The following is a 57,671-nucleotide window of genomic DNA, read 5'->3' as shown; positions in this document are numbered from 1 at the left end:
TCGCTGTGACGCGCCAACCAAGCGTGTCGGCCAGATAGGTGACCAGATTGCGCCCGATGACGCCAAGGCCACCGGCCACGATCGCATGGGGAGTAGACATGATACCTCTTCGCATATTCATAGACTCGGGTCGTGGCACCGCGCCGGAGCAAGGCGCCATCCGAGGCAATCTAATGCGGGGCGGGCAGGGGCAATCTACGGATCACAACAGACAGTGTTTCGTGAAGCCGAAGAATGGCGGATCAGAACCACTGGCCCGGTTCGATCAGGCCCAGATCCAGAAGCTGGCGCGAATTCCACTGGAAGGGCACGGCATTATACCAGCGGAAATCCTGAATGGCCCAGCTCGAGCCGGGATTGGTCTTCAGCGCCTTGGCCGCGCGGAACGACAGGATCGCGCCGGTCAGGTTATGGTGCCACGGGCAAGAATAGGTGTTGTATTCCTCGTCGTTGAAGGTGTGGTCCATCCGCAGTTTCAGGCCCGGCGCTGCGCTGAACAGCCCGATCCGGTCGATCTTGCGGCGGCTCTCGCGGACATGCTCCTCGAACCGCCAGCGCAACCCGCCGAAGAAGTCGAGCTGCCGGTCCTTGGCACGGTTCTCGTTGGCCGGATCGGGGCGGGCCAGCGCGTAATAGCCCGCGCGGTCCAGCATGGCGTCCTCGCGGCAGACGCCGTTTGGATGGGCGCCCAGATCGGCAGTGTAGAGATCGATGACATAGGTCAGCATCGCCGGCCGCCGCTCTTCGGTATGGAAGGCCAACAGCTCGCCCACTCCACGGGTCTCGCTAAAGGGATAGAACAGGTATTCGGCGTTATAGCAGTAATAGAGCCAGACCTTGGGCGGGGCCAGACGAATCGCCAGATTGACGGCCTCGACCGTTGCCCCCGGTTCGTGGGTGTCATGATCGACGCGGTGGACGCGCGTCTCCAGCGCCTCGGGCAGGGCGAGCCCTACCGGCATGAAGGCGATCACCTGCGCGAAGCCGCAAGCCAGATGGTGGAGCAGGGTGCTTTCCAGCTCGACCTCATCCTCGACGAGAATCAATGCGACGGGCCCTGCGGCGAACAGGGATTGGCCCTTGCTGGCAAAGTCTTCGAGGGAGGTGAATTGCATGGATCTTCCGGCCTTTTCCAAGAGATTTTCCCATGCGGCAGCTGAATGCAAGACCGGACGCGCGATGCAGGGGCCGAGGGGCATTCTTGCACCACTGTTACGGCGGCGCAGAGGGTTAGTTTTGGGGAAGCGCATTCACTTTTCCGGGCCCTATGCTTGCCCGAAAGGGCAATCTCGGCTATCGGGCAGGCTGCGCCATCCCCCAAGCCCGCCCGCCAGGAGATTTCCGATATGTCCGACCCCAAGCCCGAGACTGCCGCAGCCCCTGCCGCCGTACCGGTTCTGAAAAAGCTGCATATCAAGACCTATGGTTGCCAGATGAATGTCTATGACAGCGAGCGGATGGCCGAGGCGATGGGGGCCGAGGGCTATGTGCTGACCGATCTGGCCGAAGAGGCCGATATGGTGCTGCTCAACACCTGCCATATCCGCGAGAAAGCCGCCGAGAAGGTCTATCACGAGCTGGGCCGTCTGCGCCCGCTGAAGGACGCGAACCCCGATCTCAAGATCGGGGTGGCGGGCTGTGTGGCGCAGGCCGAGGGACAGGAGATCCGCCGCCGGATGCCGCTGGTGGATCTGGTCGTGGGGTCGCAAAGCTATCACAAGTTGCCCGCGATGGCGCGTGCGGTGGAGCAGGGTAAGAAGCCGGTGGATACCGATTTTCCCGTCGAGGATAAATTCGAGCACCTGCCCGAACGCCCCGTGCAGGCGCGCCCCAGCGCCTTTCTGACGGTGCAGGAAGGCTGCGACAAGTTCTGCGCCTTCTGCGTGGTGCCCTATACCCGCGGGGCCGAGGTCTCGCGACCTGCCGCGCGCATTCTGGGCGAGGCACGCAAGCTGGTCGAGAAGGGGGTGCGCGAGATCACGCTTCTGGGCCAGAACGTCAACGCCTATCACGGCGAGGGCGAAGATGGCACATGGTCGCTGGCGCGTCTGGTGCGCGCACTGGCCAAAATCGAGGGTCTGGACCGTATCCGCTACACCACCTCGCATCCCAATGACATGGAAGATGATCTTATCGCTGCCCATGGCGACGAGCCGAAGCTGATGCCCTATCTGCATCTGCCGGTGCAATCTGGCTCGGACCGCATCCTCAAGGCCATGAACCGCAAACATACGGCGGCGGAGTATATCCGCCTGATCGAGCGTATCCGTGCCGCGCGTCCCGATCTGGTGCTGTCGGGCGATTTCATCGTGGGCTTCCCCGGCGAGACCGATGCGGATTTCGAGGAGACGATGGAGCTGGTGCGCAAGGTAGGCTATGGCGCGGCCTATACATTCAAATACTCCGCCCGCCCGGGTACGCCCGCGGCCGAACGCAAGGATGCGGTGCCTGCCGAGGTGGCGGAGGCGCGGCTGCACAGGTTGCAGGAGCTGACCATCAGCCAGCAGCGTGCCACGCAGGATGCGATGGTGGGGCGCGAATGCACGGTGCTCTTCGAGAAGCCCGGCCGCTGGGAGGGCCAGTGGATCGGCAAATCCGACTATCTTCAGGCGGTGTTTGTGAAGGGCGAGGGTCTGGCGCCCGGGATGCTGGCGCGGGTGCGGATTGTCGGCGCTGGTCCCAATTCGCTCGAAGGCGAGCTGATCTGATCCAGCTCCTCCCGTTGGACAGATTCGCGGTAGATGACGTAGGGGGAAACAATTTGCGCTCAGGATGCAGGCTGTTTCCATAATTGCGCCAATGCGCCGCGTCTTTACGCTTCCATTGCGTCACTTTTTTGCTAAGCTGCCGTGAATTAGTGACTTTGCCGCTCTTTGCACGATAGTCCCGTGGCATCGATGGCATATTGGGGGACGAGACGGTGATTGGCACTCTCTTGCAGAAAATGAAGCCGGCGCTCGGCGTCGCTATGGCAGCTGGTATGGTCTTCGCCTCCGGCTTTGCCCCGGTCGAAGCACAACAGACCCGCGCCGAGAAATATATTCCGGGCATCTGGATCGACCCCGACGGATGCGAGCACTGGGTCATGGATGATGGCGCGGAAGGCTATATGGACAACCGCATCACGCGCGACGGTCGCCCGGTATGCCACCGTAATGTCTGCGGGATCATCCCGACCGATACGCTCTTTGCCACCGACCGCTCGCAGATCTCGGCTTCGGGTCGGGAATATCTGCGCAACTTCTTCCGCACCGCGCAGGCGCGCAGCTTCATCATTACCGGCCATACCGATAGCCGCGCCTCGGACGAGTATAACATGAAGCTCTCCAAGCGCCGTGCCGAAGCCGTGGCAGGTGTTGCACAGGAAGTCGGTGCGCCGGTGCTGGCGGTCAACTGGTATGGCGAGCGCCAGCCGCGATCGACCAATGCGACCCGTGAAGGCATGGCGCAGAACCGTCGTGTCGAAATCATCTGTGTAAAATAAGGGGCCGGTATCATGACTGCCATCAAGACACTCGTGTTGCTGGGACTTGTGGGCGCGATGGGCGCCTGTACCGCCGTCGGTCCCGACAAAAGCCGTGATCGTGGCTGGGGCTCGAAAGATCTGAGCCAGCTGAAAGCCGGTATCTGGATCGATCCCGAAGGCTGTGACCACTGGATCATCGATGACGGTGTGGAGGGGTATCTCTCGGCGCGTCTAGATGATTATGGCAAGCCGATCTGCTCGGGCGCGGGGCCTGCAGCCACGGCCGTTGGTCCGTTCAAATCGGGCTCCGATATTCCCGATCCGACACCGGGCTACTGATTCTCGCGCCAACCGGCCCGAGATCCAAAGACGACATGTTTTCCGGAGCCGTGCGATCAGCCGCGCGGCTCTTTTTCTGTCTGGACGGTAAATTTTCTGCCATGGGGTGATGCCTGCAAAAAGCAAGACTTGCGTAACCCTGATCTTGGGGGCACCATATGTATTAGGAATCCAGCCAGGAGGTAGTATTTGGGCTTTAGTGCGATAACCCCCCCGCCCAGCTCTCAGGATGCCCGCGAGACACTTCTCGAGTTTCCTGATAATAAACTTCTGATCGACCTTTGCGGCGAGTTTGACCGCAATCTCGCACAGGTCGAACAAGCCCTTGCGGTGCATATCCTGCGGCGCGGCAACCAGCTTGCCGTTGTAGGTGCCCCCGAGGCCCAAGCCCAGGCGGCGGCGGTGCTCCAGCATCTCTACCAGCGGTTAGAGGCCCAGAAACCCATCGAAACCGGCGATATCGACGCGGCGCTACGGGCAACCGAGCTCGGTCAGGGTTCGACGAGCTTCGAGAACCAGCTGGAGATGTTCGCCAAAGGGCATTACGAGATCCGCACCCGCAAGAAGCAGGTCGAGCCCCGCACCGAGGCGCAAAAAGCCTATGTGCGTAACCTCTTCGAGAACGAGATGGCCTTCGGTATCGGCCCTGCAGGGACCGGCAAGACCTATCTGGCGGTGGCGGTCGGTGTGACAATGCTGATCTCCGGCGAGGTCGACAAGATCCTGCTGTCGCGTCCGGCGGTCGAGGCGGGCGAGCGTCTGGGCTTCCTGCCTGGCGACATGAAGGACAAGGTCGACCCTTACATGCAGCCGCTCTATGACGCGCTCAACGACTTCCTGCCGCAAAAGCAGCTGGCGAAACTCATGGAGGACAAGCGCATCGAGATCGCACCGCTGGCCTTCATGCGCGGGCGCACGCTCTCGAATGCCTTCGTGGTGCTTGATGAGGCGCAGAACGCCACGACCATGCAGATGAAGATGTTCCTGACCCGTCTGGGCCAGGGCTCGCGCATGGTGATCACCGGCGACCGGTCTCAGGTCGACCTGCCGCGCGGCATGCCCTCTGGCCTTGCCGATGCCGAGCGCATTCTGGACGGGGTGGACGGAATTTCCTTTAACTACTTCACCTCCAAGGATGTCGTGCGTCACCATCTCGTGGCCAAGATCATCAATGCCTACGAAAAAGCCGAAGGCTGATTCAGGCGAGATACTGACCGGAAAGCGGGGCTTCGGCCCTGTTTTCTTTTGCACTCCCCTTATATTTGCCTAATTAATAGTCAATCGCCGCCGCCATATTTCGCAATTTCCCGAAAAAATGGTGCGGTCGGGGGAGATAACGGACGGAACTACTTTTTTTGACTCGCCGATCAACGCAAGCTGATCACAGACTAAGGCACGATCCGATTGTCATGTGAGCGTTAAAAAAACGGCATAACACCAGCTCACGGCGGATCGCGCCATAAACCGATTTCGGGGAGAGAAAAGAGTGACGGTTAAATCGATCAAATGGCTCGCAGGGGCCGCAGCGCTTCTGGCAAGCACCGCAATGGTTCAGGCGCAAGACCTGTCGGAACTGGAAGCGGCAGCCAAGAAGGAAGGCATGCTGACCACCATCGCGCTGCCGCATAGCTGGTGCGGCTATGGCGATGTCATCGCGGGCTTCAAGGCGAAATACCCCGAGATCAATGTTAACGAGCTGAACCCCGATGCGGGCTCGGCAGACGAGCTGGAAGCCGTGCGCGCCAATAAAGGCAATACCGGCCCGCAGGCCCCTGATGTACTGGATGTGGGTCTGTCCTTCGGTCCGCAAGCCAAGGAAGAGGGGCTCTTGCAGCCGTATAAGGTCTCGACCTGGGACGAGATCCCAGATGCGGTCAAAGATGCCGATGGCTACTGGTATGGCGATTATTACGGCGTCATGTCCTTCATGATCAATAAGGACCTGATCGACACCAATCCCGAGGACTGGTCGGACCTGCTGAAGCCCGAATATGCGGGCTCGGTGGCGCTGGCGGGCGATCCGCGTGCCTCGAACCAGGCGATCCTCGCCGTTCTGGCAGCCGGTATGGCCGAAGGTGGTGCCGCAGGTAAGGAAGCGGGCGAGAAGGGTCTCGAGTTCTTCAAGAAGATGAACGATGCGGGCAACTTCGTCCCCGTTATCGGCAAGGCGGGCACGCTGGCACAGGGGGCCACCCCGATCACCATCATGTGGGACTATAACGCCTTGGCCGCGCGCGACACGCTCAACGGCAACCCGCCGGTCGAGGTTGTGGTGCCGAAATCGGGCGTGTTGGCAGGCGTCTATGTGCAGGGGATCTCGGCCCATGCGCCGCACCCGAACGCCGCCAAGCTCTGGATGGAATATCTCTATTCGGATGAAGGCCAGAACCTCTGGCTGAAGGGCTATTGCCACCCCGCGCGCTTCACCGCCATGTCCAAGGCGGGCAAGGTGCCGCAGGAACTGCTCGATGCGCTGCCGCCGGCAGAAGCCTATGATCAGGCCTATTTCCCGACGCTCGACGAGCAAGCGGGCAACAAGGACGCCGTGGTTGGCGGCTGGGATAGCGTCGTCGGCTCTAACGTCCAGTAAATGTTGATTTGCGATACCCCTGCGCCCCGGGCGTGGGGGTATCTTGTTTAGTCGAAGCGGAAACCCTGTGGCCGACCTCCCTCCCGTCAAACGCCGGATCAGTCTGACATGGCTTGGGCTCTTGCCCTTCATTGCCTTTATCGTGCTGTTTCTGGCCCTGCCAACGATGAAGATCGTCATCGGCGCGTTCCAGCGCCCCGATGGCAGCTTCACCCTGTCCAATCTCGCGGGGCTGTTCACGCCCACGATCCTCGGCTCCTACTGGATCTCGATCAAGATCTCGCTGGCCTCTTCGGCCATCGGCTGTCTGGTGGGCTTCCTGATGGCGGCCGGAATGGTGCTGGGGGGCTTGCCCAAAGCGATCCGCTCGCCGCTTCTGACCTTCTCGGGCGTGGCCTCGAACTTTGCCGGTGTGCCGCTGGCCTTCGCCTTTCTGGCAACCCTCGGGCCGCTGGGCCTTGTGACCATGTTCCTGCGCCATGAATTCGGCATCAACCTGCGGGCCATGGGGTTCAATATCCTCAGCTTCTGGGGTCTGACGATCACCTATCTCTTCTTCCAGATCCCGCTCATGATCCTGATCATCACGCCCGCACTCGATGGTCTCAAGCGCGAATGGCGCGAGGCGGCCTCCTGCCTTGGCGCGAGTGGCGCGCAATACTGGCGCATCGTCGCGCTGCCGATCCTCTTCCCGACGATCCTTGGCACTTTCGCGCTTCTCTTTGCCAATGCGTTCGGCGCCGTGGCCACCGCCATCGCGCTCACCGGCTCCTCGCTCAATATCGTGCCGATCATGCTTTTCGCGCAGATCCGCGGTGATGTGCTGGGCGACCCTCACTTGGGCTATGCAATGGCCTTCGGGATGATCCTCGTGACGGGGCTCGCCAATGTGATCTATATCCTGCTCAGGATGCGCTCGGAGAGGTGGCTGAAATGACCAAGGCAGCCTCGTGGGCCATCATGATCCTCGGCATCCTCTATTTCGTGTTGCCGCTCTGGGGGATGGTCGAATTCTCGCTTTCGATGCGCCGCGGCGTCTATAGTTTCGATGCCTATACGGCGGTGCTCTCGGACCCGCAATTCCGCCAGACTTTCAGCTATTCGGTGCTGATGGCGCTTCTGACGATCCTCTTCGGCATCCTGCTGGTGGTGCCCACGGCCTTCTGGGTGCAACTCAAACTGCCGCGACTGCGCCCGCTGATCGAGTTCATCACACTGATGCCGCTGGTTATTCCGGCGATCGTGACCGTGTTCGGCTACATCCGGCTTTACAATACATCAAGCTGGCTGCCGCTGACCGGCACCACTTTGGGCACCAATTTCCTTCTGGTGATGGGCTATGCCACGCTGTCGCTGCCCTATATGTATCGTGCGGTCGATACGGGGCTGCGCAGCATCGATGTGGCCACGCTCACCGAGGCCGCGCAATCGCTTGGCGCGGGCTGGGTGCGTATCATCGGACAGATCATCCTGCCCAATGTGCTGGTGGCGGTGCTCTCGGGCTCGTTTGTGACCTTCGCCATTGTCATGGGCGAGTTCACGATGGCGGCGCTTCTCAACCGTCCGGCCTTCGGACCGTATCTGCAACTCATGGGCGCCAACAAAGCCTATGAGCCCTTCGCATTGGCGACCATCGCCTTTGTCATCACTTGGGCCTGCATGGGGCTGATCCAGCTGGTCACACGTTTCACCAAACATACCAAGGCGGGTCGATGAGTTTCCTGACGATTTCCCATCTGGAGAAAAGCTTCGGCGCGACCCGCGTCGTGAAGGACTTCAATCTCGATATCGAGAAAGGCGAGTTCATCTCGCTCCTCGGTCCTTCGGGCTGTGGCAAGACAACCGTGTTGCGCATGGTGGCGGGGTTCGAGAGCCCGTCTGCAGGGTCCATCACCATCGATGGGCGCGAGGTGTCTTCGCTCAAGCCCAACCAGCGTAATATCGGGATGGTGTTTCAGGCCTATGCGCTGTTTCCCAACCTGACGGTGACGCAGAATGTGGGCTTTGGTCTGAAGGTTCAGGGCACGCCTGCACGCGAGATCGCGCCGCGTGTGGCCGAAATGCTGAAGCTGATCGGCCTGCCGGAGATGGGCGCACGTTATCCCTACCAGCTCTCGGGCGGGCAGCAGCAGCGGGTGGCATTGGCGCGTGCACTTGCGCCCAAGCCGCAGGTCTTGTTGCTCGACGAACCCCTTTCGGCGCTTGATGCCAAGGTGCGGGTCAGTTTGCGTAACGAAATCCGCATGATCCAGAAAGAGCTGGGGATCACCACCATATTCGTGACCCATGATCAGGAGGAGGCGCTGTCGATGTCGGACCGGATCGTGGTCATGCATCAGGGCATCGCCGACCAGATCGGCACGCCGTTCGAGATCTACAACACCCCCGCGACCCGCTTTGTGGCAGGCTTCGTGGGCACGCTCACCACGCTACAGGCACAGGTGATCGACGGGGCTGCGGGCCATGTGCGGATCGGGGCCAATGATCTGTGGATCTACCGTGAGGTCACGGGGCCGGAGATCACGCTCGGTCTGCGTCCGGAGATGCTCCGGCTGGGAGTGGCGGATTTTGACGCGGGCGAGGCACAGCTGGGCGGCACTATCCTCGATGTCGATTTTCTGGGCTCGGTCATCCGCCTGAAGGTCGATCTGGGCGGCGAGACGCTGGCGGTAGACCTGTTCAACAACACCCGTGCCGCGCCGCCGGAAGTGGGCAGTCAGGTAAGTCTTGCGCTGCACCCCTCGGATGCGCTGGTGATCGGCGGCTGATCGGAGCCGGACCCTTGGCGGGATGTCCGCCACGGCAGGGCCGCTTGGCATCAGGTCTGGTCGTCGCCTGCCAGAAACCCGCCCGATTGCCGCGCCCAGAGACGGGCATAGATCCCGCCCGCATCCAGCAACTCGGCATGGCTGCCCTGTTCGACGATACGGCCCTGATCCATCACCACCAGCCGGTCCATCGCTGCGATGGTGGATAGCCTGTGGGCGATGGCGATCACCGTCTTGCCTTCCATCAGCACCTCGAGCCGCGACTGGATTGCCGCTTCGACCTCGCTATCGAGGGCACTTGTGGCCTCGTCTAGGATGAGGATCGGGGCATCCTTCAGCGCCACACGCGCGATGGCGATCCGCTGGCGCTGACCGCCCGAGAGTTTGACGCCGCGCTCGCCCACATGGGCGTCGAGCCCGTGGCGGCCCTGCGCATCCGAGAGTTGCGGCACGAAACTGTCGGCTTCGGCCATACGCAGGGCATGGGCGATCTGGTCGTCACTCGCGTCGGGGCGGCCATAGGTGATATTGTCGCGCACAGAGCGGTGCAGAAGCGCACTATCTTGGGTTACCACCCCGATTGCGGCGCGCAGGCTTTCCTGACCGACCTGCGCCACATCCTGCCCGTCGATGGTGATCCTGCCTTCGGGAATGTCGTGGAAGCGCAGAAGAAGGTTAATAAGCGTGGATTTTCCCGCCCCCGAGCGTCCGACCAGCCCGACTTTCTCGCCCGCGCGGATTGTCAGATCAAGATCATCGAGCACGGCCAGCGGGCGCTGTGCCTCGTCTTGGCCATAGCGGAAGGTGACATGATCGAAGCGCACGGCGCCTGCGGCCACCTCCAGCGGTTTCGCATCGGGCGCATCCTGCACAGCACGCGGCAGCGAAAGGCTCGAGATCCCGTCCCGCACCGTGCCGATATTCTCGAAGAGCGCCGCAAATTCCCACATGATCCAATGCGCCATATTGTTGAGCCGCAAGGCCAGCGGCACGGCAATGGCCACGGCGCCCACGGCCAGCTCGCCCGTGGTCCAGAGCCAGAGCCCGATCCCCGTGACAGCCGCCACGAGCCAGACATTCAGCAGGCTCAGCGTGATATCCTGGATCTGCGAGAGCCGCATCTGCCGGTAGACGGTGCCCAGAAACGCGTCCATGCCTGAGCGCATCCACGCCTCCTCGCGGTCGGAATGCGAGAAAAGTTTGACGGTGGCGATATTGGTGTAGCTATCTACGATGCGCCCCGTCATGGCGGAACGCGTATCGGCCTGTTCCTGTGCCACGCGCCCGAGCCGCGGCACAATCCGGCCCAGCATCAGCCCGTATCCCAGCGCCCAGAGCACGAAAGGCAGAGCTAGCCGCCAGTCCTGAGAGGCCGCCAGCGCCAGTGCGCCGATAAAATAGATCACCACATAGCTGCCCACGTCCATGAGCTTCATCGCCACCTCGCGCACGGCCAGCGCCGTCTGCATCAGCCTCTGCGCGATGCGGCCCGCGAATTCGTCCTGAAAATAGCCCACCGATTGCCGCAGCAGATAACGGTAAGCCAGCCAGCGCACCCGCTGCGGGAAATTGCCCAGAAGCGTCTGGTGCATCAGGAGCCCGCCGAAGAGATTGAGCCCGGGCAACACGATCACGAGCCCCAACCCCATCAGTGCGATCCGGCCCCAGTTCTCGGCCCAGAAGCTTTCGCGTGGTGTGTCGGACAAGCGGTTCACCAGATCGCCCAGCCAGCTATAGAGCGAGACCTCGACCAGCGCGATCGCCCCCGAGCTGATCGCCAAGAGAACCAACCAGCCGGTTACCCCGCGGCTGTAATGGCGCATGAAAGCCCAGAAGCCTTTGGGCGGCATCATAGGCTGCTCGGAAGGATAAGGGTCGATGCGGCGTTCGAACCAGGAAAACATGGTGGCTCCTGTCGGTTGGAATGGGTCTAGATAGAGTGCCCGCACCGGATGTCACATATGTGACCGGTCAGCGTCCGGCCTTGCGCAGAGCGCGCTCAAGCGCATCGAGAAACCGCGAACGATCGGCTTTGGTGAAGCCCTTGTTGCGGCCCTGCAGGAATGGGTCGGCGGCGCGCATGTCGGTCATCAGATCGCGCATGGCGAGCGCCTGACCCACATTGTTGTCGGTGAGCGCCTCGCCGTCATGGCGCAGCACCTGTGCGCCCGCCGCTACGCATTTGGCTGCCAGCGGGATATCGTTGGTAATCACGACATCACCGCGGCCCGCGCGCTCGGCAATCCACATATCGGCCACATCGGGACCGGCATCCACGACGATCGTCTCGATCAGCGGGTTCTGCGAGGGCCGGATGCCGCCGTTCGAGACGATCTTCATAGATACGCTGTGGCGGCTGCCGACACGCTCGACCTCCGCCTTGACCGGACAGGCATCGGCATCGACATAGATCGTCATTGGAGGCACTCCGTTATAGCTGGTCGTGCTGTAGCCTAAAGCCGGGCTAGGGCCAAGCGGTGAGCGATAATCAGGTAACTTTGCGGTATTCGGCCTTGGTCAAATTATGCAATTCTTTGTCGTTACCGCGTTGATTTCCAGTTCTTTTACAAATTTCGCATAATGCAAATATGTATGAGCCAAGATCCATAAGGCCTTCCACCGGGTCAATTTGGGGCATGAATCAGTAAATTGTTCAAAGGTATAGTTAATGTCAGTTATCAATGTTGGGCAAAGCGCGGGTGGCACCCCGCTTATTATTTCTTCGGTTCGTGGAATGGCATTTCCGAAGGGCTGGTCCGCATCTCGCACAAATGAGTGGCTGTTGCGATCCAATGAAGGCGACATCGGATTATTGGCCCGGATCCCGCTCGATCCGCTCGGTGATATTTCCATCTATGCGGAGGAGCCGGTCTGCCGGAAGGTCATCCAGTCTGTGGCCGAACAGATCCGCCTTTCCGAGACCATTACCCAAGAAATCTATCGGGTGATGGCGGAAAATACCCATGCAGGTAAAGTCGATTTTACGCTTCCCGCTGACTGGATGTTCCGCAAGCGCGGTTGCTGGCAGCTGGTTGCGAAAGGCACGCGCCCTACCGTTCTGGCGGTTTTCGATATCGAAGATGACGATTCGCTCGTTTACGGGATCGAGGCTCCCGATGCCCGGGGATTCCTGCAGACGATCATTTCGGAGTTCCGTCGCTGCAAAAAACGCGAGCGCAAGATCCTTGATGCGTTTCGGGATTGCCCACTCGCGGAAAAAGCCCTGCAGCGCAAGGTTATCTAGGGTTCGGGCTTGGTTTCGGGGCCGTGACCGGCCCCGAAACTTCGATCATCAGCCTTGCAGACGGTCCAGGATCCGCACCCAGGACCGGATGCCTTTATGGAAGCTCTTCACGTCATATTTCTCGTTGGGGCTATGGATCGCGTCATCCTCGTTGGCAAAGCCGATCAGCATCGCATCCATACCGAGAATCTCCTTGAAATAGCCCGCAATCGGGATCGAGCCCCCCATACCGGTGATCACCGCCTCGCGATCCCATTCGTCGGTCAGCGCAAGGCGCGCTTTCTCGAATTCGGGGCGGGAGGTATCCATGAAGGCGGCCTTTGCGCCATCAAGGCTCGTATCCCAGTGGATCTCGGCATCCTGCGGGACGCGGGCCTCGAGATGTTTGCGCAGCTTGGCGCGCACATCGGCGGGGTCCATATCGCCTACCAGACGGCAAGTGATCTTCACATGCGCCTCGGCGGGGATCACAGTCTTGGAGCCCGTGCCCTGATAGCCGCCCCACAGACCGTTGATCTCGACGGTCGGACGCGACCATTGCTGCTCGAGCGTCGAATAACCCTCTTCGCCATGCGCCTTGGTCAGGCCGACACCACCCAGATAGGCCGCCTCGTCGAAGCCGCAGTTCTTCCACATCTCGAGCTGCTCGGCCGGAACTTCGGGCACGCCTTCATAGAAGCCCTCGACCGCCACGCGGCCGGTCTCGTCATGCAGCGAGGCGATGAGTTTCGAGATCTCGCGCAGCGGGTTCAGCGCGGGGCCGCCATAGAAGCCCGAATGCAGGTCGATGCGCGGGCCCTTGAGGGTGAATTCCTCTTTCAGCATGCCGCGCAGGCTGCCCGCGATGGTGGGCACGCCCGGCGAGACCATGCCGGTATCGCAGATCAGCGCCAGATCGGCGGTCAGTTCGGCGGCGTTCTCTTTCATGAAGGGCACGAGCGAGGGCGAGCCTGATTCTTCCTCGCCCTCGAAGAAGATCGTGATGTTGAACGGCAGCGAGCCCGTCTCGTCCTTATAGGCGCGGCAGGCCTCGATAAAGGTCATCAGCTGACCCTTGTCATCGGAAGCCCCACGGCCACGGATCACCTTACCCTTGGGCGTGTCCTCGATCTGCGGCTCGAAGGGGGGTGTGTTCCACAGATTCAGCGGATCGACGGGCTGCACATCGTAATGGCCGTAAAACAGCAGATGCGGCCCTTGGCCTTCATTGCGGGCCACCACCATCGGATGACCGGGGGTCGGGCGCACTTCTGTTTTAAAACCAATGGATTCAAGGTCTTTCTTTAACCATTCTGCGGCCTTGGTGACCTCGGGCGTATAGGCCGGATCGGTCGAGATCGACTGGATACGCAACAGCTCCATCAGACGGTTCATGGCATTATCGAGATCGGTATCGACCCGGTTGAGGACGGCATCCACTGACATAGTTCACTCCTTGTTTGCGCCAGACCCTAGCAATCTGGCGGGGACTGTCCAGACAGGCGCCGAGGAAAGCCGGTCCGCTATCGTCATGGCGGGGTTGCCCCCGCTGCATGGGCTGCGACCAAGCGCGCATTTGAATTTGTTCCGGAAATGCGTATTTAAGTGGCAAGCAAGTCAAACACGCATCTGTAATTTGACCTTTGTCAATGTGAGGTGTGGTAAAGAGGCCTAGTGCTGACCCAGCGAACGGATGCAAGGACAGAACCCATGAATTACGATCAGGCTTTGGATACGGCGATCAACCGGCTTCACGAGGAAGGCCGTTATCGCGTTTTTATCGACCTGGAGCGTGAGAAGGGCGCCTATCCGAAGGCCGTCTGGACCAAAGAGGATGGGACCAAGAAGGATATCACCATCTGGTGCGGCAATGACTATCTGGGCATGGGGCAACATCCGGTTGTTCTGGCTGCGATGCATGAGGCGCTCGATGCCACCGGCGCCGGTTCGGGCGGAACGCGCAATATCTCGGGCACAACCGTTTACCACAAGCGCCTCGAGGCCGAACTGGCCGATCTGCACCGGACCGAGGCCGCGCTCGTTTTCTCCTCGGCCTACACCGCCAATGACGGCACACTCTCGACCCTGCGCAATATCTTCCCCGGTCTGATCATCTATTCCGACGAGCTGAACCATGCCTCGATGATCGAGGGGATCCGTCGTGGTGGCGGCGCCAAGCGCATCTTCCGCCACAACGATCTGGCCCATCTGCGTGAGCTGCTGCAGGCCGATGATCCGGCAACTCCCAAGCTGATCGCCTTCGAGTCGGTCTATTCGATGGATGGGGATTTCGGTCCGATCAAGGAGATCTGTGATCTGGCGAAGGAATTCAACGCCCTGACCTATCTCGACGAGGTCCATGCCGTGGGTATGTATGGCCCGCGTGGGGCAGGCTATGCCGAAGCCATCGGCGAGACCCGTATCGACATGTTCAATGGCACGCTGGGCAAGGCGTTCGGGGTGTTCGGTGGCTATGTCGCGGCGTCGGCGAAAATGGTGGATGCAATCCGCTCCTACGCGCCGGGCTTCATCTTCACGACCTCTCTGCCACCGGTTGTGGCAGCAGGCGCTGCGGCCTCGATCGCGTTCCTCAAAACCGCCGAGGGTCAGGCACTGCGCGACAAGCAGCAGGAACATGCCCGCATCCTGAAGACCCGCCTGAAGGCGATGGGGCTCCCCTTCATCGACCGTGGCAGCCATATCGTGCCGGTCCACGTCGGAAATCCCAAACATTGCAAGGCTCTGTCGGACATGCTGCTCGAAGAGTTCGGCGTCTATGTGCAGCCGATCAACTACCCGACGGTTCCGCGCGGCACCGAGCGGCTGCGGTTCACACCCTCCCCCGTGCACTCCCTCAAGGAGATCGACGGGCTGGTGCGGGCGCTCGATAAGCTCTGGGCGCGTTGTGAGCTAAATCGTGCCGAAATGGCAGGTTAACCCATAACTACCGGTGTAAACCTCTCTAGCATGTGATAACTTTGCAATAACCAGTTCGGAAAAACCGAATCGGACAACTTTGAGTGCGATAGGGGCAGTGAAGCAATGATCGGTCGAAGGACACCTCCTTCGATGCAGGACGACGTCCAGCCGAAAGGCTTCGAGGATTACGACCTGCGTCTTGGCGATCTGATGCGGGGCGAGCGCGCCACGTTATCTAAGTCGCTTCTGGATGTGCAACGGGAGTTGCGCATCAGGGCCGCTTACATTGCCGGCATCGAGAGTTGTGACCTGTCCGCCTTCGACGCGCCGTCTTTCGTGTCAGGCTATGTGCGCTCCTATGCGCGTTATCTCAACCTTGATCCCGATTGGGCTTTCGAGCGTTTCTGCTTCGAGTCCGGCTTCGTTCCGACACATGGGATGGCCCAGCACGGACAACCCCATAAAGTCTCAGCTAGTGCAGGCAACAAGCCGGTCAATGGTCTGGGCAGCCCCAATCCCGTTTTTCTCCCCAAAACAGATAGTCTCTGGTCGCGGATCGAACCGCGTGCTATCGGCTCGCTTCTGGTGCTGGCGGTTCTGGCAGGCGGGATCGGCTATGGGGGCTGGTCGGTGCTGCAGGAGGTCCAACGTGTCAATCTGACGCCCGTGGACCAGCAGCCCTCGGTCGTAGCACAGCTCGACCCGTTGTCCTCGGTCGAGGGGGGCTCTGCCGATCCGGTGGAAAGCGCTCAGGATACAACGGCGGATGACAGTCTGGACCGTCTCTTCCGTCCCGCCACGCTGGATACGCCCGTGCTGATCGCGCGCGACGGTCCGATTGCCTCCATTGATCCTAACAAGACCGGCGTTCTGGCAGGCCAGACCCAAACCGCCGCAGCTGATATGGCGACGCAGAAGCCGGATGCGCAGTCCGCCATCAATCAGGCCATCGCGCAGGCGATGGGGCAGGGTCAGGCTGTTCCCGCACCTGCGGCGGCCGACGGTAGCGAAGGCGTTCAGGTGACGGCAGCGAATGCGGCCGATGTCGAGATTCTCGCCGTGCGCCCGTCTTGGGTACGGGTGCGTGCGGCGGACGGATCGGTTCTTCTGGAAAAGGTCATGAATGCGGGCGAGCGTTACACCCTGCCCAAACTGGCCGAGCCGCCGACCCTGCGCACGGGTGAATCCGGCGCGATCTATTTTGCCGTCAACGGTGTCGCGCATGGTCCCGTAGGCGCGCGGGGGGCCGTGACCAAGAATATTACCCTCAGCGCCGATGCGCTCTCGCAGCGTTTTGCCGTGGCCGATCCGCAAAAGGACAGTGCGCTCACCAGCATGTTCGCGGTTGCGGATGCGGGTCAGGCCATTGCCGATCCGACCCCCAAGACGGAATAAGTGTCCGCGTCTTGGAACTGTTGTGAGATCAATCCTGATTGACAGCCGTTGCCCTCGGGCGGCGGCTGAACTACTTTGCCCCCGACATGTCCGAAGGAGTCCCCAATGTCCCTGAACCCGGTTCGTCCGTGGCGCAGCGTCGAACGCCGCAAATCCCGTCAGATTATGGTCGGCAATGTGCCGGTTGGCGGGGATGCGCCGATTTCGGTGCAGACGATGACCAATACGGACACTACAGATGTAAAGGCCACGCTGGACCAGATCATCCGTGCCGCGGATGTGGGTGCCGATATCGTGCGGGTCTCGACCCCCGATCAGGCCTCTACGCAGGCGCTGCGCGAGATCTGCCGCGAGAGCCCCGTGCCGATCGTGGCCGATATCCATTTCCACTATAAACGCGCCATCGAGGCCGCCGAGGCCGGCGCCGCCTGCCTGCGGATCAATCCGGGCAATATCGGCGATGCGAGCCGGGTGAAAGAGGTGGTGAAGGCCGCCAAGGACTATGGCTGCTCGATCCGGATCGGGGTGAATGCGGGCTCGCTCGAGAAGCATCTTCTGGAGAAATATGGCGAGCCTTGCCCCGATGCGATGGTCGAGTCGGGCCTCGACCACATCAAGCTCCTTCAGGATAACGACTTCCACGAGTTCAAGATTTCCTGCAAGGCATCCGATGTCTTCCTGTCAGCCGCAGCATATCAGGCGCTGGCCGAGGTCACCGATGCGCCGATCCATCTGGGGATCACCGAGGCCGGTGGCCTGACCGCGGGCACGGTGAAATCGGCCATCGGTCTGGGGAACCTTTTGTGGATGGGCATTGGCGACACGCTGCGCGTGAGCCTTTCGGCCGATCCGGTCGAAGAGGTGAAGGTCGGCTTCGAGATCCTGAAATCGCTGGGGCTGCGCACCCGCGGCGTGCAGATCATCTCCTGCCCGTCCTGCGCCCGTCAGGGCTTCAACGTCATCAAGACGGTGGAAGAGCTGGAAAAGCGGCTCGAGCATATCAAACAGCCCATGTCGCTCTCGATCATCGGCTGTGTGGTCAATGGTCCAGGCGAGGCGCTGATGACCGATCTGGGTTTCACGGGCGGCGGCGCAGGCTCGGGCATGATCTATATGGCGGGCAAACAGAGCCATAAGATGTCCAATGAGCAGATGATCGACCATATTGTGGAACTGGTCGAGGAGCGGGCCGAGAAGCTCGATGCCGAACAGAAGGCCGCAGAGGCCGCGGAATAATATAAAGGGCGCCTATGGCGCCCTTTTTCACAAGAAGAGATAGGTCAGCACCAGAAGCACGGTCGAGGCCGCGAGCCCGAAAAGCGTGAAGCGCCGGTTGAGATCGAAGGTCACACGGGCAGGGGTGACGCCCAGCTGGCGGCCGGTGATGATCGACATGGCCGAGATGGGCGAGGCCGAGATCGCCATCGCCCAGGCAAGGCACAGCCCCAGACCCAGCGCCAATGGATGCTCCGCCCCCACAGGGCCCGGCCCGAGAAGCTGGGCGATCATGACCACCACGATGGAATGCGGGATCATGAGGCTGGCCGCGAGCGGCACCAGATAGAGGCAGCCCAGGATCAGCGCGATGGCCGGTAGCGCAGCCCCGCCCAGTGCCGCACCCCAACCCAGACTGTTGAAGGCGACCGAGATGCCAGCGCCAATCACGGCGGCGGCCAGAAAGATCGTGGCCTCGTTGGCCATGGAGGCCGAGGCCTTGCCCAATCCGCTTAACCGGTCGGCCCCTTTGAGGGCGGCCCGGATCCCGGGCTCAACAAAGGGCCAGCCCCAAGACAGGACAGGCAGCACCATACAGGCCGCCACGAGGAAGCTGATCTCCAGAAGCCGATGGAGCGCCAGCGTTACCACAATGAGCCCCAGCACCACCGACAGGATAAGGACCAGCGCGCGCCCGCCTTTCATATCCTGCGCGAGATCGGGATCCGGCGTATGATCGCGCGCCGTTTCGCTGCGCAGCACGAACAGGCTGCCAAGCGTGATGACCAGCGCCGAGACGACAGCCAGCATCAGGAAGGCGGCCGGATCGAGCCCCGGAATGGCGGTGGTAACGATGGCAAATCCGACCCCGATCGGGTTCCATATGGTGGCAAGGATGGTGCCACGCAGGGCGCTCAGCGTCATCACACGGGTGTTGATCGGTGTGCGGCCCTGAGCCCTGGCATGGGTGGCGTGGTTCTCGGCGATATCGGACATCATGCCGATGGTGCCGATATTGAACAGCACCGAAAGCCCCTGTGCTCCGAAGGTTACGGCGCTGGCCCGCCTGCTGGCCGAGGCCGCAAAGAGCCGGGCTGCAGCGCGTTCGACCAGTTTCGAGGCTCTCACCGGCCCGCGGATCAGCCCGAGCGAGGTCAGGAACGCCGAGAAGGCTGTGCCCTGAAACAGCGCGCCTTCCATGCGCGGCAAAGCCTCGGGCACAATAATGGCGATAGCGATGGCTATCGCGACCGACAGGACCGCAAAGATCTGCGCCATGCGCTGCACCGCACCGATACGCAGGATTGCCAGCATGATGGCCGCGCCCGCCGCAATCCATGTCACGCCTCCGAGAACGGGAAGGAATTTCTCGCCGACCTGACCGATGATGAGACCGCCGATCATCAGGATCGCCAGAAGGCCGGTGGCTCGGTCCAGACGGGATACAGCTCGGGCAGAAAGAGGCATGGAAAATCTCGGGTCGGAAAGGTTTTGTTTGTTATGTCAGCTTTTCGGGCGGGTGCAATCGTGGGGGGTGCGGCCTTTTGTGCATCACGGCGCAGGGATGCGCGTGAAGGTTTCCGACCAGACATCGGAGAACCGCCGCCGTGTATGGTGGTCAAGCGCCACCAGCAGCGCCGGTGACAGGCCGATGAAGCGCCGCGCGCTTGGCAAAAGGCCGTTTTCCTGCGGATCGTCGGGGAAGATCAGACCGGCGGCGCGGATCGCCTCCTGCCCGTCTGCCGAGAGCAGGAAATCCAGTAGCCGTTTGGCCGTTTCGGGATGGCGCGCACGTTTGGGGATCATATAGGCACGCGAGAGGAAGAGCGTGTAATCCTCGGGCAGCACCATCGCCACATCCGGGCGGGGATGGTTCATGACATAGGAGCCGAGCATGTTATAGGCCAGCGCGAATTTGCCCGAGGACACATCGTCGATGATCTGCGCCGAGCAGCAGGTGACCACCGCGTTGCTGCGGGCAAAACCCTCAAGGAGCGCCCCGAACGTGGTGGCTTCGAGGCTGTCGCTATAGGCGAAGAGATAGCCCAGACCTGACTGCTCGATATCATAGGTCGCAAAGCGGCCCGACCAGCGATCATCCTCGCGGCGCATCATATCTAGCAACTGGAACCGGTCGCGCGGTGCCTGCGCGGGGCGGATCAACCGCTTGTTATAGACAATGACCGAGGGCTCTTCGGTCAACCCCCACAACTCGTCGCGCCAGCGCCGCGCGGCGGGCAGGGCGCGGGTGGCCTCTGACTGGTGCGGCTGCGCGCATCCGCCATTGACCAGCTCGACCATCTGCTGGACCGCCGATGAAAACACCACATCGCCACCCTGACGCCCGTCACGGCAGGCGGCACTGGCGGCCTCGTAGAGGCCATTGGCCGTCCACTGCTCATACTGCACCGTCACATCCGGATTGGCTTCGGTGAAAGCCTCGATTACCGGCCCCATGATCGAAAGATCGGTATTGGAGCGGAACAGCAGGGGCTGCGGGCCATGCCCGATCGTGCCGCGCAGCTCGGGTTCGGCATGGGCCATACCGGCACAGAGCCAAACGAGCAGGATCACCAGACGGGTCATTGCGGGGTGCTTTCGGAGGAGGTGGTGTGCAGGTTTGCTGCGGGCAGCACAAGGCTGATGCGGAAGCCATGATCGCTCTGCTCGGTCCGGATTCCGCCCCCGAACGCATGGGCCACCGCATAGACGATCGACAGCCCGATACCCGAGCCGCCCTCGGCCGAGCCATGCGAACGGGCAAAGCGCTGGCCCAGCCTGTCGGTCAGATCCTCTGCCGGTCCCGGTCCGGCATCGGCGACCCACAGGCAGGCGAGGGAGCCCTCCAATGCGGTGCCGATGGTCACCGGCGCCTTGCCATGGGTCAGCGCGTTCGACACCAGATTACCAAGCGCCTGTTCCAAAGAGAAGGCATCGGCGGCCACCACGACAGGGTCGGGGCCGATCTCGAAGCGCAGATCCAGCTCGGGCCGGTGGTCATGGTGTTCCAGCACCTCGAGCGCCACATCCCGTAGATCGAGCGGTGCGCGGGGGATGCTGTCGGTGCGATGGGTGACCATGGCGCGTGACAGTAGCTGGTCGAGGAGCCGCCCCAGAGAGCGCGTGCGCCGTGTGAGCCGCTCGATCTGGCGCTGGCGCAGCTCGGGATCGGTGGTCTCATGGATGGCCTCGGCCTGCGCACGGATCGCGGCGACGGGCGTGCGCAGCTGATGGGCGCTATCGGAGATCAGGTTGCGCATCATTTCGAGTTGTCGCTCGAGACGCGCCATGAAACGGTTGACGCCCGCCAGCATCACCTCGATCTCGGCGGGGACATTCTCTGTGGGCACAGGTGTCAGGTCATAGGGGTCGCGGGTGGCCAGATCAGCGGCGATCTTCTCCACGGGACGCAGCGCGACATGGATGATGACATAGGCCGAGACCAGCAGCAGCACCCCCGCAATCGCCGCAGGCCAGAGCGCATCGGTGACCAGATGCAGCGTCATGTCCTTGCGCGCGCGCAGGGTCTGTCCCACGGAGATATGCACAGCCCCCGAGAAATTCCGCTCGGCAAAGAGGCGGGTGATCTCGACATAGCGCGCCGGCTCGCCCTGCATAGGCGCATCGAAAAGCTGCTCTCCGTTGCGGTTGGGCCGCGTATCCGCAGCAAAAGGCGTATCGGCATAGCCGGTGATCAGCTGGTGATGCGGCCCGCGCACGGCATAAGCGATCCGGTCGTCGCGCGCCTGCGCCAGCAGTTCGAAGGCTGAAACCGGCAGATCGACGACGGGGTGTCCATTCTGGATAAAGATCGATTCCGCGATGTCATTGGCGGCGCCGAGCAAGAGACGGTCATAACTGTCCCATGCCGCCTGTCGGCCGTTGATCCAGACGGTCGCGGCCACGAGCACCATACCCAGAAGCATGAGCGACATCACCGCCCGTAAAATACGCCCCTGCAGCGAGCCAGTGGAGCGGTGGAGCGGCCTATCCATCCAGCGTGATCCGGTAGCCGATACCGCGTTCGGTGGCGATCGCCACGCCACTGCCTGCCAGTTTGCGCCGCAGCCGCGCGACGTAAAGCTCGATCGCATTCAGCCCTACATCGGCATCCTCCAGCGTAAAGAGCCCGTCATAGAGGCGCTCCTTACCAAGGATCTGGTCAGGATGGCGCAGGAATATACCCAGAAGCGTGGCCTCGCGCCGTGTGAGGGCAAGGCGCTGACCATTCAGTGTGCCACTCATCTGCGCCGAGGAATAATGGAGCGGGCCAAACCGGATCGCATCCGATTTCTGCTCGGTCTCGCGGCGCATCAGGGCGCGAAGCCGGGCCTCCAGCTCGCGCTGATCAAACGGTTTGACCAGATAGTCATCGGCCCCCAGATCGAGCGTATTCACACGATCATCCACCGAATAAAGCGCGGTCAACACCAGAACGGGCAGGCGGTCGCCGCGCCCACGCAGGCTGCGCAGCAACGACTGACCAGACCCGTCGGGCAGGTTGAGGTCAAGCACCATTGCATCATAGCGCTGCACGCGCAGGAAATCCTGCGCATCGCCCAATGTCGGCGCATGATCACAGGCAATACCGGATTTGGCAAAGCGCGTGACGACGGTTTCCGCCAGATCTTCGGTGTCTTCGACCATCAACACGCGCATGTTTCCGCTAAACCTTTTTATTCGTGGCTGTCATTTCCTGTCGCAGGCCCCGCGCAATGACAGGTTCGTGACAGGTTCGATTGCTAGTCTCCTTCTACCCCCGAGAGGAGGGGTCTGCAAAGCGCAGACTCACGGGGAATGCGGATGACCGGGCTGGAGGGCCTGCCCGCATAGGAATCTGGAGGAAATCATATGTTCAAGGCAACCCGCCTGACCCTTGCTGCCGCCGTGCTCGGTGCATCGACTTTCGCCGCTGGCGCACAGGACTTCCAACCCGAAGCCCCCGAATGCATCGCCCCCGCAAATCCGGGCGGCGGCTGGGACTTCACCTGCCGTCAGGTCGGCAAGACCCTGCAGGATCTGGGTCTGATCAACAAGACCATGCAGGTCGTCAACCTCGCCGGTGGCGGCGGTGGTGTGGCCTTTGCCGAAGTCGTCAACAAACGCGCGACCTCGGATGACCTGATCACTGCAGCCTCTTCGGCCACCGCGACCCGTCTGGCGCAGGGCGCCTATCCGGGCAATACCGTCGATCAGGTCCGCTGGGTCGGCTCGATCGGTGCCGATTACGGCGTGATCGCTGTGGCCAAAAATAGCGACATCAAAGACCTGCCGCAACTTCTTGATATGATAAAAGAAGATCCGCGCAGCATTTCGGTTGCCGGTGGTTCTGCTGTGGGCGGTTGGGATCACCTCAAGGTGCTGATCGCGGCCGATGCCTATGGCATCGAGGATGTCCGCAAGGTCAAATATATCGCCTTCGATGGCGGTGGCGAGGCTGTGACCCAGCTTCTGGCAGGATCGGTCCAAGCCTTCACCGGCGATCTTTCCGAGGCCAAGGGCTTCGTCGAATCAGGCGATATCCGCGTGATCGCCGTGCTGGCTCCCGAGCGTCTGGAAGGCGAATTTGCCGATTATCCCACCGCGAAAGAGCAGGGCGTGGATGCGATCGGTGCCAACTGGCGCGGGTTCTACGCACCGGGTGGCATGTCGGACGAGGCCTATAACGGCTGGGTGAAAAAAGTCGGTGAGATGTATGCCTCCGACGAGTGGAAAACCACGATGGAAGCCAACGGCATCGCACCGCTCGATCTGCAAGGCGCGGAGTTCGACGCGTTCGTCAAAGAGAACGTCGCCGAGATCCAGGAGATCTCGCGCAAGATCGGGATCATCAAGTAATCCTCCCGGGGTCGTTTCCGACCCTGTCCTCCCGGGCGCCGCTTCCACGCGGCGCCCGTCTCCCAATTCATGTCTGTTTGCAAGGAGATCGTCATGAGTGACCGCATCTTCGGCATCTTCGGCCTGCTTCTGGCGATCGGCTTTGCCTATTCGGCAACCCTGATCGAGGAAAGCTTCCTGTCGGATGTCGTAGGCCCCAAGGCCTTCCCGCTGATCATTGCCGCGATCCTCGGCATCTCGAGCGCCGTCATCGCGTTCAAGCCCGATCCCGATCCGGCATGGCCGAACTTCGCGCGTATCGCCGAGATTGCCGCCGCTGTCGTTGTCATGGTGCTCTATGCCGAGTTGCTGCCGGTCATCGGTTTCGTCTTTGCCACCGCTTTTGCAGCTGCCTATCTCAGTTGGCGTCTTGGCAATGCGATCCTCTGGGCCGTGCTCACGGGGATCGGAACCTCGGTCGGTATCTATGTGATCTTCCATCTTGTGCTCGGCCTGTCGCTCGCGCGCGGCCCGCTCGGTTTCTGAGGAGCCACCTATGGATCTTCTTTCCCAACTTGGCGACGGTTTTGCAGTCGCTCTCACATGGCAGAACCTCGCGCTTGCGCTGATGGGCTGCTTCCTCGGCACGATCATGGGCGCGCTGCCCGGTCTTGGCCCGTCGAATGGCGTGGCGATCCTGATCCCGCTGGCCTTCACGCTGGGCCTCGGGGCCACGCCCTCGCTGATCCTGCTGACCTCGGTCTATTACGGGGCGATGTATGGCGGGCGGATCTCGTCCATCTTGCTGAATATCCCGGGCGACGAGCCTGCGATGATGACCTGTCTCGACGGACACCCGATGGCCAAGAAAGGCATGGCGGGCGAGGCACTCTCGATTTCGGGCATCGCCTCCTTCGTGGGCTCTTTCTTCGCAACCTGGGGCCTCATCGTGCTGGCACCGCAGCTGGTGAAGATCGCGCTGTTGTTCGGACCTGCCGAATATTTCGCGCTCTTCGCGCTGGCCTTCATGACGCTCGGTGGTGTCAGCTCGACCAATCAGGCGAAATCCGCTTTTGCCGCGGCCCTCGGCCTTGGCCTTGCCATGATCGGCGTGGATACCCAAACGGGTGTGCCGCGCTTCACCTTCGGCGAGGTCCATCTCTATGACGGGCTCGATTTTCTCGTAGCAATTGTGGGTCTTTTCGCACTTTCGGAAGTGTTCATCTTCCTCGAAGAGCGTCACGGTGGTTCGGATGCAAAAGGCAAAGCCCTGAAAATCGGTCGCATCCTGCCGCCGATGAAGATGGTCAAGGAAACCACCCCGACCATGCTGCGCTCGACCTTCGTGGGTTTCCTCGCGGGCGTTCTGCCGGGGGCGGGTGCCTCGCTGGGCTCCTTCCTTGCCTATTCGCTCGAAAAGCGGATGTCGGATAAGAACAAGACGTTCGGTAAAGGCGATCCGCGCGGTGTGGCAGCGCCCGAGGCTGGCAACAATGCCGCAGCCGGTGGTGCGCTGGTGCCGATGCTGGCGCTGGGTGTGCCCGGCTCGGGGACGACCGCCGTGCTTCTGGCCGTGCTTCTGTCGCTCAACATCACCCCGGGTCCGCTACTATTTGCCAACAATCCCGATGTCGTCTGGGGCCTGATCGCTGCGCTCTTCATCGCGAACTTCATGCTTCTTGCACTGAATATCCCGATGGTGGGCCTGTTCACCCGTCTGCTGCTGATCCCGCCAAAGGTCCTGATGCCGGTTGTGGCTATGGTGTCCTTCGTGGGGATCTACGGGATCTCCGGCTCCAGTTTCGACCTTCTGGTAATGATCGGCTTCGGCGTGGCAGGCTGGATCCTGCGCAAGCTCGACATCCCGCTGGTCCCGATCATCCTCGGCACGCTTCTGGGAAATGCGATGGAAAATAACCTGCGCCGTGCCGTGGAAATCGACAATGGCAACTGGTTCACCCTGATCGACAGCCCTCTCTCGATCGCGCTTTGGGTGATCGCGCTCATCGGTTTCGCAATGCCGATCATCGTGGGGCGCAAGGTCAAGGCCGGTATCCACGAGCGCAAGGACGAGATCGGTTCGATCAAGGACTGACCACCGCGCGACGAGGGTCACCGGAGCGATCCGGTGGCCCTTATTCTATCCGGCGTTCACTCCGGATGCGGCCCGTTGATCAGAGCCAGAAGATCGGTGGCGGTCGTTTTGGCATTGGCACGGGGCGGGAGCGCAAGGAAAAGCGGCTCCCAATCAGGAGAGAACTGCTCCAGACGCTGGCGCAGGCGAGCCATTTCCTCGAATGAAACGCCATGACGGGCGATGAATGCGCCGAGCCGGTTGGACAGGCGCACACCGCGCGGCGTCTCAAGCCCCGACAGGGCCACGGTCCCGAGAAGGACACTCTGATATCCTTCGGCCTTGCAATGGAGACAGAGGCCCGTCAGCAGGAAGGTCGTAAAATCGCCATCGCATTCGGGAAGATAGCGGATCAGATCGACCGAGGCGCGCGATCTGGCCGAAGTCGTCCAGAACACGGCAAAGCCCACGATCCTGCCGCCCGACGAGACCAGCGCAAGCGGCATCCTGTTGAGGTAATCCGAGGAGAAATACCCAACCGAGAACCGCTTTCCGAGGCTGACGCGGCACGCGCCCCAGGCATCAGAAATCTCCCGCAACCGGGCAAGGCGCTCGGGGGAATGGGGTGGGCTGACGATCTCGAACGAGAGTTCGCTGGCGCAGGCGCGGTGATAAGCCTCACGCAATCCATGATAACGCTCCGCCTCTAGGTCGAAGCGGGAAAGGGGCAGGACGGCCTCTTCCCCCAGCCTGTGCATCGCAAGCCCCATATCCGGCCAGCGCGGCGCGGAGTTTTCACGCACCCCGTAGAAAAGAGGTTGCGCCCCTGCTGCATGGGCCGCGTCCTGGAAGGCCCAAAGCAATCCCGATATCTCGTCTTCAGAACCCACGGGTTCGTGTAACGCCACCCAGCTCCCCCTCTGAATGCGATACATTAAGAAACTATTAAAGCTATCTGAAAACATGAAGTATTTATCATTACTTAATGCGATATTGGCTTTAGGGTCCGCTTGGCCGTCGACGATCTCGGCAGCCCGTGCGAGTTCGCTACGGCCAGGCAAACCATGCTGCAAGCGGCCAGGTCTGAGGGCATAGCCGACGACCAGCAGCGCCATAACGAGAAAACTGATGAAAGCGGCACGCAAGGCGCGTGCGGCTTCTGGGACGGTCGCCCAGTCCCACCATCTGTCGCCCCCGGCGGCGCCGCTTTCATGGGCAAGGAACAGGGTCATCACGAGTGTAAGGGCAAGGCAGAACATCAGGATGCACCAGCGGGGCCCCAGAATATCCTGCGTGAGCCGCGTGCGGCGGTGGAACTCCCTCCGCGTGGCCAGCAGGATGGCGCAGGCCGCCACCAGCACCAGCGACGGACCGTAATGACCGCGATGGGGCAGGCTGGCCAGCAGCGCCACCAGCAAGGCCGCCTGTGTCATCCACCAAGCGCCCGATAGGCGGCGGAGTAGCCCATGTGCCAGCACCACGAGACAGGCGCCGATCGCGCTTGAAATCAATACGCCACCTTCGAGGAAGATCCGCGGCAGCATATTGGCCAAATCATCGACCATTGGCGCGGCGGGTGGCAGGAGAGGCAAGATCATCAACACCCCGCCAATCACAAAGGTCATGGCAGAGATTGCCAGCGGCGTCAGCGCACGACCTACCTGAAAAAGCGGCACCAGCGGCCCTGTGATCTTGTGCCGGACAAAGCGGAGTTCGCCAAGTGCCAACATCGCGAGGGCGAGCGTGAAGGGAAGGATATAATAGATAAAGCGGTAAAGAAGCAGGCCCGCCGCGATCTCCTGTGGCGGGATGGCATGGGGCAGGGCTGCCACGATGACCGTCTCGAAAACCCCCACTCCGCCCGGCACATGGGAAAGCACGCCCGCCATGACTGCCGCCGAGAAGACCGCAAGGAAAGTGGCGAAGCCGATCTGGTCCGCGGGCAGCAGGATATAGAGTGTGGCTGCCGAAAGGATTGTCTCTGCAGCCGTGAAGAAAAACTGACCGAGGGACAGTGCCGGTCCGGGCATCTGAAGCGATATGCCCCGCAGATTCACACCGGATCTGCGCCATGCCATGATGGTCAGAATGACCAGCGAGAACAGCACGAAGGCGATAGCGCCCCAGCGGATCCAGTGCGCCGGCACGGCAATCACCGCACCGAGTGCATGCGGGTGCCATGCCAAGGCGCCGAGCCCGAGCAATGTAGCACCAATCCCGAAGGAGAGTGAGCAGAAGAGCGAAATCCCCGCAATGTCAAAGGCCGAGAGCCCCATGGCGGAATAGATGCGATAGCGCACGGCACCACCCGTCACGGGACCGGCGCCGACTGTATTACCGATCGAATAGCCAAGAAAGCTTCCGGCCAACACGATAGGCAGCGGAAGCTTGCGGCCAATAAACCGCAAAGCCGACCAGTCATATCCCGCAAGCGCCGCATAGCCACCGACCGTGCATAGAAGCGCCAGCAGGATATGTGATGCGGGTGTGGCGCGGATCAGGTGTCCGACCTCGGCCATGCTGACATGTGACAGGAGTCGGTAAAGCGCGAAGGCACCTAAAGTGAACAAGGCCGCTGTAACGATATAGGGCATCGCCCCGCGCAGCCGCTTCAGCATCATCGGCATTTGCCTTCATCCGTTTGTCGTCAAGTGATGTGCCACATAAACGGCGTATGGATCAATGCCTGAAATTTCTCGAGTTGAATTACATAACTTCGGTTACCAGCAAATACCGTGGCGGTGGCCGGGGCCTCGAAAGCGGCCTGTATTCGGCCCCGTTCAGGACCCGAATACAGGCTTCTTACATCTTAAACCAGAGCCTTATAGGCCGCAGCGACATCGGCAATTTGACTGGAGCTGAACGCATCCAGCTGCGTATTTGTGAAGGATTGCAGCTGCGTATAGGATAAAGCTGCAAGATTGGTTGCAGAAAGGCCCGCAAGCCCGTCGGTGCTGATCGACGAGACATCATCTGTCGAGAATGTCGCTAAGGCGGTGTTTTTGAAAGCCGCGACCTGTTCTGCGCTGAGTTCGGCCACCTGCTCCGGTGTCAGAGCTTCTGCCTGCTCCGAAGTGAGATTGGCAATCTGCTTGGTCGACAGCCCGGCGATGGCCGAAGGATCGATGGCTGCAATCTGAGCGGTGCTCAATGCAGCGGTCTTCTCTGTCCCGAGTGCTGCGATCTGAAGTGCGTTCAGAGCCGAGATCTGGGTTGTCTCGAGTGCCGCGACCTGATCGGTTCCGAGCCCCGCAACCTGATAGAAACTCAGCCCGCCGATCTGCGCCGAAGTGAGGGCGCCGATCTGCTCGTTATCGAAACTGGCAATCACGCTTGTCGGCAATCCCGAGATAGCACTGGCCGAAATCGATGCGATATCCTCACTCGACAGCGTGCCAAGCTGGTCTGATGTCAGTGCAGACATCTGGGTGGCCGTGAGATTGGCAAGCTGCTCGGCCGTGAAGGCATCAAACTGCGCGGTGCTCAAAGACGTGATCTGGGTCGTGGTAAATCCGGCCACTGCGGTCGCCTTGAGCGCCCCGATCTGATCAGTGGAGATTGCGGCGAGCGCCGAGAGGGACAGATCATCAAGCTGGGTCGAGCTGAACGCCGCCAACTGCTCGTCCGACATTTGCGGAATCTGCGTCTCGGTGAGCGCAGCCACCTGTTTTGCGCTCATGGCCGAAATATGTGCAGTCGTCAGGTTCTCGATCTCGTCGGAGGACAGCGCCGAGATCGTGCTTGCGGGAATACCCGAGAAGGCCGTGCTGCTGATCGCAGCGATCTTATCGCTATCGAATGTCGCGAAACCTTCGGAGCTGATGGCACCGATCTGGCTGGCACTCATTGCTGCAATCTGGGTTTCGGTCAACCCCTCGATCTGGTCCGCCTCAAGACCCGAGATCTGCGTGGCAGTCAGCCCAGAGATCGCGCTGGTACTCAGTGCTTCGATCTGGTCCGCCGTCAGCGGGTCAAACGCCGAGGCATCCATTCCGCCAATCTGCGTCGAGGTCAGCGCGGCAATTTGGGTTGTGCTCAGCCCGCTGATCTGGTCGTCACGCATCGCATTCAGCTGTGCCGATTTGAGGCCTGCAATCTGCGTGGCGCTAAGACTGTCCATCTGGCTCTGGCTGAACAGCGCAATCGCATCCGCGTTGATGCCTGAGATCGCGCTCGCACTTAGCGCCTCGATCTGGTCGGCAGAGAACTGCTGTAAAGCACCGTCGCTGATCGCGCTCACCTGATCGGCTGTCAAGCCAGAGATCTGTGTCGTCGTGAGGGCCAGAATGCTTGAATCCTCCAGCGCGGCAATCTGGTCCTCTCCCAACCCCCCTATTGCGGCCGCGCTCAAGGCGCCCACCTGCTCGATGCTCAGCGAGCCCACAACTTCTTCCGTTAGCCCCGATGCCTGGGTCGCGCCAAAAGCGGCCATCTGCGTCGTCGACAGCGCGGAAACCTGCGCGCTTGACAGAGCAGCGACCTGCTTGGCGGTCAAGGCACCGATCTGGGTTGTGGTCAGTGCATCCATCTTGGCACTGTCGAAGGCCTCGATCGCATCGGTCGAAAGGGCGGTGATCGCGGCGGCGCTCAACCCGCCGATCGCATCATCCGACATCGCCTCGATCATGCCTGCCGTCAGCGCACCCGCCTGGGTTGCAGTAAAGGCCGCGACCTGATCGTCGCTGAAGGCTGCAATCTGGTCGATGGATAGAGCCTCGACCTGATCCGCCGTAAGCCCCGATACGGCAGCGGAATCGATCGCCGCAATCTGGTCGGTGCTGAAGCCTGACAACCCTTCGGCGGTAAACGCACCCATCTGGGTGGCAGAAAGCGCCTCGATCTGGTCGGCGGTCAGCGCCTCGATCTGGCTGGCCGATAGGGCCGCGATATGGGTGGCTTTCAGTGCCGCGACCTGCTTGGTGGTCAACGCTTCGACCTGCTCGCCGGTCAGCGATTGCAGCTGATCGGTGGACATCCCCGCAAGCGATGCGGCCTTGATGGACGAAATCGTCTCAGGCGATAGCGCCGCGAGGCTCTCGCCGCTCAAGGCCGCGACCTGCGTGGCGCTGATGGCCGCAAGCTGACTGCTGGTCAGCGCCTTGACCTGCGTCTCGTTCAGCCCCTCGATCTGGTCCGCCGTGAAACCGGCGATCGCCGAGGCGCTGATCGCGGCAATCTGGTCTGCCGAAAGCGCCTGCACCACATCCTCGTCCAGCGCGGCGATCTGACCAGAGGTCAGGGCACCGATCTGGTCTTCCGACAGGGCGGCGATCTGGGCGGTGCCGAGTGCCGCGATCTGGGTGGTTTTCAACCCTTTGATCTGGGTCGTGCTCAGGGCGCCAAGCTGGGTCTCATCAAGGCTCGCGATCGCTTCGGTGGACAGACCCGAAATCCCGGCCGCGCTGATCGACGAGAGCGCATCGGCGCCAAGGGATTGCACTGCCTCTGTCGAGAGAGCCGCGGTCTGGGTCGCAGTCAGCTTCGAGAGCTGCGTCTCGGTAAAGGCCGCCAGCTGGTCGGTAGACAGCGCCTCGATCTGCTCCACGCTAAGCCCAGCAATTCCTTTTGCCGACAAAGCCGCGATCTGGGTTCCGCTCAGCTGGCCGATCATTTCCGCCGAAAGCGCCCCGACCTGCGTGCCGGTCAACGCCGCGACTTGGGTCTCGCCCAGTGCCGCGACCTGATCACCGGTGAGCGCGGCGATCTGGGTCGATTTCATCGCCGCCGTCTGCGCCGCGGTCAACGCGGAGATGTGATCAGTGCTGAGGGCCGCAACCTGATCGGTGCTGAGGCCCGCAATCGCGACATTGGACAGAGCGGCGAAGCTGTCGGTGGACAGCGCTGCAAGAGTGTCCGTCGAGATATTGGCGACCTGCGCCGACGTCAGTTTCTTTAACTGCGAGTTGCTAAGCGATTCGAGCTGATCCGCGCTCACGACCTGCATCTGGGCGCTGGTCAGGCCGCTGATCGCCCCCAGAGCGATGCCGGAGAACTGCTCCGCGCTCAGAGCGGAGACGGCCTCTGTCGAGAGTGCTGCCACCTGCTTTGCCCCCAGCGCCGCGATCTGCGAACTGCCGAGCGCGCCGATCTGCTCGGTCGCGAGGCTCGAGATCTGCGTCGTATGCAGCGCCGCGATCTGCTTCGAGGTCAGGGACTGGATCTGGTCGGTGGTCAGGGACTGGAGCTGGTCCTCCGAAAGGCTCGTCAGCGAGGTCGATTTGATCGACGCGATCGCGCTTGTGGAGAGCGCGGACAGGGTCTCGGAGGGGATGGCCGCAACCTGAGAGGCGCTCAGCTTCGAGATCTGCGTGATCGTCAGCGACTGGATCTGCTCCGTGCTCATGACCCCGATCTGTGAGGTCTTCAGGCCGGAAATCGAGCCGCTCGCAATGGAGGCGACCTGACTTGTGGACATCACGGCGATGCTGTCTTGCGGCAAAGCGCTGATCTGCTTGCTCGACAGGCTCTTGATGAAGCTCGTGGGCATCGAGGCCACCTGATCGGTGGTGAAGGACGCGACCTGCGTGGTGCTCATGGCCGCGATCTGGGCGGATTTGAAGCTGCCCATCTGCTCGGCGGTCAGCGCCGAGACCGCATCCGTTTTCAACCCCGAGATGGAGGTAGTCTTGATTGCTTTCAGCGCGTTGGTCGACAGCGACGTCGCGTTGACGCCAAGTGCGCCGATCTGGGTGCTGCTGAGGGTGGCCACCTGCCCTGCGGTCAGCGCGCCGATCTGGTCGGTCGTCAGATTGGAGAACTGGTCACTGCTCAGGCCGGTGATTGCGCTGGCGGAGATATTGGCGATCTGGTCGGTGCTAAAGCCTGCAAGGATTTGTGTCGAGACGGAGCGCAGCTGTGATGCGGTCAGCGCGCTCATCCGGGCCGGATCCATCGCGGCCCATTGCTCGGCACTGAGGGCCGCGATCTGCGCGGGTTTCATCGCACGGAGTTGGGTCGCGCCGAAAGAGGCGACCTGATCGGTCGACAGGCTCTCGATCGCATCGGTGCTGATCCCGCTGACCGAGGCGTAATTCAGCGCCGCGATATCCTCGGTCGAGAACGAGGCGATGGCCTCTGCGGACATCGCGGAGAGCTGCTTGGCGGTGGCACCCGCCAGCTGCGTGGGTGTCAGAGCCTCGATCTGGTCGGTGGTCATGCCGGCGATCTGGTCGCTCGACATGGCGGCGAATTGCGAGCGGGTGAAACCCGTCATCTGCTCGTCGGAGAGGCTCGAGATCTGGGCAAGCGTCATACCCGACATGGCCGTCGAGGAAATATAGGAGAGCTGCTGGGTGCTGAGATTGGACACGACCTCCTCGCTCAACGCCGAGAGCTGGGTCGCCGAGAATGCGCTTAGTTGCGATTTCGTCAGGCTGGAGGCTACCGAACTGTCCCACGTCTTCAGGGTATCACTCGACAGAGAGCGGATCTGCGTTGCGGTCAGGGTGGAAGAATATCCGATAGCGGCCATACTGGTCTCCTCTTTTTCACGGAGACTATCGCGCAACGTACTTAAGGAGTGGTGAACCGCCGCCTTCAAATATCCTTTAGGTTTTAGAGATTTCCGATGTCTTCTTCTGATGGGATTCGCGACGGAAAGAGGCCGGACAAACGATACAAGTCCCTTGGGGCACAACCTTAACGAGATAAATCTTGGTGAACGGGGGTGTCTGTGCGACCCTGACTGCGGGGGTGGACAGCCCGAACGGGAGGTTCTCGCAATGCACACCGCGTTTCTTGCCACGATTGCGCTCTGTCTGACGACACTCTGTCTCGCGAAACCTGCGGGCGCGGGCCCGTGGATGCGCGAGAAAGGCACTGCTTTTCTGTCCTTCGGACATGAATTCGCAGGGCGGGAGGCACAATGGACCAGCCTTTATGCCGAATATGGGCTAAGCGCGCGCAATACGCTCGTGCTCGATTACGGGCGTGGCGAGAAATCCGAGGAGATCTGGCTGGGATGGCAGATCCCGCTCCTGCCGCCCGAGAGGCATCAGAAGCTGTCTCTTGGCACATGGATCGGCGAGCGAAAGCTCGATGGCGAGGGCGTTCAGATGTATGGGGTCGGGCTCAACTGGGGGATGGGCTTCACCGATCCGCTCTGGCGCAAGAATGGCTGGCTGGCCGCCGAGTTCCGCCATATGCGCGCGCCCGAGACTGTCACCTATGACCCCGCTGCCGAAGGGATCGACCCGATGACGCTCCCCGACCCGAGCCACCTGCACTCGCAGAGCTTCTCCAAGCTTGATCTGACGGTCGGCTGGCATCTACGGCAGGACTGGATGGGGTTCGGGCAACTCCTGCTTTACAAGCCCGATAATGACGATCTCTCGAGCAGCCTTGCCGTGTCTCTGGTGAAAGACTTCCGGCGCGCCCAGTTGCAGATCGGCATGGTGGCGCCGCTGGCTGATGGGCAGGAGCCAAGATTGAAACTTGCGCTCTGGTCCACATTCTAGGTGCTGGACGTTTTGCGTCTGTGTGCCTAGATCCGTCCTATGGGCGATACGGTTATTCTCATTCTCGGTGCCGCGGTCTGGGATGGCGGACAGGCCTCTCCCGCGCTGCGCAGGCGGGTGCTGCACGGACTGGCGCTCTGGCGGGAGGATCCCGCGCGCCGGATCATCTGCTGCGGCGGCCTCGGGCGCCATGCTCCGAGCGAGGCCGATGTCATGGCGCAGATCCTGCGCGCCCATGGCGTGCCGCGCGGGCGCATCACGCTCGAGGCGCGCTCGACCGATACGATCAGCAATATCGGCAACGCGCTGGCGCTCGATCCCGATCTCGCGCAGGCGCGTGTAATCGTGGTGAGCGACCGCTACCACTGCCTGCGGGCGGGGCTGATCGCACGTGGTTACGGGCTGGATGTCACCACCAGCAGCCCCGACCCTTCCGCCATCAGCCGCCGCAGCTATGCGCGGGCCTGGGCGCGCGACCGCTTCGCGCTGCTGAAAACCGGCTGGTGGTTGCTCGGGCGCCTCAGGAAGCGATGCTGAGCTCTTCCAGCAGAGCCGTAATTTCGTCCCATGCAGGGCTACGCTTGACCTCCACCACCGACAGCCCCTGCCCCAGGGTCTCGGCATAGACCACACGGTTGGCCAGCGTCGCGCCCATCAGTTGCGCCTCCAGTTCGGAGGCGGCCTGTGCGACCTCCAGCCCCAGCCGGGTGTTGCTTTTCACGCGGTTGAGCAGGATACGGGGGCTTTTCCCGCAGCGGCGTGCAAGATCAAGCACACCCTCTGTAGCCCAGAGATCGACATGGCTGCCCGCCACCGGCACGAGGATCTCGTCCGCCTCGCGCAACGCCGGACGCAGGTCGCTATCGACCTTGGGCGGCGTGTCGACGATCACCACGTCATATTCGCGTTTCAGCTTCTCGCATTCATAGCTGACACCCCAAGAGGACGAGGTTCCGAACCCCACCTGCGGGTCCTCCAACGCCTCGCGCCGTGTCATGAACCAGCGACCAAGCGAGCCTTGCGGATCGGTATCCAGAAGGGCCACACGATACCCAGCACGCACCAGTCCGATCGCCAGATTGACCGCAACGGTCGTCTTGCCTGCCCCGCCTTTTTGTTGCGCGACCGTAATCACCTTACCCAAAACGAACCTCCCCCTTGGCATCGTTCAGGCCCCATGGCCATGATGCGCCTCACAGCCTCAGGTTAAGTCCGCAGCAATCCCGGTTGCAATCGCGAAAGCAAAGGATGGCCCCTAGAACACTGCGCCAAAATGAAAAACGCCGGAAAGCTGAGCTTTCCGGCGTTTTCCATGAAATCAGTCGAACTGATTAGTCAGCCGCAGCAACTGCGATACCGACCAGCAGCAGAACCGGGATCAGGATCGCGGCGTTGGACGACGAACCTTTTTCAACAACAACCGGCTCCGGCTCAACGACCGGTGCGGTGTAGCCGCCTGCAAAAGCGGTGGAAGCCGAGAGACCGGCGACGAGTGCGAGGGTAGCGATTTTTTTCATAGTAATCTCCGTCATTACCGTAGAGAGCCGCCAAAAATGCAGCATCGTTGGCGACGATTGCACAGGCTCACGAAATTGCAAAGGGGGAATCTCAAGCCCTCCACGCGCGACTGTGATATGTGTTGCACTTTAGCACGGTTTTTTAAGGTTTTCGGCCACACCAGCCTTACCACATTGGGTATAAGGCGCGCAGTATGTTGTTTAGGCTCGAAAAACTGAAGTTTTTCACGAGAATCAGGGAACCCGATCTCTCAGGGTGACGTTCATGCGATCACGCCGAGCTCCGACAGGCTGCAAATGTCTGGCATTTACCCGACTCGGCGCGAAAAACGACTCAGTCGCGGCGTCCGAAGAGCAGAATCACCACGAAAAACAGCGCCCCGCTGACTACGATCGAGGGCCCCGCAGGGGTGTCCCAAGTCATCGAGCCCCAGATACCGCCCCCGACAGAAGCCATGCCGATGCCGGTCGCGAAGAGCGCCATCGACTCGGGACTGCGCGAAATCCGCCGCCCGGCGGCGGCCGGAATGATCAGGAGCGCAGCAATCAGGAGTGCCCCTACAATCTTGATCGCCACTGCCACCGTCAGCGCCAGCGCGACCGTCAGGACCAGTTGTTCCTTACGGGCATCGATACCGGTGGATTTGGCCAGAGCCTCGCTGACAGTGGCGGTCAGCAGGTTCTGCCAGCGCCAGACCAGAAGCCCCAGCACCACGAGGCTGCCGCCCCAGATGACCGCCAGATCCATGCGCGAGACGGCGAGGATATCGCCAAAGAGCCATGCCGACAGATCGACGCGCAGCCCGCTGATAAAGGACGCCGCCACCAGACCTATGGCCAGTGCCGCGTGGGCCAGCACGCCCAGAATGGTATCGGCGGCATAGCCACGCCCCGAGAGCCGCGCCACGGTCAGCGCCATCAAGAGCGCCATGCCCAAAGTGCCGGCATAGACCGAAATACCGAAACCCAGACTGATCGCCACACCAAGGATCGCCGCATGCGATGTCGCATCGCCGAAATAGGCCATACGCCGCCAGACGACGAATGCGCCCAGAGGGCCTGTGGCAAGACAGAGCCCCACCCCTGCCAGCACCGAGCGCAGCAGGAAATCATCAAAAATCGCCATCATCTTATGTGCTGCTCTCTGTCAGGTGGTCATGCGCGGGATGGGCCATGCAATGCCCATCCGCATCATGGTCGTGATCGTGATGGTGCTGGTAGAGCGCGAAGGCCCCGCCGGTGCCCAATCCGAACAATGCGCGGTATTCGGGCGCCTCGGAGACAATCGCGGGTGTGCCCTGACAGCAGATATGCCCGTTCAGGCAGATCACCCGATCAGAGGCGGACATCACCACATGCAGATCATGGCTGACGAGCAATACGGCACAGCCGGTCTCTCGGCGCACCTCCTCGATCAGCCTGTAGAAGGCCGCGGTCCCCGGCTGGTCGAGCCCCTGGGTCGGCTCGTCAAGGATCAGCACATCGGGCTTGGCCAGAAGCGCCCGCGCCAGAAGAACGCGCTGCAGCTGCCCGCCCGAGAGCCCCGAAAGCGGGCGCTTGCCGATATCCTCGACACCCACGCGGGCCAGAGCGGCCTGCGCGCGCGCGTTGCTGATCCGTTTGGGCAACGACAGGAAACGGCGCACAGTCAGCGGCAGGGTCGCATCGATATGCAGCTTCTGCGGCACATAGCCGATCACCAGATCCGCGGCCTTTACCACCTGCCCTGTGGCCAGCGGTGCCAGCCCGATCAGCGCTTTCACCAATGTGGATTTTCCCGAGCCGTTCGGCCCGACCACCGTGACGATCTCGCCGCGTTGAATTGTGAAATCAACCGCTTGCAGGACAAACTCATCCCCGTGCCGCACGCCCACATTCTCGGCGCGGATCAGACTGTCAGGCCGCATCGTCGGGCGCTTTCTGGGCACAGCGCGGGCACAGCCCCACCGCCTCGAGAGAGGCGCGCTCGACCTTGAAGCCGATCCCCGCCGCCGCCCTGTCCAGCTCCGCACGCACCGCCATGCCCGGAGCCTCGGCTACGGCATCGCAGCTCTCGCAGATCAGGAACACCGGCGCATGCTCCTCGCCCGCATGCAGGCAGGCGATGAAGGCATTGAGCCTGCGTATCCGGTGCACCAACCCGCTGTCACATAGGAAATCGAGCGCCCGATAGGCCACGGGCGGCTGTTTGCCATAGCCCTCATCCGCCAGACGCTCGAGCACCTCATAGGCGCCCATTGCGCGATGTTCCTCGAGCAGGATCTCCAGAACCCGCCGCCGCACGGGGGTCAGGCGCAGCTTCTGCTCGCTGACCAGCGCCTCGGCGCGCGACATCGCATGGCCGGCGCAATGGTGGTGGTCATGGGCCTCGAAAGCATTGGCGGTCTCGTTGTGCGGATGGGGCATGTTATAGCATCACATTCCTGCTTGACTTGTTAGGCTATTACATAAACAACACGGCCCGTGAAAACAAGTTTGTCCGGAAGGAACCACCCATGACCCGTATGACGCTTCGCTTGGCCGCGACCCTTGGTGCCGTGACGGTCCTGCCCGCATTGGCGCAGGCCGATGTCCCTGCCGTCGTGACCGGCACACCGGTCGTCCAATCGCTTGTGGCGCAGGTCATGGGAGATCTGGGCGCGCCGGATGTGCTGCTCGACAAGGGCGCCGATCCGCATAGCTTCCAGCTGCGCCCGAGTCAGGCTCGCAGCCTGCAGAATGCCGATCTGGTGTTCTGGATCGGGCCGGAGCTGACCCCGTGGCTGGACCGCGCCATCGACACTCTGGGCAGCGCGACCGCAATTTCGCTCCTACATGCCGACGGCACGATCCAGCAGCAATTCGCAACCCCGGAACTGGTGCCGGATGAGGACGCGCATGATCACGACGCGGAGCATGGCGACGAGGCGCACGATCACGAAGACCATGACCACGACCATGATGCGGCCCATGCAGAGCATGAGCATGCGGACGAACACGGGGAAGAGCATCACCATCATTCCGGCCTCGATCCCCATGCGTGGCTGAACCCCGATAATGCCGAGATCTGGCTGGATATCATCGCCAAGGACCTGTCTGAACAGGACCCCGAAAACGCCCAGACCTATGCCGCCAATGCCAAGGCGGCGATCGCAAGGCTCAAAGAGCTTGATGCGGATCTGGCCAACCAGCTTGCGCCCGCCAAAGACAAACCCTTTGTCGTTTTTCATGCCGCTTATGGCTATCTGGCCCAGCATTACGGGCTCGAAATCGCGGGCAGCGTCAATGCGGGTGATGCCGCAACCTCGGGGGCCGCGCATCTGCAGGAATTGCACGACGCCTTTGCCGCAGGTCATATCACCTGCGCCTTCCCCGAAGCGCAGCATGACCCCAAGCAGATCCAGATCCTGCTTGATGGCACGGATGTGAAGCTTGGTGGTGCGCTCGACCCGTCGGGCAGCTCGCTCGATTATGGTCCGGATCTCTATGCCACCCTGATGTCGGATCTGGCGGATACGCTGAGCGATTGCCTCGTGGCGGAGTAAGGCCTTGCCCCCGCGTCCTGCCCATGTTTTCTAGGGCAGGATCAAGGAGGACGGTATGACGGCATGGCTGGCGGGCGCATTGGATGGCGCCCGACTACATCTTTGGGACGATCAGGCCCAGACACCGCGGATCAGGGCGCTCGACGGTGCCGATGCGCAAACGGTGATCGCGCAGGAAATGGACCGGCTCGGGGCCGAGCGGGCGGCGCTTGCGGGCGCGGAGGGGGCGGTGCTGCGCATCCCGTGCAAACCCGCGCGGCCCGAGGGACCGGCCCATCAGTTGCGGCTCCTCCCCAAGCTGGTGCAGGACCATCCCGCCTGCGAGGTCACGCCGCGCGAGGTCGCGCTGATTGCTGGCCTTCTGAAAGCGCGTCCGCAATTCGACGGGGTTGTCGCCATCACCGGAGAGACCACGCTCTGGGCGCAGATCTCGGCGGAAGAGGTGGTTTCGATCACCCGCACCGCGACGGGACGGCTTTTCGCGGCGCTTGGCGGGGGCCACCCCCTGCCCCCCGATGCCGCGTTCGAGACCGCACTCTCCGAGACCCGTGCCCGCCCCGAGCGACTGATGCGCGAGCTGGCGCAGCCCATGCCCAAGGCGCAAAGCCTGCTGGGCGCGCTGATCGGCGCCGAGCTGTGCGATACCAAACCATGGTGGCTCGGGCAGCAGGTTCTGGCCTTCGGGCCTTTCGCAACCGCGCTGAGTCATGCATTGTCGCTACAGGGTGTCGCCGCCACCGAAGGAGCCGCCGAACAGGCGGTTCTGGCAGGGCTGCGTAGCTATCTGGAATGAACGGATCCCCGAAATGACAACCTTGCCGCCGCTGGCGCGTATCCTGTCCGAGAATGCCGCCCAGTTGGGGCTCAGCCGTCCTGCGGCGCTCTGTCTGGGCGCAATCTGGCGCGCGGCCCAGAACCCTTCGGCGGAGGATCTGGTGACCATGCTCGGGATCTCGCGCTCCAATGTCTCGACCGCGCTGAAGGAGCTGCGCGAGATCGGGCTGGTTCAGCAGGCCCGTAGCCCCGGTTCGCGCAGGGATTTCTATGTGGCCGATGCTGATCCTTGGGCGCTTCTGCGCAAGATGATGATCGAGCGCCAGCGCAAGACCTTCGAGCCGCTGGCCGAAGCACTGACTGCCGCTTCAGGCGAGGATATGCGCCTGCCGGAACTTGCCGGGGTTGCTGCACAGATGAACGCCTGGCTGCGCAAGCTGACCGCACTCGACCCCGAGATGCTGTCCAAAGTCACAGCAGCCGATCCCGAAAAGGCGCTGAAGAAAAAGAAGAAATCTTGATCGGCTCAGCCATTTAATAGGTGCCGAAATCATTATAGGGAGTGTCAAGCGCGATACAGGCATAAGCCTCGAGAAGCGCCTGACGCGTCTGGTCCGTTTCTTCGACAAAGCGGAAGTCCATTGCCCGTATACGGGCCTTCGCCGCGCTGAAGGCCTCTGCATAATCGGGCCGCAAGATCAGATCCGCACGACCTTCGCCTTTGCGGTAGCTGGCTTTGTGCCCGACCGATTCAGCCATCAATTTCCATGCAAAAGAAGCTTGGTTATGGCGTGCAGCTGGCCCGCAATGAAGACGATATCGATACGATATACGGTTCGAGCGCCCAACATATAGCGGACGATCGGCTTCGCTGAATAGGTAAACACCACTGCGCGGCGTACCCTGATGAGACGGGGCGACACCCCGCAGGGGCTGCATCGCCATCAGTCGTTCAAAAGACGGATGCAGTTCCTCGATAGCAGAAGAAAATCGTGGATGCATCGCTATCTCCTCCGCGCTTTACATAAAGCGACGGGGCCACGCGGGCCCCGTCTTGATCAGCGGTCGGTCTGGATATCGAAGCCCAGATGTTTCGCCACGGCGAAGATGTCCTTATCGCCACGCCCGCACATATTCATCACGATGATATGGTCCTTGGGCAGGGTCGGTGCGAGCTTGATCACATGACCCAAAGCGTGGCTGGGCTCAAGTGCGGGGATGATCCCTTCGGTCCGGCAGGAGAACTGGAACGCCTCGAGCGCCTCCTTGTCGGTGATCGAGACATATTTCGCGCGGCCGATATCATGCAGCCAGGCATGTTCCGGACCGATGCCCGGATAGTCCAGCCCTGCCGAGATCGAATGGCCCTCGAGGATCTGGCCATCATCATCCTGCAAAAGATAGGTGCGGTTGCCATGCAGCACGCCCGGACGTCCGCCGGTGAGCGAGGCGCAATGCTCCATCTTCTCGTCAACGCCATGGCCACCGGCCTCGACGCCGATGATATTGACCGATGCGTCATCAAGGAAGGGGTAGAACAGGCCCATCGCGTTCGAGCCACCGCCAATGGCCGCGATCACGGTATCGGGCAGACGGCCCTCGCCCTCCTGCTCGGGCAGTTGCCAACGCACTTCCTTACCGATGATGGACTGGAAATCGCGTACCATCGCGGGATAGGGATGCGGGCCAGCGACGGTGCCAATGCAATAGAACGTGTCGCGCACATTGGTCACCCAGTCGCGCAGTGCATCGTTCATCGCGTCTTTCAGCGTGCCGCGGCCCGAGGTGACGGGGACCACTTCGGCCCCCAGAAGACGCATACGGAAGACGTTGGGTGCCTGACGCTCGACATCGGTCGCGCCCATGTAAACGACGCATTTCAGGCCGAATTTGGCGCAGACTGTGGCCGTTGCCACACCATGCTGACCGGCACCCGTTTCCGCAATAATACGGGTCTTGCCCATGCGGCGCGCCAGAAGGATCTGGCCCAGCACGTTGTTGATCTTATGGGCACCGGTATGGTTCAGCTCGTCGCGTTTGAGGTAGATCTTCGCGCCGCCCAGCTCTTCGGTCATGCGGGGCGCGAAATAGAGAGGCGACGGGCGGCCAACGTAATTCTTCCACAGATCGTCCATCTCGGCCCAGAAGGTCGGGTCCACCTTGGCGCGCTCGTATTCGGCCTCGAGATCGAGGATCAGCGGCATCAGCGTCTCGGACACGAAGCGCCCGCCGAAAATTCCGAACCGGCCATTGTCATCCGGCACATTCATGAAGCTGTTGATCAGATCGTCGGCCATGGACCTCTCCCTTATGTTTGCTCCCGTTTAGCGCCGGATGGCGCGAAGATAAAGCGCCGCGTGACATGGGCAATAAAAACGGCGCGAGGTTGCCCCCGCGCCGCTTGTTTGTGGATGCTGTCGGATCACTTCTGATCGGGCAGCGCGTAGGCGATCACATAATCCCCGCGGTCAGGCGACTGGCGTGCGCCACCGGCCGAGATGAGGATATATTGCTTGCCGGTCTCGGGCGAGACATAGGAGATCGGGGTGCCCTGGCTGCCAACGGGCATACGGGCTTTCCAGATTTCCTTACCCGTCGCGCTGTCAAATGCGCGCAGATAGTAATCCTGCGTGGCGGCAAAGAACACGAGGCCGCCTTGGGTCGTCAGTGAGCCACCGATGGTCGGCATGCCGATGGGCATGGGCATGCCCATCTTCATCCCGAAGAGCACGGTGTCCTTGACGGTGCCCAGCGGCACTTCCCAGTTCACTTTCTGGGTCTTCATATCGACCGAGGTGAGCGAACCGAAGGGCGGCTCCTGACACGGAATCCCCAGAGGCGAGAGGAAGCGGTTCTTCATCACCGAATAAGGAGTGCCCTTGAGCGGCACGGCACCCATGCCCGCGTTCACGGCTTCCGAGCCGTTCGACGCCGCCGCCTGACGTTCCTGCGGCTCCATATGGACCCAGAGACCCAGACGCATGTCGTTGATATACATAGTGTCTGCGGTCGGATCATAGGAGACGCCGCCCCAGTTCATGCCACCCAGCGATCCCGGGAAAGACAGCGAATAATCGGTGCCCGGCGCGGTAAAGAGACCCTCGTAGCGATAGCCCTTAAAGATATAGCGGCACATCAGCTGGTCGAAGGGGGTAGCGCCCCACATATCGGCCTCGGTCAGGGTCTGCGCCCCGATCTGCGGCATGCCCGAAGACACTGGCTGTTCCAGCGCATAGGGCTCGTCGGGGATGCCTGCGCCCTTCACGGTTTTGGTGGTGACATCGGTCAGCGGCTTGCCGGTTACACGGTCAAGCACCCAGATCTGGCCCGCTTTGGTCCCGAAGGTCAGCGCGGGCGTGCCCTTGAAGTCGATCAGCGTCGGCTGCATCGGCACGTCGAAATCCCACAGGTCGTGATGGACGGTCTGATAGACCCATTTCTCGGCACCAGTGGTCGCATCGAGCGCCAGCATGGAGGCGCCGTATTTCTCGTCTTCCGGCGTGCGTTCCACACCCCAGAGGTCGATTGCGGCATTGCCCACCGGCATGAAGACGGTGTTCGAGGACGCATCATAGGTCATCGGCGCCCAGACGTTGGGGGTCGAACGGGTGAAAGCGGTTTCATCCGTCATCGGCCCTTCGATGGTCTGTCCCTTGGCACCCGGGTCAAAGGCCCAACGCATCGCACCCGTCATGACGTCGAAGCCACGCATCACACCGCCCGGCATGTCGATGGCGACGTTATCGGCCACACGGCCCCCGACCACGATGGTCGTGCCCGCGATCACCGGCGGCGAGGTCAGCGAGTAGAGCGGGCCCTGTGCCGCGCCCAGACCCTGCTTCAGATCGACCTTACCCTCGGTGCCGAAGCCCTCGCAGAGCGCGCCCGTATCGGCATCAAGCGCCACCAGAACCGCGTCGATCGTGTTCATCACGATGCGGCGTTGGCAGTTGGTGGCCCCCTCCGGCAGAACGGCCGGCAGAATCTGCGTCGCGTTCGGTGCGGTCGGCTGCTGGATCGGCGCGGTGGCGTCGAAATAGCCCAAGCCACGGCAGCGCACCCAAGTGCGGGTATCGGTCGGGAATTCGTGGCGCCAGTTTTCCTCACCCGTATCGACATTGACCGAAATCACGGTATTGGAGGCGGTGCACAGATAGATCTGGTTCCCGATCTGCAAGGGCGTGTTCTGGTCTTCCAGACCACCACCATTGGGGCTATTGGGGATTTCACCGGTACGGAAGGTCCACGCAACCTGCAGGTCTTTCACGTTGTCGCGGTTGATCTGGTCGAGTGACGCGAAGCGGTCCTCGTTGCCATCCGAACCATAGCTGGACCAGTCGAGCTGACGGGTAGCATCTGTCACCGGCACCTGACCGGTCGCGGCCACCGAATTATGGATGCCATGCGGCTGGAACATGCCCCAGACCAGACCGATGATCGCGATCAGCGCGACCACGGCCACACCCAGATTGGGCGCGGTCAGCGGCTTGCGGCCCGCGCGTTTCAGCGCCAGCGGTTGCACCAGCATCAGCACGAAGAAGGCGCAGAGGAAGGTGAAGATACGCGCATGCAGCGCCCAGAAGTCGAGGCCGGCTTCCCAGAAGGCCCAGAGGATGGTCAGGGCGAAGGCGATGGTATAGACCAGTGCGCCTTTCGAGCCGCCACGCGCCAGTTCGATACCGGTGACGAGGACGGCCAGCCCCATGAGGAGATAGTACCAGCTGCCGCCGCGCGAGATCAGCATAGCGCCACCGATGGCAAGGCCGAGGCCCGCGACGGCGAATGCAACCCCGAGCACGATCAGAAGGGCCTTGGCCCAAGCCGATACGGAGGTGTTCGTGTCAGTCATTGATCAGGTTTCCCTTAGGAGGAGGTCGGAACCCGCGCGCCCTTCCCGTCTTCCCACCAGCCCCGATGAAAGCTGTGACAAAATGCCATCGTGCAAATCCGCGAAAGATCACGCTGTGTAACAATGGCGCTAGTTAACAGCTTTGTGCATCCGGTCCAGATTTGTTATCCGATGAAACAATTCGGATAATCCGATCAATCTGTCAGCGCCTTGACACCTTCATAGAGCAGATCACTCAGCGCCTTGGCCTCGACGGGCGGGTGGTCGACATTGCCCAGCATCAGATCGAGCCGCACATAGCGGCGGTGATCGACCTCTGTTTCGAGCGCGATCAGGCGCTTGGCCGCCAGTTCCTCTTGCACCTTGTGCAGCGGCAACCAGCCGAAACAGACCCCCTGCCGCACCGCCTCGATCGCACTTTCCACCCCCGAGACATACCAGATCCGGCCTTCGGTCACTGGGGGCTCGGGGCGTTCGTTATCGCGTTCACGCACGATCACCCGCAAATAGCGCACAAGATCGTTGTGGCGCAGGGCACCTTTGGCCTGCGCCAGAGGATGGTCTGGCCGGGCCACGGGTGCCATCAGCACCTCGTAGAGCGGGCGCCCTTCCATGCGGCGCGGATCGGGCAGACAGATCGCCAGATCGAACCTCTGATCCTCGAGCGCCGAGGCATAGGTCCGCTCGACCTCGCGCAGATCGATCCGCGTTTCGGGATAGCGCGCGATCACCTGCGAGATGGCCTGCATCAGGAGCGGCTTTGGGAAAAGGCTATCGACAACGATGCGCAGATCACGCTCCGCTTTGCCCGCGATCTCGGCCGCGCGGGCCTCGATCCGGCGCATATCCTCCAGCACCGGCAGGATCTCGGCCAGCAGCACCTTGCCGGTCTGTGTCAGCACGGCCCGCCTGCCCTGCACCTCCATGATTGTCACGCCCAGATTGTCCTGCAGCTTCGAGATGGCATAGCTGACCGAAGACTGGCTGCGTGACAGGATATGCGCGGCATCGGCAAAATTCCCGCATTTCACAACAGTTTGGAGAACGCTCCATTGCTCGAGCGTTGAACGCGGGATGGAATAGCTCATGCGGGGCCTGCTGGTTGCGCGGTCGACATGCCGCCGGACTGTCGCCACGGCAATCTAGCGTCCTCTGGCCGGATCGCAAGACCGGTTTCAGCACGCATGACGCCCATCAAAAAGCCCCCGCTTTCTGGAAAGCGGGGGCGGGATAACGTGCGGGCGGTTAGCGCAGGATGCGGCCGATCCGCGCGATGCCCTCGTCGATCTGTTCGTCGCTGGCACAGGAATAGCTCAGCCGCAGCGTGTTCTGGCCTGAACCATCGGCATGGAACGCCCCGCCCGGAACAAAGGCCACCTTCTCGTCGCGCACGGCTTTCGCCAGAAGCTCGGCGCCGTTCAGCTTGGGGTCGAATGTCAGCCAGATGAACATACCGCCCTCGGGGCGGGTGAAGCTGACCGAAGCCGGCATCTCGCGCTCGAGCGCGGCAATCATCCGATCGCGGCGGGAGGCATAGACTGCTTTGATCTTGGCCACATGCTCGTGGAAGATCGCGCGGGCAACATGGTTGGTCACGATCTGGTTGAGGGTCGGCGAATGCAGATCGGCGGCCTGTTTCATCAGCACCAACCGGTCGATCACAGGCTTGGCCGCCACGACCCAGCCCACCCGCAGGCCCGGTGCCAGGGTCTTCGAGAAGGAACCGCAATAGATCGTGCGGGTATTCTCGATGCCGCCTTTACGCTCGATATCGAGTGCGAGAATCGGAGGGATCGCCTCGCCATCGAAGCGCAGGTTCTGATAAGCGCCATCCTCGATGATCGCGCAATCGAGCGCCTCGGTCTGATCGAGCACACGCTCGCGGCCCTCGCGCGGGATGGTCTCGCCGGTGGGGTTGGCGAAATCGGCCGAGAGATAGGCGAACTTCACCTCGCCGCCGGCGGCTTTGGCCTCGGCTTTCAGCGTCTCGGGGTCGATATTCGACATCGGATCGAGCGGGATGTAGCGCGGCTCATAGGCATTGAACGCACCGAGCGCCCCCAGATAGGTCGGGCGCATCACGGCGGCAGTATCGTTCTCGGTCAGCATCAGCTTGCCAAGATAGTCGAGCGCCTGCTGCGAGCCGGAGGTGATCATGATATTATCGACCGCGCAAGGCACGCCGATCTTCTCCATCTCGCCCACCAGCCATTCGCGCAGCGGACGGTAACCTTCGGAGACCGAATATTGCAGCGCCGCATGGCCGTTATTATCGGCCATCGTCGCGGCAAAGGCGTCGGAATAGGCTGTGCTCGGGAACAGGGTCGGGTCGGGAATGCCGCCCGCGAAGGAAATGATATCGGGCTGGTCGAGAAGTTTCAGCAGCTCCCGGATCTCCGAGGCTTTCATCCGGCCCGCGCGGCGTGCGAGCACTTTCGTCCAGTCCATTTTACGTCTCCTGCGTCTCGTCCGGGCGCGCTCTGCCCTTACAGGCCGCCCTTTTTCACTTAATACCCTTCGGGTCCGTGCAGCGTTAGCGCCTAACGTAACCCTTCGCAAGACGGGCAAAGGTGAGATGATGCACAGAAAACCTACGCATCGGTCATAAAAACGAGAGCAATATTACAAACAGGGCGCCACGGACGCAAAATAATTTCCACGTCCGCAGCTTTGGGTTGATCAGGCCTCGCTTGGCTCGGGGATATAGAGCGCCCCGCCCTCGCGGAATTTCTCGGCCATTTTGTCCATGCCCTCCTGCCGCTGCGCCTCGGCGCGGATGTCATGGCTGATCTTCATCGAACAGAATTTCGGCCCGCACATCGAGCAGAAATGCGCGACCTTATGGGCCTCGGCCGGCATGGTCTCGTCATGCATGGACCGCGCGGTATCGGGATCGAGCCCGATATTGAACTGGTCCTCCCAGCGGAACTCGAAGCGCGCACGGCTGATCGCGTCATCGCGCCGCTGCGCACCCGGATGGCCCTTGGCAAGATCGGCGGCATGGGCCGCGAGCTTATAGGTGATCACGCCCGTTTTCACATCGTCACGGTCGGGCAGGCCCAGATGCTCTTTCGGCGTCACATAGCACAGCATCGCGGTGCCGAACCAACCGATCATCGCGGCGCCAATGGCCGAGGTAATATGGTCATATCCCGGTGCGATATCGGTGGTCAGCGGTCCGAGCGTGTAGAAAGGCGCCTCGTGGCAGTGCTTGAGCTGCTCGTCCATATTGGCCTTGATCTTGTGCATGGCCACATGGCCCGGCCCTTCGATCATCACCTGACAGTCCTTGGCCCATGCGATCTTGGTGAGTTCCCCCAGCGTGTGCAGCTCGGCGAATTGCGCCTCGTCATTGGCATCGGCAATCGAACCGGGGCGCAGACCATCACCCAAGCTAAAGCTCACATCATAGCGGCGGCAGATATCGCAGATTTCCTCGAAATGCTCGTAGAGGAAGCTCTCGCGGTGATGGTGCAGGCACCATTTCGCCATGATCGAGCCGCCGCGCGAGACAATGCCCGTGACGCGTTTGGCAGTCATCGGGATCATATGCAGCCGCACGCCCGCATGGATGGTGAAGTAATCCACCCCCTGTTCGGCCTGTTCGATCAGCGTGTCGCGGAAGATCTCCCATGTGAGATCCTCGGCCACGCCGCCCACCTTCTCGAGCGCCTGATAGAGCGGCACCGTGCCGATCGGCACCGGCGAGTTGCGGATGATCCAGTCGCGGATATTGTGGATATTGCGCCCAGTCGAGAGGTCCATGACCGTATCGGCGCCCCAGCGGATCGCCCAGACCATCTTCTCGACCTCTTCCTCCATCGAGGAGGTCACCGCCGAATTGCCGATATTGGCGTTGATCTTCACCTTGAAATTGCGCCCGATGATCATCGGCTCCAGCTCGCGGTGGTTGATATTGGCGGGGATGATCGCGCGGCCCTCGGCAATCTCGGTCCGCACGAATTCGGGCGTCACCAGATCGGGGAGGGTCGCGCCCATCGGATCGCCGTCGCGGGTATAGGCGGCCATACGGCCCTCGTTCTCGCGGATGGCCACGAATTCCATCTCGGGGGTGATGATGCCTGCGCGCGCATAGGCCAGCTGCGTCACCGCGCGGTCACCCACGGCCCGCAGTGGCGGGCGCTGCACGGGGAACGGCGCTACCAGACGGTCGCCCTTGGCAAAACCGTTATCGGCATCGGTAATGGCGCGGCCCTCGTATTCCTCGATCTCGCCGCGTGCCTGCAGCCAGCCGCCACGGGTCTCGGGCAGGCCTTTGGCGATGTCGATCCGGGCGGCCGGATCGGTATAGGGCCCCGAACTGTCATAGACACAGAGCGCCTCTTCATTCGAGATCTCGATCTCGCGCATGGGCACGCGCAGCGCGTGGATATTGCCTTCCTTATGCACCTTGCGCGAACCAATCAACGCACCTGTGGTGATGGTTGGGATGATGTCTTTCATGTCGGTCTCCTCTTACGAAAAGACCCAACCAAAAACTGCGAGGGAATAGGCCACAGCTGACCCGGAAATGGGCCAGAGCGGCCCGAAAGGACCGCCCATGAGACATGGATGCGGAATTGCCCTTCGGTCTTCCTACGCCAGCATCAACTGGGTCAGGTTCAAAGGGTCGCGTCACCGGAATTTCTTCCAATCAGCCTCTCAGTCCCTTGGGCGGGACTCCCCTGACGTGGGTGCAGACTTGCCGAAAATCGAGGCGGCGTCAATGGGCCTCTGCGGGGGCCTTGCGGGTTTCCCCGCCGCGAAATGGACCAGTGCGGCGGGGAAAGGGGTCAGACCTGTGCCAGAGGGCGCGCGGTCCGCGGACTGTTCTGTCCGAAATGTTCGGCCAGGGCATCGACAACATAATCGGCCATCGCCTGACGGGTCTCCTCGGTGCCCGAGCCCAGATGCGGGGTCAGGATCAGGCGCGGATCATCGATAAAGGCCTGCGGCACCTGCGGCTCGTGCTCGAACACATCAAGTGCGGCCCCCGCCAGCCCGTCGCGGGCCATGGCCTCCAGAAGGGCCGCCTCATCGACCACCGGCCCCCGCGCCACATTGACGAGGAACCCGCGCGGCCCCAGCGCCGCGATCTCCGCGGCCCCGAAAGAATGGCGGGTGGCCTCGGTCAGCGGGCAGGTCAGGATCACCAGATCGCAGGCCTCGGCCAGCGACACCGCGCTTGTGTGATAGGTATACTCCACAGGCTTGCGGTTCGGGCCCTGGTAATGGATCCGTGCGCCCATGGCCTCCAGCCTGCGCGCCAGCGCCTTGCCGATCGTGCCGAGCCCGACAATTCCCACATCCATTTGCGAGATCGAACGTCCGAGTTTGTATTGCGGCTGCTCGGGCCATTTTCCTGCCCGCACGAAGCCATCCGCCTGCACCAGATCACGGGTGACCGCAAGCGCCAGCCCGAGGGCGGCATTGGCCACATCCTCGGCCAGAATATGCGAGGTATTCAGGAGTTTGATGCCACGCGCCTTGACGGCTGGCACATCGACATTGTCGAGCCCCGCGCTATAGCTTGCGATGACCTCCAGATCGGGCAGCGCATCGAGAAGCGCCTGATCCACGATGGTCTTACGCAGCGCAAGCCCCCGCACGCCCTTGCCGTTTTGCGCAAGCCATGCCGCAGCATCCCTCTCCGGCAGAATGCGCAGATCAAACAGCTCTTCCAGCTCGGCGCCGGTGGTCTGTGGCAGTTTGGCAGCTTTCAACACAACAGGTTTGGTCATCATAATCTCCATGGACGAAGGGGCCCGCAGCATCCCGCAGGCCCTTTTGTAAATGCTCTCAGCCCTGCGCGCCGCTCTCGACACGTTTGATCGGACCCATCACGAAGGCAAAGAGGATCGCTGCCACAAGGCAATGCGCGGCCACGAAATAGAGCCCCACGGTATAGCCGCCCGTCACCTGCACGGTGTAACCGAAGACGATGGGGGTGATAATGCCTCCCACATTGCCGATGCAGTTGAAGATCGCACCGGCCAGACCCACAGCCTCACGCGGCGCGGTATCCGAGATCACGGCCCATGTGCCCGAGCCTGCGGCCATGCCCTTGCCGAAGAAGGCAAGCCCCATCAGCGCCACGATCATGATGTTGGAGTTGCTGAACGCCGCCAGAACGATAGAACACCCGATCAGCATACCCAGCACATAGGGCGTCTTGCGGCCCCGCGACACGCTCCAGCCATTGCGGATCAGCGCATCCGATACCGAGCCGCCCGTGATGCCGCCGATAAAGCCCGCGATGGCCGGAAGCATGGTGGCAAAGCCCGCCTCCATGATGTTCATGCCCCGCGCCTGCACCAGATAGATCGGGAACCATGTGATGAAGAAATAGCTCAATGCGATGGTGCAATATTGCCCGATATAGGCGCACCAGAGCATGCGGTTGCTCAGCAGCAGCCCGAACATACGCGCCGAGGCTTTGGGGCGGTTGGTCAGCTCGCGCTGGCTGTCGATATCGACCATCGCGCCGCCCGCTTCCATCAGCTCCAGCTCTGCGGCATTCACGCCCCGATGCTCGCGCGGCGGCTTCATGAATTTGAACCACACGACCGCGGCCAGAAGACCCACCACACCCAGCGTGAAGAAGGGCACAGGCCAGCCGAAGCTCTGCACCAGCCAGCCCGAGATCGGCGAATAGATCGCGACCGCGAAATAGGAGGCCGAGGCAAAGAGCGAGGTGGCAAGCCCCCGCTCCCCGCGCGGAAACCACATCACCGCGACACGGGCATTCGCCGGAAAACTCGGCGCCTCGATCAATCCCAAGGCGAAGCGCAGCACGAAAAGGAGCCCCAGCGCAACCGATAGTTCGGTGGTCACCTCGCCGACCAACCCCACAAGGAAGGTGGCGATGGACCACAGGACCAGTGCTACGCCATAGATCATCTTGGTGCCGAATTTATCTAGCAGCATCCCGCCCGGGATCTGTCCGATCACATAGGCCCAGCTGAAGGCCGATAACACATAACCCAGTTGCATCGGGCTGAGACCGAATTCCGCCTTGATGCCCGAGCCCGCGATCGACAGGATCGAGCGGTCGGCATAGGCGGTCGTCGCCAGAAACAGGATCAACCCCAGCATGTAGTAACGGGTATGCGTCGGGCGCGCGGCGTCTACGGCCACGTGCTCCGTAGAGCTCGAATACGTCATTGATGTCCTCCCGTGCGGCCCCGCAATGTGACCGCTCTCCAAACCGGCCGCAGGGTGTAGCGCAAAAGCTACGGGAAGCAGGCATCCTCATACCTGCGTCCCCTCCTGCGGACCATCCTCCGAACCGGGCGTCCCCTCCTGCCCGTTCATTGCAGATAAACTGCGCCCTTGCCAAGCATGGGTCAACATTGATTAATATCGTCAATATGAAAAACTGGATGACACAAGAGGAAGCCAGCAGCGCGCTGGGGGTCCGGCGGCAGACGCTTTACGCCTATGTCAGCCGTGGCCAGATCACGGTCCGCCCTGACCCCGAGACATCGGGGCGAAACCTTTATAATGGCGAGGATATTTCGGCTCTTCTCAACCGTCGGAGCCGCGGGCGCGGGCGGGCGAGTATTGCCACAAGTACCATGTCATGGGGCGAACCTATCATCTCGACGATGATCTCGACCACCGCGCAGGGCCGATTGTATTACCGTGGGGTCAATGTCGGAACATTGGCCGAGTCGGCGTCTCTGGAGGAGACGGCGCGGCTCCTCTGGGCGATGGACCGGCTGCCCGAATTTCCCGCAATACCCTCATATCCGGGCAATGCCGGTCGTGCGCGGGTCTTTCAGGCATTGGCGGCAGAAGCGGCCCATGCCATCCCCTCGGGCAGTCTTTCGCGCGATGCGCGGCACCGGACCATGGCACGGATCGTCGGGCTGGTGGCCGGAAACTTCGCCGATCTTCCGCAGGGCCCCGCGCCGCTGCACCTGCGGCTGGCTCAGGCATGGAACTGTGCCGACAAGGCCGACCTGATCCGCCGCACGCTGGTTTCGCTTGCCGATCAGGAGCTGACCAGCTCCGCCTTTGCCGCCCGCGTGACCGCCTCGACAGGGGCCTCCTTCGAGGCAGCGGCACTCTCGGGGCTGGCCGCGCTTTCAGGCCCGTTGCATGGGGATATGACATTGCGGGTGAAAGCCGTGCTCGAAGATGCCCTGCATCTGGGGATCGTCCCTGCCGTGAACCGCTGGATGAGCACCGGCGAGCCGCTGCCCGGGTTTGGTCACAAGCTCTATCCCCAAGGCGATCCGCGTGCGCGCGCCCTTCTGGGCTGTTTCCGTCCCAGCCCCGCGATCACCGGCCTGATCGCTCATGTGCGCGAGCGAACCGGTCAGGAGCCCACAATCGATGTGGCACTCGCAGCACTTGCCGATCATTGCGCGTTGCCCGGTGATGCGCCTTTTGCGTTATTCGCGATTGCGCGGTCACTGGGCTGGCTCGCCCACGCGCTGGAACAGATCGAGACGGGCAGCCTGATCCGGCCGCGGGCGCATTATACAGGCTCCGCCCTGCCGATAGAAAAAGGCGCGCCGTAGCGCGCCTTTGGAAGGTCAGGCCTTATGCGAGGCCACATCGTCCGGTACAGGCTCCGTTTTGGCGACGATGTCGCTGCCCATCACGCGGGTCGAGGCCAGAGCCAGTGCCCCGAGGAAGCCCACCAGCGCAAAAGCATAGAAGCCCCACGGGTAACCGATCCCCATCGAAACCAGCATCCCGCCCGCCAGCGGTCCGAGGATCGCGCCGATCCGGCCTACACCTGCAGACATACCGATCGCCGTGGCCCGGATGCCCGGCGGGTGATTGGCGGCGGTGAAGGCATAAACCAGCACCTGCGCCGAAAACACGAAACAGCCGGTAACAAAGACAACCGGATAAAGCAGCACACCCGGCATCTTGACCGACAGCAATGCCAGAAGCACCGCGCCACAGATGAACCATGTGAAGGCCGCGGTTTTCAGGCCAATCCGGTCGCCTACCTGCCCGGCCAGCAACAGCCCGCACACGGCGCCGGCATTCAGCAGCAGCAGCAGCCACAGGCCACCCGTCAGGCTGTAGCCCGCCGAGACCATCAGCTTGGGCAACCATGTATTCAGGCCGTAGACAAGGATCAGCCCCATGAAGGACGTGACCCAGATCGCAATGGAATTGCGCAGGAAGGGCGCGCGGAAAAGCGTGCCGATGGACGCCTTCTCGACCGGCGCCTCTGCTTTGGGAGCCGCAAGCGTCAGACCATAGCGATCCGCAATCTCGCGCGCTTCGGTCATGCGGCCCTGCGACATCAGATAGGCCGGAGATTCGGGGAGGTTTTTCCACATCAGCGGCAGCAGGATAAGCCCCGGAACGGCGCCCAGCACGAACATCGCATGCCAGCTGAGATAGGGCAGGATCACCAGACCCAGAAGCGCGGTGGAGACCGCGCCCACATGATAGCCGGTCATCACGGTCGTAGAGGCCTTGCCCGCCCGCCCGCGCGAGAATTCGGTGACCATGGCGATGGCAGTGGGCAAACACCCGCCAAGCCCGACCCCCGCGAGAAAGCGGAAGAGCCCCATCTGCCAGTAGCTCCCCGAAACCGCGCAAAGCAGCGTCATCACCGAGAAGCTGCCGACCGCCCAGAGCATCGCCTTGCGCCGACCCAGCGTGTCGGTGACCACCCCGATCAGGAGCGCGCCGATGGTCATGCCGACGAGGCTGATGGTCGAGACGAACGTGGCCTGCTCCGTTGTCATCCACGGGGTCTCGCCGCCCGTCAATGTGGGGATCAACGCCCCCAGTACCACAAGATCGAACCCGTCGAGAATGACGGCGATCCAGCACAGAATGGCCACAGTGCGGATGGATGTTCCCGCAACCTTGTTTGACATGATGTCCTCCCTTATCCCCGCCTTTGGCCGAAGCCAAAGCCGGACAGGACCCTTGCCACCTCACAAGAGCCTGAAATACATGAAATAAGCCCCATGAGGGCAATTTGTTCGAAGCTATGGATGTGATCGACGCGGCAGGCCGCATGGGCCGTTCCTGCGTCGGAGCCTCCCTCTCCTCGGGATGGAGTGTTTCAGAGAAACGGGGAAAAGAAAAATAGTAAACCAGCTTATATCTATAGCTGCAGGGTTATGAATGAGCCGCCGCAGCGACGAAAGCCCGCACGAGGGCATCGTCTTTCTGTCCCGGGGCGGCCTCCACACCCGAGGACACATCCACCTGAGTGGCACCGGTTTTCTCGATGGCCAGCGCGACGTTCTCGGGGGTCAGACCACCCGCAAGCATCCATGGCTTGGACCATTTCCGATCCGCAATCAGCGTCCAGTCGAAGGAAAGCCCATTTCCACCCGGAAGATCGGCACCTTTAGGCGCCTTGGCATCCACGAGGATCTGGTCGGCGACGGCCTCATAGGCGGCGAGCTGGTCCAGATCAGCAGCGTCGGCCACACCCACGGCCTTCATGACCGGCAGGCCATAGCGCGCGCGGATCTCGGCCACGCGCGCGGGGCTTTCCTTACCGTGGAGCTGGAGCATATCGAGAGGCACTTCGGCCAGAATGGCGTCCAGCTCGTCATTGGTGGCATTCACCACCAACCCGACCTTGGCCACACCCGGCTTGAGAGTAAGCGCCAGATCACGCGCCTGCGCGATGGAAACGTTGCGGGGCGATTTGGCAAAGAACACGAAACCCGCATAGGCCGCGCCGCTCTCGGCAACGGCCTGCACATGCGCGGGCCGGGTCAGCCCGCAAATTTTAACGCGCGCGGTCATAAGTTCTCAGCGCGACGCGGGAGCGCGTTCCAGAACGGCCAGGACATCATCCTGCGGACCTTCATGGCGGGTCTTCAGATGCCCCAGTTCGCGTTCAAGAGCCTTGGCCTTGCGCGCCTGCTGTGCACCGCGTGCACGGATGCGGTATTCGCGCGTCCATTCCCAGATGAAGCCGATCAGGAGACCCAGCAGAACGAAGGCGATGAGCGCCACAAAGAGCGGCACCTGAATCGACCAGTCAAAACCCAACAGCCCCGCCGTCTCTTGCGGCAACAGTCGCAACGTCACCATCTGGGTGTTCGACAGCGCCAGCACGATCAAGACGATCGCGATAATGGCAAGGACGGCATAGCGTAGGGCTCGGATCATTCTTCGGTTCCTTCCAGACCGTTCAACCGGTCGCGTAACAACTTACCGGTTTTGAAGAACGGAACATGTTTCTCGTCCACATCAACGGAATCCCCCGTGCGCGGGTTCCGTCCGGTTCGCGCATCGCGCTTCTTGACGGAGAACGCGCCGAAACCACGTAGCTCGACCCGATCACCGCGGGCCATGGCTTCGATGATTTCCTCGAAGATCGTATTCACGATCTTCTCCACGTCACGCTGGAACAAATGCGGATTTTCTTCGGCAATCTTTGCGATCAGCTCGGACCGGATCATAGGTGAATTCCCCCCTGCGAGAATTGGCGGTGCTGAACCGACTATAGGCAGAAATTCCGGCATGACAAACAGCAAAGCACTGTAATAACTACCGGATTACGATTGACGGGGGGACTTACGCGAAAAATCACCTCTCTCCATACCGTCAAATGCCTCTTCATTGTGCAAAATCACGTTTTATTAAGCCTGCTCAATAGAAAACCCCGCCCGGAGAAACCGGACGGGGCTGATGTTTTCAAAGCGCCTGAGGCGTGACGATTACTCGTCGCCCTTCAGAGCTGCGCTGAGGATGTCGCCCAGCGATGCGCCCGAATCGGACGAACCGTATTGTTCGACAGCTTCTTTTTCTTCTGCGATCTCGCGGGCTTTGATCGAGACGCCCAGACGGCGCGACTTCGAGTCCACGTTGGTCACACGCACATCGACGTGGTCACCAACTTGGAAACGCTCGGGGCGCTGGTCTGCGCGGTCGCGTGCGAGGTCCGAACGGCGGATGAAGGACTTCATGCCGTTGTATTCGCACTCGATGCCGCCATCTTCGATCGCGGTGACGGTCACGGTGATGACCGAGCCACGCTTCACGCCGTCAACGGCGTCGGAGAAGGTGTCTGCGTCCAGAGCTTTGATCGAGAGCGAGATACGCTCTTTCTCGATGTCCACTTCGGTGACAACGGCCGAAACCATGTCGCCTTTGCGGTAGTTCTGGATCGCGTCTTCGCCGCGCTGTTCCCAGCTGAGGTCGGAGAGGTGAACCATGCCGTCGATGTCGTTGTCGAGGCCGATGAACAGACCGAATTCGGTGATGTTCTTGACTTCGCCTTCGATCTGGGTGCCGACCGGATGGGTCTCAGCGAAGACTTCCCACGGGTTACGCATGGTTTGCTTGAGGCCAAGCGAAACGCGGCGCTTCTGGGTGTCGATTTCCAGAACCATGACGTCGACTTCCTGGCTCGTCGAAACGATTTTGCCGGGGTGGACGTTTTTCTTGGTCCAGGACATCTCGGAGACGTGGACCAGACCTTCGACGCCTGCTTCCAGCTCGACGAATGCACCGTAATCGGTGATGTTGGTCACGCGGCCAGCATGGACCGAACCCAGCGGGAACTTCGACTCGACCGAATCCCACGGATCGGCTTGAAGCTGCTTCATGCCGAGCGAGATGCGGTGGGTGTCTTTGTTGATCTTGACGACTTGGACCTTAACGGTCTCGCCAATCGTCAGGATCTCCGACGGGTGGTTCACACGGCGCCATGCCATGTCGGTGACGTGCAGCAGGCCGTCAACGCCGCCCAGATCAACGAACGCACCGTATTCGGTGATGTTCTTGACCACGCCTT

50 protein-coding genes and 1 riboswitch (2 of these 51 only partly in view) are annotated in these 57,671 nt (G+C 61.7%); of the genes, 21 read left to right on the top strand and 29 right to left on the bottom strand.

Annotation, left to right across the window (positions count from 1 at the left end):
- Both WDB91_RS15225 and WDB91_RS15220 read right to left on the bottom strand, forming a co-directional pair.
- Positions 1-100 carry the start of an SDR family oxidoreductase gene (locus tag WDB91_RS15225; protein ID WP_339115047.1) on the bottom strand. The gene continues 947 nt to the left of window position 1, outside the view, so the window shows 100 of its 1,047 coding nt (coding positions 1-100); its start codon is at positions 98-100; its stop codon lies off the left edge, out of view.
- Between the two features lie 142 nt (positions 101-242).
- Positions 243-1,115 (bottom strand): hypothetical protein, encoded by an 873-nt coding sequence (locus WDB91_RS15220; protein ID WP_339115046.1) that lies wholly within the window; start codon positions 1,113-1,115, stop codon positions 243-245.
- A 231-nt stretch (positions 1,116-1,346) separates the two neighbouring features.
- On the opposite strand from WDB91_RS15220, the gene miaB reads away from it, so the two are divergent.
- From miaB to WDB91_RS15180, 8 genes are all read left to right on the top strand, one after another.
- Positions 1,347-2,708: a tRNA (N6-isopentenyl adenosine(37)-C2)-methylthiotransferase MiaB gene (gene miaB / locus WDB91_RS15215; protein ID WP_339115045.1), complete on the top strand. Its 1,362-nt coding sequence runs from the start codon at positions 1,347-1,349 to the stop codon at positions 2,706-2,708.
- 272 nt (positions 2,709-2,980) lie between these two features.
- Complete coding sequence (locus WDB91_RS15210; RefSeq protein ID WP_339115107.1) at positions 2,981-3,484, top strand: OmpA family protein; 504 nt, start codon at positions 2,981-2,983, stop codon at positions 3,482-3,484.
- A 12-nt stretch (positions 3,485-3,496) separates the two neighbouring features.
- A complete protein-coding gene (locus tag WDB91_RS15205) occupies positions 3,497-3,805 on the top strand; it encodes a hypothetical protein (protein ID WP_330629281.1) in 309 nt (102 codons plus the stop codon).
- Positions 3,806-3,994: 189 nt separating this feature from the next.
- The gene (locus WDB91_RS15200) at positions 3,995-5,002 is read left to right on the top strand and encodes a PhoH family protein (protein WP_339115044.1); all 1,008 of its coding nucleotides are present in this window, start codon (positions 3,995-3,997) and stop codon (positions 5,000-5,002) included.
- 349 nt (positions 5,003-5,351) lie between these two features.
- Complete coding sequence (locus tag WDB91_RS15195) at positions 5,352-6,395, top strand: ABC transporter substrate-binding protein (RefSeq protein WP_339115106.1); 1,044 nt, start codon at positions 5,352-5,354, stop codon at positions 6,393-6,395.
- 67 nt (positions 6,396-6,462) lie between these two features.
- Positions 6,463-7,332: an ABC transporter permease subunit gene (locus WDB91_RS15190; RefSeq protein WP_339115043.1), complete on the top strand. Its 870-nt coding sequence runs from the start codon at positions 6,463-6,465 to the stop codon at positions 7,330-7,332.
- Positions 7,329-8,111: an ABC transporter permease gene (locus WDB91_RS15185; RefSeq protein ID WP_339115042.1), complete on the top strand. Its 783-nt coding sequence runs from the start codon at positions 7,329-7,331 to the stop codon at positions 8,109-8,111. The genes WDB91_RS15190 and WDB91_RS15185 overlap by 4 nt, the downstream gene beginning before the upstream one ends.
- Positions 8,108-9,163 carry an ABC transporter ATP-binding protein gene (locus WDB91_RS15180; RefSeq protein ID WP_339115041.1) on the top strand — a complete coding sequence of 352 codons (1,056 nt, stop codon included), beginning with the start codon at positions 8,108-8,110 and terminating at the stop codon, positions 9,161-9,163. The genes WDB91_RS15185 and WDB91_RS15180 overlap by 4 nt, the downstream gene beginning before the upstream one ends.
- A 50-nt stretch (positions 9,164-9,213) precedes the next feature.
- Here the strand turns inward: WDB91_RS15180 and WDB91_RS15175 are convergent, their stop codons facing one another.
- A complete protein-coding gene (locus WDB91_RS15175) occupies positions 9,214-11,067 on the bottom strand; it encodes an ABC transporter ATP-binding protein (protein WP_339115040.1) in 1,854 nt (617 codons plus the stop codon).
- 67 nt (positions 11,068-11,134) lie between these two features.
- Positions 11,135-11,581, bottom strand: a complete 447-nt coding sequence (locus WDB91_RS15170) for a YaiI/YqxD family protein (RefSeq protein ID WP_339115039.1) — start codon at positions 11,579-11,581, stop codon at positions 11,135-11,137.
- Positions 11,582-11,897: 316 nt separating this feature from the next.
- Here WDB91_RS15170 and WDB91_RS15165 point away from each other — a divergent pair, with 316 nt between their 5' ends.
- Complete coding sequence (locus tag WDB91_RS15165) at positions 11,898-12,407, top strand: hypothetical protein (RefSeq protein WP_339115038.1); 510 nt, start codon at positions 11,898-11,900, stop codon at positions 12,405-12,407.
- Between the two features lie 48 nt (positions 12,408-12,455).
- Here WDB91_RS15165 and WDB91_RS15160 read toward each other — a convergent pair whose 3' ends face one another.
- A complete protein-coding gene (locus tag WDB91_RS15160; RefSeq protein WP_339115037.1) occupies positions 12,456-13,832 on the bottom strand; it encodes a dipeptidase in 1,377 nt (458 codons plus the stop codon).
- 264 nt (positions 13,833-14,096) lie between these two features.
- On the opposite strand from WDB91_RS15160, the gene hemA reads away from it, so the two are divergent.
- The 3 genes from hemA to ispG all read left to right on the top strand — a co-directional run bounded on the left by hemA (position 14,097) and on the right by ispG (position 17,936).
- Positions 14,097-15,323 (top strand): 5-aminolevulinate synthase, encoded by a 1,227-nt coding sequence (hemA, locus tag WDB91_RS15155; RefSeq protein ID WP_339115036.1) that lies wholly within the window; start codon positions 14,097-14,099, stop codon positions 15,321-15,323.
- Between the two features lie 132 nt (positions 15,324-15,455).
- Entirely contained in the window at positions 15,456-16,700 is a 1,245-nt protein-coding gene (locus WDB91_RS15150) for a RodZ domain-containing protein (RefSeq protein ID WP_339115035.1), read from the top strand.
- 105 nt (positions 16,701-16,805) lie between these two features.
- Complete coding sequence (ispG, locus tag WDB91_RS15145) at positions 16,806-17,936, top strand: flavodoxin-dependent (E)-4-hydroxy-3-methylbut-2-enyl-diphosphate synthase (protein ID WP_339115034.1); 1,131 nt, start codon at positions 16,806-16,808, stop codon at positions 17,934-17,936.
- A 27-nt stretch (positions 17,937-17,963) separates the two neighbouring features.
- On the opposite strand, the gene WDB91_RS15140 is transcribed toward ispG, so the two are convergent.
- The 4 genes from WDB91_RS15140 to WDB91_RS15125 form a co-directional block, all read right to left on the bottom strand.
- The gene (locus WDB91_RS15140) at positions 17,964-19,382 is read right to left on the bottom strand and encodes a hypothetical protein (RefSeq protein WP_339115033.1); all 1,419 of its coding nucleotides are present in this window, start codon (positions 19,380-19,382) and stop codon (positions 17,964-17,966) included.
- An 84-nt stretch (positions 19,383-19,466) separates the two neighbouring features.
- On the bottom strand, positions 19,467-20,501 hold the full coding sequence (locus WDB91_RS15135) for an ABC transporter substrate-binding protein (protein ID WP_339115032.1): 1,035 nt from the start codon (positions 20,499-20,501) through the stop codon (positions 19,467-19,469).
- On the bottom strand, positions 20,498-21,910 hold the full coding sequence (locus tag WDB91_RS15130) for a sensor histidine kinase N-terminal domain-containing protein (RefSeq protein WP_339115031.1): 1,413 nt from the start codon (positions 21,908-21,910) through the stop codon (positions 20,498-20,500). The genes WDB91_RS15135 and WDB91_RS15130 overlap by 4 nt, the downstream gene beginning before the upstream one ends.
- Entirely contained in the window at positions 21,903-22,574 is a 672-nt protein-coding gene (locus WDB91_RS15125; RefSeq protein WP_339115030.1) for a response regulator transcription factor, read from the bottom strand. The genes WDB91_RS15130 and WDB91_RS15125 overlap by 8 nt, the downstream gene beginning before the upstream one ends.
- A 192-nt stretch (positions 22,575-22,766) precedes the next feature.
- On the opposite strand from WDB91_RS15125, the gene WDB91_RS15120 reads away from it, so the two are divergent.
- From WDB91_RS15120 to WDB91_RS15110, 3 genes are all read left to right on the top strand, one after another.
- Entirely contained in the window at positions 22,767-23,753 is a 987-nt protein-coding gene (locus WDB91_RS15120) for a tripartite tricarboxylate transporter substrate-binding protein (RefSeq protein WP_339115029.1), read from the top strand.
- 93 nt (positions 23,754-23,846) lie between these two features.
- Positions 23,847-24,278, top strand: a complete 432-nt coding sequence (locus tag WDB91_RS15115; RefSeq protein WP_339115028.1) for a tripartite tricarboxylate transporter TctB family protein — start codon at positions 23,847-23,849, stop codon at positions 24,276-24,278.
- Positions 24,279-24,288: 10 nt separating this feature from the next.
- Positions 24,289-25,827: a tripartite tricarboxylate transporter permease gene (locus WDB91_RS15110; RefSeq protein WP_339115027.1), complete on the top strand. Its 1,539-nt coding sequence runs from the start codon at positions 24,289-24,291 to the stop codon at positions 25,825-25,827.
- Positions 25,828-25,883: 56 nt separating this feature from the next.
- On the opposite strand, the gene mprF is transcribed toward WDB91_RS15110, so the two are convergent.
- Both mprF and WDB91_RS15100 read right to left on the bottom strand, forming a co-directional pair.
- Entirely contained in the window at positions 25,884-28,433 is a 2,550-nt protein-coding gene (gene mprF / locus WDB91_RS15105; protein ID WP_339115026.1) for a bifunctional lysylphosphatidylglycerol flippase/synthetase MprF, read from the bottom strand.
- Between the two features lie 182 nt (positions 28,434-28,615).
- Positions 28,616-33,277, bottom strand: coding sequence for a hypothetical protein (locus WDB91_RS15100; protein WP_339115025.1), 4,662 nt, complete (start codon positions 33,275-33,277; stop codon positions 28,616-28,618).
- A gap of 250 nt (positions 33,278-33,527) precedes the next feature.
- Between WDB91_RS15100 and WDB91_RS15095 the strand changes: the two genes are divergently transcribed.
- Both WDB91_RS15095 and WDB91_RS15090 read left to right on the top strand, forming a co-directional pair.
- The gene (locus tag WDB91_RS15095; protein ID WP_339115024.1) at positions 33,528-34,262 is read left to right on the top strand and encodes a hypothetical protein; all 735 of its coding nucleotides are present in this window, start codon (positions 33,528-33,530) and stop codon (positions 34,260-34,262) included.
- Positions 34,263-34,301: 39 nt separating this feature from the next.
- A complete protein-coding gene (locus tag WDB91_RS15090; protein ID WP_339115023.1) occupies positions 34,302-34,799 on the top strand; it encodes a YdcF family protein in 498 nt (165 codons plus the stop codon).
- On the opposite strand, the gene parA is transcribed toward WDB91_RS15090, so the two are convergent.
- The 5 genes from parA to WDB91_RS15065 all read right to left on the bottom strand — a co-directional run bounded on the left by parA (position 34,783) and on the right by WDB91_RS15065 (position 38,185).
- Positions 34,783-35,406, bottom strand: a complete 624-nt coding sequence (gene parA, locus WDB91_RS15085) for a ParA family partition ATPase (RefSeq protein WP_339115022.1) — start codon at positions 35,404-35,406, stop codon at positions 34,783-34,785. The two genes, WDB91_RS15090 and parA, sit on opposite strands and share 17 nt — an antisense overlap.
- Positions 35,407-35,593: 187 nt before the next feature.
- Positions 35,594-35,779: a hypothetical protein gene (locus WDB91_RS15080; protein WP_339115021.1), complete on the bottom strand. Its 186-nt coding sequence runs from the start codon at positions 35,777-35,779 to the stop codon at positions 35,594-35,596.
- Between the two features lie 334 nt (positions 35,780-36,113).
- The gene (locus tag WDB91_RS15075; protein WP_339115105.1) at positions 36,114-36,899 is read right to left on the bottom strand and encodes a metal ABC transporter permease; all 786 of its coding nucleotides are present in this window, start codon (positions 36,897-36,899) and stop codon (positions 36,114-36,116) included.
- 10 nt (positions 36,900-36,909) lie between these two features.
- Complete coding sequence (locus WDB91_RS15070) at positions 36,910-37,686, bottom strand: metal ABC transporter ATP-binding protein (RefSeq protein ID WP_339115020.1); 777 nt, start codon at positions 37,684-37,686, stop codon at positions 36,910-36,912.
- Positions 37,676-38,185, bottom strand: coding sequence for a Fur family transcriptional regulator (locus WDB91_RS15065; protein WP_339115019.1), 510 nt, complete (start codon positions 38,183-38,185; stop codon positions 37,676-37,678). The genes WDB91_RS15070 and WDB91_RS15065 overlap by 11 nt, the downstream gene beginning before the upstream one ends.
- 89 nt (positions 38,186-38,274) lie before the next feature.
- Between WDB91_RS15065 and WDB91_RS15060 the strand changes: the two genes are divergently transcribed.
- Genes WDB91_RS15060 through WDB91_RS15050 form a run of 3 tightly spaced genes read left to right on the top strand, consistent with a single transcriptional unit; the run spans position 38,275 to position 40,598 of the window.
- The gene (locus WDB91_RS15060) at positions 38,275-39,303 is read left to right on the top strand and encodes a zinc ABC transporter substrate-binding protein (protein WP_339115018.1); all 1,029 of its coding nucleotides are present in this window, start codon (positions 38,275-38,277) and stop codon (positions 39,301-39,303) included.
- A gap of 55 nt (positions 39,304-39,358) precedes the next feature.
- Positions 39,359-40,096 (top strand): 2-dehydro-3-deoxygalactonokinase, encoded by a 738-nt coding sequence (locus WDB91_RS15055; protein WP_339115017.1) that lies wholly within the window; start codon positions 39,359-39,361, stop codon positions 40,094-40,096.
- Positions 40,097-40,109: 13 nt separating this feature from the next.
- On the top strand, positions 40,110-40,598 hold the full coding sequence (locus WDB91_RS15050; RefSeq protein WP_339115016.1) for a MarR family transcriptional regulator: 489 nt from the start codon (positions 40,110-40,112) through the stop codon (positions 40,596-40,598).
- A 13-nt stretch (positions 40,599-40,611) separates the two neighbouring features.
- Here the strand turns inward: WDB91_RS15050 and WDB91_RS15045 are convergent, their stop codons facing one another.
- From WDB91_RS15045 to WDB91_RS15010, 8 genes are all read right to left on the bottom strand, one after another.
- Positions 40,612-40,836, bottom strand: coding sequence for a hypothetical protein (locus tag WDB91_RS15045; RefSeq protein WP_339115015.1), 225 nt, complete (start codon positions 40,834-40,836; stop codon positions 40,612-40,614).
- 299 nt (positions 40,837-41,135) lie between these two features.
- Entirely contained in the window at positions 41,136-42,374 is a 1,239-nt protein-coding gene (gene trpB / locus WDB91_RS15040) for a tryptophan synthase subunit beta (RefSeq protein WP_339115014.1), read from the bottom strand.
- Between the two features lie 125 nt (positions 42,375-42,499).
- Complete coding sequence (locus WDB91_RS15035) at positions 42,500-44,926, bottom strand: membrane-bound PQQ-dependent dehydrogenase, glucose/quinate/shikimate family (protein ID WP_339115013.1); 2,427 nt, start codon at positions 44,924-44,926, stop codon at positions 42,500-42,502.
- Between the two features lie 194 nt (positions 44,927-45,120).
- On the bottom strand, positions 45,121-46,014 hold the full coding sequence (locus WDB91_RS15030; RefSeq protein WP_339115012.1) for a LysR family transcriptional regulator: 894 nt from the start codon (positions 46,012-46,014) through the stop codon (positions 45,121-45,123).
- 157 nt (positions 46,015-46,171) lie between these two features.
- Positions 46,172-47,374 (bottom strand): PLP-dependent aminotransferase family protein, encoded by a 1,203-nt coding sequence (locus WDB91_RS15025; RefSeq protein WP_339115011.1) that lies wholly within the window; start codon positions 47,372-47,374, stop codon positions 46,172-46,174.
- Between the two features lie 231 nt (positions 47,375-47,605).
- Positions 47,606-49,390: a phosphomethylpyrimidine synthase ThiC gene (gene thiC / locus WDB91_RS15020; protein ID WP_339115010.1), complete on the bottom strand. Its 1,785-nt coding sequence runs from the start codon at positions 49,388-49,390 to the stop codon at positions 47,606-47,608.
- 112 nt (positions 49,391-49,502) lie between these two features.
- Positions 49,503-49,623, bottom strand: a riboswitch (TPP riboswitch).
- A 96-nt stretch (positions 49,624-49,719) separates the two neighbouring features.
- Positions 49,720-50,667: a 2-hydroxyacid dehydrogenase gene (locus WDB91_RS15015; RefSeq protein ID WP_339115104.1), complete on the bottom strand. Its 948-nt coding sequence runs from the start codon at positions 50,665-50,667 to the stop codon at positions 49,720-49,722.
- Between the two features lie 58 nt (positions 50,668-50,725).
- A complete protein-coding gene (locus WDB91_RS15010; RefSeq protein WP_339115009.1) occupies positions 50,726-52,090 on the bottom strand; it encodes an MFS transporter in 1,365 nt (454 codons plus the stop codon).
- Positions 52,091-52,308: 218 nt separating this feature from the next.
- Here WDB91_RS15010 and WDB91_RS15005 point away from each other — a divergent pair, with 218 nt between their 5' ends.
- Positions 52,309-53,454, top strand: a complete 1,146-nt coding sequence (locus tag WDB91_RS15005) for a citrate synthase (RefSeq protein WP_339115008.1) — start codon at positions 52,309-52,311, stop codon at positions 53,452-53,454.
- Positions 53,455-53,469: 15 nt separating this feature from the next.
- On the opposite strand, the gene WDB91_RS15000 is transcribed toward WDB91_RS15005, so the two are convergent.
- From WDB91_RS15000 to rpsA, 5 genes are all read right to left on the bottom strand, one after another.
- Positions 53,470-54,783 carry an aromatic acid/H+ symport family MFS transporter gene (locus tag WDB91_RS15000; RefSeq protein ID WP_339115007.1) on the bottom strand — a complete coding sequence of 438 codons (1,314 nt, stop codon included), beginning with the start codon at positions 54,781-54,783 and terminating at the stop codon, positions 53,470-53,472.
- 247 nt (positions 54,784-55,030) lie between these two features.
- A complete protein-coding gene (locus WDB91_RS14995; protein WP_339115006.1) occupies positions 55,031-55,672 on the bottom strand; it encodes a phosphoribosylanthranilate isomerase in 642 nt (213 codons plus the stop codon).
- Between the two features lie 6 nt (positions 55,673-55,678).
- Complete coding sequence (locus WDB91_RS14990) at positions 55,679-56,041, bottom strand: LapA family protein (protein ID WP_339115005.1); 363 nt, start codon at positions 56,039-56,041, stop codon at positions 55,679-55,681.
- Positions 56,038-56,334, bottom strand: a complete 297-nt coding sequence (ihfB, locus tag WDB91_RS14985) for an integration host factor subunit beta (protein WP_339115004.1) — start codon at positions 56,332-56,334, stop codon at positions 56,038-56,040. Before ihfB ends, WDB91_RS14990 begins: the two co-directional genes overlap by 4 nt.
- A gap of 258 nt (positions 56,335-56,592) precedes the next feature.
- Positions 56,593-57,671, bottom strand: partial view of a 30S ribosomal protein S1 gene (gene rpsA, locus WDB91_RS14980; protein ID WP_339115003.1) — the 3' portion only. The gene runs 601 nt beyond the window's last position; 1,079 of the gene's 1,680 nt are visible here — the last part of the coding sequence; the start codon falls outside the window, past its right edge; it ends in the stop codon at positions 56,593-56,595.

Origin of the sequence: Thioclava sp. GXIMD2076, from assembly GCF_037949795.1 — a bacterium.
GTDB classification, from domain to species: Bacteria; Pseudomonadota; Alphaproteobacteria; order Rhodobacterales; family Rhodobacteraceae; genus Thioclava; species Thioclava kandeliae.
Note: the sequence above shows the minus strand (reverse complement) of the source record. Positions and strands in the feature narration are given on the sequence as shown.

Excerpts from the sequence above, each read along its gene's own strand:
- WDB91_RS15205 (WP_330629281.1), top strand. The coding sequence starts at position 3,497 with ATGACTGCCATCAAGACACTCGTGTTGCTGGGACTTGTGGGCGCGATG.
- WDB91_RS15090 (WP_339115023.1), top strand. The coding sequence starts at position 34,302 with ATGGGCGATACGGTTATTCTCATTCTCGGTGCCGCGGTCTGGGATGGC.
- WDB91_RS15135 (WP_339115032.1), bottom strand. The coding sequence starts at position 20,501 with ATGACCCGTCTGGTGATCCTGCTCGTTTGGCTCTGTGCCGGTATGGCC.
- WDB91_RS15005 (WP_339115008.1), top strand. The coding sequence starts at position 52,309 with ATGACACAAGAGGAAGCCAGCAGCGCGCTGGGGGTCCGGCGGCAGACG.
- WDB91_RS15110 (WP_339115027.1), top strand. The coding sequence starts at position 24,289 with ATGGATCTTCTTTCCCAACTTGGCGACGGTTTTGCAGTCGCTCTCACA.
- WDB91_RS15140 (WP_339115033.1), bottom strand. The coding sequence starts at position 19,382 with ATGCCTCTTTCTGCCCGAGCTGTATCCCGTCTGGACCGAGCCACCGGC.
- WDB91_RS14990 (WP_339115005.1), bottom strand. The coding sequence starts at position 56,041 with ATGATCCGAGCCCTACGCTATGCCGTCCTTGCCATTATCGCGATCGTC.
- WDB91_RS15050 (WP_339115016.1), top strand. The coding sequence starts at position 40,110 with ATGACAACCTTGCCGCCGCTGGCGCGTATCCTGTCCGAGAATGCCGCC.
- WDB91_RS15015 (WP_339115104.1), bottom strand. The coding sequence starts at position 50,667 with ATGACCAAACCTGTTGTGTTGAAAGCTGCCAAACTGCCACAGACCACC.
- WDB91_RS15100 (WP_339115025.1), bottom strand. The coding sequence starts at position 33,277 with ATGGCCGCTATCGGATATTCTTCCACCCTGACCGCAACGCAGATCCGC.
- WDB91_RS14995 (WP_339115006.1), bottom strand. The coding sequence starts at position 55,672 with ATGACCGCGCGCGTTAAAATTTGCGGGCTGACCCGGCCCGCGCATGTG.
- WDB91_RS15010 (WP_339115009.1), bottom strand. The coding sequence starts at position 52,090 with ATGACGTATTCGAGCTCTACGGAGCACGTGGCCGTAGACGCCGCGCGC.
- WDB91_RS15000 (WP_339115007.1), bottom strand. The coding sequence starts at position 54,783 with ATGTCAAACAAGGTTGCGGGAACATCCATCCGCACTGTGGCCATTCTG.
- WDB91_RS15065 (WP_339115019.1), bottom strand. The coding sequence starts at position 38,185 with ATGCCCCATCCGCACAACGAGACCGCCAATGCTTTCGAGGCCCATGAC.
- WDB91_RS15150 (WP_339115035.1), top strand. The coding sequence starts at position 15,456 with ATGCAGGACGACGTCCAGCCGAAAGGCTTCGAGGATTACGACCTGCGT.
- WDB91_RS15125 (WP_339115030.1), bottom strand. The coding sequence starts at position 22,574 with ATGCGCGTGTTGATGGTCGAAGACACCGAAGATCTGGCGGAAACCGTC.
- mprF (WP_339115026.1), bottom strand. The coding sequence starts at position 28,433 with ATGCCGATGATGCTGAAGCGGCTGCGCGGGGCGATGCCCTATATCGTT.
- WDB91_RS15185 (WP_339115042.1), top strand. The coding sequence starts at position 7,329 with ATGACCAAGGCAGCCTCGTGGGCCATCATGATCCTCGGCATCCTCTAT.
- WDB91_RS15080 (WP_339115021.1), bottom strand. The coding sequence starts at position 35,779 with ATGAAAAAAATCGCTACCCTCGCACTCGTCGCCGGTCTCTCGGCTTCC.
- WDB91_RS15130 (WP_339115031.1), bottom strand. The coding sequence starts at position 21,910 with ATGGATAGGCCGCTCCACCGCTCCACTGGCTCGCTGCAGGGGCGTATT.
- WDB91_RS15210 (WP_339115107.1), top strand. The coding sequence starts at position 2,981 with ATGGTCTTCGCCTCCGGCTTTGCCCCGGTCGAAGCACAACAGACCCGC.
- WDB91_RS15195 (WP_339115106.1), top strand. The coding sequence starts at position 5,352 with ATGGTTCAGGCGCAAGACCTGTCGGAACTGGAAGCGGCAGCCAAGAAG.
- WDB91_RS15180 (WP_339115041.1), top strand. The coding sequence starts at position 8,108 with ATGAGTTTCCTGACGATTTCCCATCTGGAGAAAAGCTTCGGCGCGACC.
- WDB91_RS15160 (WP_339115037.1), bottom strand. The coding sequence starts at position 13,832 with ATGTCAGTGGATGCCGTCCTCAACCGGGTCGATACCGATCTCGATAAT.
- ihfB (WP_339115004.1), bottom strand. The coding sequence starts at position 56,334 with ATGATCCGGTCCGAGCTGATCGCAAAGATTGCCGAAGAAAATCCGCAT.
- ispG (WP_339115034.1), top strand. The coding sequence starts at position 16,806 with ATGTCCCTGAACCCGGTTCGTCCGTGGCGCAGCGTCGAACGCCGCAAA.
- WDB91_RS15220 (WP_339115046.1), bottom strand. The coding sequence starts at position 1,115 with ATGCAATTCACCTCCCTCGAAGACTTTGCCAGCAAGGGCCAATCCCTG.
- WDB91_RS15170 (WP_339115039.1), bottom strand. The coding sequence starts at position 11,581 with ATGACGATCTATGTCGATGCCGATGCCTGTCCGGTCAAGGCGGAGGTC.
- WDB91_RS15035 (WP_339115013.1), bottom strand. The coding sequence starts at position 44,926 with ATGACTGACACGAACACCTCCGTATCGGCTTGGGCCAAGGCCCTTCTG.
- trpB (WP_339115014.1), bottom strand. The coding sequence starts at position 42,374 with ATGGCCGACGATCTGATCAACAGCTTCATGAATGTGCCGGATGACAAT.
- WDB91_RS15115 (WP_339115028.1), top strand. The coding sequence starts at position 23,847 with ATGAGTGACCGCATCTTCGGCATCTTCGGCCTGCTTCTGGCGATCGGC.
- miaB (WP_339115045.1), top strand. The coding sequence starts at position 1,347 with ATGTCCGACCCCAAGCCCGAGACTGCCGCAGCCCCTGCCGCCGTACCG.
- WDB91_RS15070 (WP_339115020.1), bottom strand. The coding sequence starts at position 37,686 with ATGCGGCCTGACAGTCTGATCCGCGCCGAGAATGTGGGCGTGCGGCAC.
- WDB91_RS15025 (WP_339115011.1), bottom strand. The coding sequence starts at position 47,374 with ATGGACTGGACGAAAGTGCTCGCACGCCGCGCGGGCCGGATGAAAGCC.
- WDB91_RS15045 (WP_339115015.1), bottom strand. The coding sequence starts at position 40,836 with ATGGCTGAATCGGTCGGGCACAAAGCCAGCTACCGCAAAGGCGAAGGT.
- WDB91_RS15175 (WP_339115040.1), bottom strand. The coding sequence starts at position 11,067 with ATGTTTTCCTGGTTCGAACGCCGCATCGACCCTTATCCTTCCGAGCAG.
- WDB91_RS15095 (WP_339115024.1), top strand. The coding sequence starts at position 33,528 with ATGCACACCGCGTTTCTTGCCACGATTGCGCTCTGTCTGACGACACTC.
- hemA (WP_339115036.1), top strand. The coding sequence starts at position 14,097 with ATGAATTACGATCAGGCTTTGGATACGGCGATCAACCGGCTTCACGAG.
- WDB91_RS15060 (WP_339115018.1), top strand. The coding sequence starts at position 38,275 with ATGACCCGTATGACGCTTCGCTTGGCCGCGACCCTTGGTGCCGTGACG.
- WDB91_RS15055 (WP_339115017.1), top strand. The coding sequence starts at position 39,359 with ATGACGGCATGGCTGGCGGGCGCATTGGATGGCGCCCGACTACATCTT.
- WDB91_RS15120 (WP_339115029.1), top strand. The coding sequence starts at position 22,767 with ATGTTCAAGGCAACCCGCCTGACCCTTGCTGCCGCCGTGCTCGGTGCA.
- thiC (WP_339115010.1), bottom strand. The coding sequence starts at position 49,390 with ATGAAAGACATCATCCCAACCATCACCACAGGTGCGTTGATTGGTTCG.
- WDB91_RS15165 (WP_339115038.1), top strand. The coding sequence starts at position 11,898 with ATGGCATTTCCGAAGGGCTGGTCCGCATCTCGCACAAATGAGTGGCTG.
- WDB91_RS15030 (WP_339115012.1), bottom strand. The coding sequence starts at position 46,014 with ATGAGCTATTCCATCCCGCGTTCAACGCTCGAGCAATGGAGCGTTCTC.